The organism is Jannaschia pohangensis (assembly GCF_900113875.1).
GTDB lineage: Bacteria > Pseudomonadota > Alphaproteobacteria > Rhodobacterales > Rhodobacteraceae > Jannaschia > Jannaschia pohangensis.
Genome location: NZ_FORA01000002.1, coordinates 440,014 through 495,566 on the forward strand (window position 1 = coordinate 440,014; position 55,553 = coordinate 495,566).

Below are 55,553 nucleotides of genomic sequence, written 5' to 3' on the forward strand. Positions count from 1 at the left end.
GGACCCTAAAACAGACGGAACAGAATGAAGGCCGTCCCATGTTCCGAACTGTCCGCACCGCGTTTTCCGCCCTCTGCATTGTTCTTGGCGGCCTGTCCGCAGCGCAAGCGGATGCCGAACTGCAGACCCTGCGCACCGCCGATGACACCCGCGGGTGGGAGGCCGTCGGGCGTCTGAATTTCGGCAATGACGGGTTTTGTACCGCGGCCCTCATCACATCGGATGTGGTTCTGACAGCGGCCCACTGCCTGTTTGACCAGGCGACGGGCGACCGCATCAAACCCGAAGAGATCGAATTTCAGGCCGGGCTCCGGTTTGGCCGGGCCGAGGCCTATCGCGGCATCCGTCGCATTGTCGTCCACCCCGGATACAGCTTTCAGGACACAGACCGCCTGGGCCGTGTCGGCAGCGACCTGGCCCTTCTGGAACTGGACCAGCCGGTGCGCAGCGGTCATGTCCGCCCCTTCCGCACGCAATTCCGGATCGAGGCGGGGCAGACCGTCCAGGTCGTGAGTTACGCAAAGGACCGCGCCGACGCCCCCTCCCGCGAGGCGGCCTGCACGGTGCTGACGCGCGACGATGAAATCCTCGTGCTGAGCTGCGAAGTCGATTTCGGCTCCTCCGGGGCACCGGTCTTCGCGGTCTACGGCGACGAGGTGCGCATCGTCTCGGTGATCTCGGCCAAGGCCCGGTGGGAAGGCCAGAGCGTCTCGCTCGCCGCTGTCATGGAGGGGGAGTTGGACGCGCTGATTTCCGAATTCTCCCGCACGCCGGCGCTTGGCCCCGTGGCCAAACGGGTAATCGCCACGGATGCGATCGACACCTCGGCCAGCGAGGTCGTGGTCGAATAATCCTTCGCGGGCCGGCTTGACCCCTCGGACAGTTGTGCCACCTTCGTGGATATGAAGACGCTCGCCATCATCGCCCTGACCCTCGGCACACCTGTTCTGGCGGACTGCCCGGCAGCACCCGACATCACGGCGCAGATGGATGACCTGCTGGCGCAGATGCAGACGATCGAGACGGATCGCGAGGCCCGCGAGATTTCCAACCAGATGTGGGAAGTCTGGATAGAGGCACCCGACGACGCCGCGCAGACCCTGCTCGACGAAGGCATGGACCGGCGCGCGGTCTATGACCTGGAAGGCGCGGTCACGGCCTTCGATGCGTTGGTCGAATACTGCCCGGACTATGCCGAAGGCTACAACCAGCGCGCCTTCGCCAACTTCCTGCGCGAGGATTTCGCCACCGCCCTGCCCGATCTGGACCGCGCCCTGGAGCTCAGCCCGCGCCATGTGGCGGCGATGTCGGGCAAGGGCCTGACCCTGATCCAGATGGGCCGCATCCGCGAAGGACAGGACGTGATCCGCGAGGCGCTCAAGCTGAACCCCTGGCTGAGCGAGCGGCAGTTCCTGGCCCTGCCCCCCGAGACGACAGACCTCTGAGCCCTTGCCAAGAACCCGGCCCTCGCCCTAAGCCCGGAGCGTGTGCGGGCGTGGTGGAATGGTAGACACAGCAGACTTAAAATCTGCAGGGCCTGGCCCGTGCGGGTTCGAGTCCCGCCGCCCGCACCAAATCCCCCGCCGCCCCGGCATCGGCATTTCGGACGTCCCGGCGGCGTGATAGACGCGGCCCATGTTGCCCGATCTTCTGACCGCCTTCACCTTTCTCGACGGCCTGGCCCTTGGCCTGCTGGCGCTGACCTGGGTGTCGGTGGGCTGGATCATCGAGCATCCGCCGAAAGGACGTGCCTCGGTCAGCGTCCTGATGCAGCGGTATCGCCGCGACTGGATGGTCGAGATGACGACGCGCCAACCCCGCATCTTCGATGCCGCCATCCTGTCGAGCCTGCGGCAGGGCACGACCTTCCTGACCTCGGCGTTGATGATCGCCGTGGGCGGCGTGCTGGCGCTGGCGGGCAACGCGGACCGGCTGGACGGCATCGTCATGGGTCTGGGTGGCGGCTTCAACATCGGCGAGACCGCCGTCAGCCATCCCGTCATCTTCTGGCAGGCAAAACTGGGCGTGGTAGCCCTTTTGCTGACCCATGCGGTGTTCAAGTTCATCTGGTCGAACCGCCTGTTCGGCTATTGCTCGGTGGTCATGGCCTCGGTCCCGAACGACATCTCCGACGCCCGTGTCCTGAAGCGCGCGGCCCAGGACGCCGAAATCAACATCCGCGCGGCGCTCAATTTCAACCGGGGCCTGAGGTCGGTCTATTTCGCCTTTGCCGCGCTCACCTGGATCCTGGGGCCGATCGTCCTGATCCTTGCGGTCGCAATCACGGCGCGGTCCGTTCTGTCACGGGAATTTGCATCGACATCGCGCGGTGTCCTGTTGGAGGAATGAGCAATGATGAACCGTCTTGTCCCCCTGCTGCTGCTCGCAGCCTCGCCCGCCCTTGCCGATTCCCCGGTCGTCGAAGGCGCCGTCGCCAATGAAACGCGCGGCGGATGGAGTTTTTCCGTCACCGTCCGCCACCCCGACACCGGATGGGATCACTACGCCGACGCCTGGGCGGTTTTCGCGCTGGACGGCACGAAGCTGGGCGAGCGCGTGTTGCTGCACCCCCACGAGACCGAGCAGCCCTTTACCCGGTCGCAATCGGGCATCCAGATCCCCGAGGGCACCGAAAGCGTCATCATCCGCGCCCATGACAGCGTGCACGGATGGGGTGCGGATTACGTCTTGGAGCTGCCCTGATCCACCGGCTTGGGCAGGTCGAGCCAAAGGACCGCGTCGCGATAGCCGCCGCGCACCAGATGGCCGCGCTTGCGAACCTCGGGGAATTGTTCCGCCCAGTCGCGGAACCGGTCGTTGGTGATGACAACCGCACCCATGTCGCGGGCGGCGGTCAGGATCATGGGATCGGCGGGTTCGCCCTTGTTGACGACCATCACCCGTTCTTTCGGCAGGTCCAGCGTCCGGGCCAATGACCCGTCGTGACGATACTTGCCCATCAGTTTGTAGCCCGCGTTGGCGTCGAAGACGACACCGGCGGTATAGCCCCGGGCGTGCAGGTGGCTCAGGACATCCTGGACCGGTTGCAGGCTTGGCGTGCCTTCGCGCCAGTGCATGACGTTCGATCCATCCAGCACGGCCCATTTCACCGGGCCTTTGGGTGCGGATGTCGCATCCGACCGCGCGGCGCGTAGCAGCAGGAGGACGCCGATCAGCACACCGGCGGCGGCAAGCCCCAGAACCTGATTGGAAAGCGGAAGGACCAGGGCCGCGGCAACCCCGCCGACAGAGGCGGCCAGCACCAGGATCGGCAGGATGAATCGCACCGGCTTCAGCCCCGGTGCGCGCCGTCGGCGAGCGATTTCACGTAAGCCAGGATATCCGCGACCGAGTCGCCGCGCGCGATGCGGTCGACGATGGCCGAGCCGACGACGCAGCCGTCCGCCACACCGGCAATCGCCTCGGCGGCCTCGGGCGTCTTGATACCGAAGCCGACGATGACCGGCAGGTCGGTGGAGGCCTTGATCGTCTCGACCTCGGGCCCGACCTTGGCGGCATTCGCCTCGGCCGCGCCGGTGATCCCGGTGATCGAAACGTAATAGAGGAAACCCGACGTGTTCTGGAGCACCCGGGGCAGCCGCTTGGCATCGGTCGTGGGGGTCGCCAGGCGAATGAAGTTCAGCCCAGCCGCCTGGGCCGGGATGCAGAGTTCGCTGTCTTCCTCGGGCGGCAGGTCGACGACGATCAGGCCATCGACGCCGGCCTCTTTCGCGTCGACCAGAAACCTGGCCACACCGCGCGAATAGATCGGATTGTAATAGCCCATCAGGACGATCGGCGTGGCATCGTCCGTCGCCCGGAAATCCCGGATCAGGTCGAGCGTGCCCTGAAGTGTCATCCCGCCTTCGAGCGCGCGCTGACCGGCCAGCTGGATCGTCGGGCCATCGGCCATGGGGTCGGTGAATGGCAGGCCAAGCTCGATGATGTCGACGCCGGCGCCCGGCAGGCCTTTCATGACCTCTGCGGTCTTGGCCGCATCGGGATCGCCCGCCATGATGTAGGTCACGAAGGCCTTGCGGTTCTGGGCCCTCAGCCGGGCAAACGTGTCATCAATGCGGGTCATGCTTCCCCCCTCCGGTGCGTCCCCCCGATTGCGACAGCCATGCGCCAAGGTCAATCGGAACCCGACCCCGCCGAGCACCGCTGCGGGGAATGAGGTGAAAAATTTCCCCCTGTGTGTCCATGGACATGTGGCAGCGCGGCTCCCATCTTCCGGACATGAATTACTTGCTCGCCATCCTCCTGCCGCCCCTGTCCATCCTTTTGGCCGGGCGACCGATCCTCGGGATCATCACGTTCATCATCTGGATCCCCGCATTGTTCTTTTCGGGCGGGCTGACCCATCCGATGTTCATCCTGCTTGCCTGGTTCATCATCTTCGAAGGGCGCAACAGGGAACGCGGGTAGGTGTTCTGAAGGTCGGTTTGGCGGACGAAGGGTGCTTTCGCCGCGACTGCGCCAACGGCAGCTTTCATGACCTCAACAAAAAAGGTCGTAAGCGACCGGCAGCCGTCTTACACAGTCCAGTGGACCCCACGGTTCCGTTAGGCGCGTGAGGAGCTTGTATTTGAGGAAGAAGCTTTCAGCGGCTTTGTCCGCAGCAGAACAGATTCGCGACCAGTTTTTTCCGGAAGCAAGCGCCTGCTTGCTTGCGGGTTCGGTGGTTCGAGGCGACGCAACAGCTTATTCGGACCTCGACTTGGTCGTGGTTTATGAACGCGTTGAGAACGCCCAAAGGCAGTCTTTTGTTTTCGGGGACTGGCCCGTTGAAGCATTTATTCACGATCCTCAAACTCTGGAATTTTTCTTCCGGGAGGTGGACCGTCCGTCAGGAGTGCCGTCTCTGCCCAACATGGTCAGCGAAGGCATTGAGATACCTCGCGAAACCAAATGCGGTAGACTTGTGAAAGACCTGGCGTCCCGGATTTTGGAAGAAGGCCCGATCGAATGGGGTCAAAAAGAACGCGAGAACTCGCGCTATGCAATAAGCGATATGGTCGAAGATATCCGTGAGCCTCGCAATATAGCTGAGCTTCGTATCGTCATCTCAAATCTATACTCGGCTATTGCCAATCACTTCCTCCGGTCGCAGAATCAGTGGTCAGCCAAAGGAAAGAGCATTCCCAGAAGGCTCATGAGCGTTAATCCCGAGGTCCATAAGCGCTTCGCAGAGGCTTTTGAGGCCGCTTTCACTCGTGACGATACCACAGACGTCATTCAACTTTGCGAACACGTGTTGGAACCAGATGGGGGCTTTCTATTCCAAGGCTATACCCGCGATGCACCAAAAGAGTGGCGTATGCCTGACGCGTGATGGAGCGTCAGCCGCCATTCGTACTTGATGCAGCTATTAAGTAGTCTGGGCTTGAAGCCACCGTTCGCCGCTGCCCATGGCTTGCCCCCCTCCCCGGCCCGGCGTAGAGGAACCGCGGTCAACGCAAGGGGATGGGATCATGGGTTTCAAGATGGGCATCGTGGGTCTGCCGAACGTCGGCAAGTCGACCCTGTTCAATGCGTTGACCAAGACGGCCGCCGCGCAGGCCGCCAACTTCCCCTTCTGCACCATCGAGCCGAATGTGGGCGATGTGGCCGTGCCAGATGCGCGGCTCGACCGTCTGGCGTCGATTGCCCAGTCCAAGCAGATCATTCCGACCCGCATGACCTTCGTCGACATCGCGGGCCTGGTGAAGGGCGCGTCCAAGGGTGAGGGTCTGGGCAATCAGTTCCTGGCCAATATCCGTGAGACGGACGCCATTGCCCATGTCCTGCGCTGTTTCGAGGACGGCGACGTCACCCATGTGGAAGACCGCGTGAACCCGGTCGAAGACGCCGAGATCATCGAGACGGAACTGATGATCGCCGACATGGAGTCCATCGAGAAGCGGCTGCAGGGCCTGCTCCGCAAGGTGCGCGGCGGCGACAAGGAGGCCGTCCAGCAGGAGCGTCTGCTGCGCGCGGCCCTGGCCGTTCTGGAGCAGGGCAAACCCGCGCGGGCCGTCGCGGTCGATGCCGAGGATGCCAAGGCCTGGGCCATGCTGCAGCTTCTGACCTCCAAGCCGATCCTCTATGTCTGCAACGTCGACGAAGGCTCTGCCGCGACGGGCAACGCCATGTCCGCCGCCGTGGCCGAGATGGCCGCCGCCCAAGGGGCCGCCCATGTCGTCATCAGCGCGCAGATCGAGGAAGAGATCGCGCAGCTCTCCCACGAGGAAGCCGCCGAATTCCTGAGCGAGATGGGGCTGGAGGAGCCCGGCCTCGACCGGTTGATCCAGGCGGGCTATGCCCTGCTGGAGCTTGAGACCTACTTCACCGTCGGCCCCAAGGAGGCGCGCGCCTGGACCATCCGCAAGGGCACCAGCGCCCCCCGGGCCGCCGGCGTCATCCACGGCGACTTCGAAAAGGGGTTCATCCGGGCCGAGACCATCGCCTATGACGATTTCGTCACCCTGGGCGGCGAGCTGCCCGCCAAGGAAGCGGGCAAGATGCGGGCCGAAGGCAAGGCCTATATCGTCAAGGATGGCGACGTGCTGCACTTCCTGTTCAACACCTGACACCCTGTTGCGTCCGGCGCCCATTCGGGTGACAATCAGTCCATTGTAAGAATGGATTGAAGCAGGCCGGGCGAGCGGTTTCTGGAAGACGGTGAACGCGCCGCGCTTGACGGTGTGGCTCTGGATGCGTTCAAACGCGATGTCATCGCCCATGCCCGCCGCAAGCTAGTCCTGTCGCGCGACATGGACGACGCGGAATGGGAGCCCGTCGCGGGCGCGAGGTTCGACCGGACCCATGGTTGGCTGCGCAACTACGAGAATGTCCGCCATGAAAGCTATGTTTTCATGGTGATGCTATATTTCATTCTCGGCATTGATGGCATCGACTTGGATTTATGTGGCGCAAACGCTGCAAAACGACCGGATCGGGATAAATACGCGAGTCCGCTTTCTTTCCGACCTGACGATCAGAATGCTCAGAGGGGTCTACTGATGCCCATTCTTGCCGCCGTTCCGGTCGGTGCAGCTGCGGGTGGGGGCACCCCCCTCGGGGGCGGCGCGATCCTGGGCGGGCTTACCGCCAGCCAGATCGCGGCCGCCATGTTTTATTCGGCCGCACTTGTTGTCACTGGCGTTTTGGCCCTTGATGTCATCTCTGACGCGCTCGACACGCCCGTCACCCAATCCGAAGCCGAGACAATCGCAGGCCACGCGGGCGACGCATCCAAAGCAGAGCGCGAACGCCTGCGCGGCTGTGCGGAATGCATCTGGTGCCAGGTCAACATTCAGGCGCAGGGCACTCTGATCTATGGCGCGGACGTCCGCCCGACGCGACAAGGCATCGGCCCCTTACCTGCGCCTGAGAACCATATTTGCACGCGAAGGTGTGATTATCGCCGGAATGACCCATGAGTTCGTCCGCGGCGTCGCCGGAGGGCGCGTTCAAGCAGATCGAACGATGGGACATTCTGGCGGCGACGGTGGCCTACATACTGGAACGGTCCAGAAACGGCGGTCTGCCCCGGCGCTTGTCACGCCAAACACCGCATAAATCGCGGCAGGACCGCCACGGCCGCGCAGCAATGCATACGATCACGCGCATGTGACCTTGAGTGCAGGATGGGCCTGTGTCCCCATATGGTGAATTGGCGTGCCGGGGTGGGATTCGGGACGCCAAACAGTTTGCCAAAGGAGAATGCCATTATGGACAGACGCCAATTGATCGCCGGGGGCGCGGCCCTCGCACTTTTCGGAAGCAGCGACGCCATGGCGCAGGCCGTCGCCCCGTCGAACATCCGCCCCGATTTTCTGCCCGTCGAAGTGCCGATCCGCGCGGGGATCGCCCCGAACGAGATTCACGTCGTGCCCGACAGCTTCATGCTGTTCTGGACCATGCCCGGTGCGCGCGCGATGCGCTACATGGTCGGGGTCGGACGCCCCGGTCTTTATGAGAGCGGCGAATTCTATGTCGGCGCCAAGAAGGAATGGCCGAGCTGGACCCCGACGAACTCGATGATCGAGCGCAACCCGGCCTATGCCCAGTGGAAGGACGGCATGCCCGGCGGCCCGAACAACCCGCTTGGTGCGCGTGCGCTCTATCTCTTCGAGCCAGGCCGGGGTGATACCTTCCTGCGGATCCACGGGACCAATGCGCCCAACACCATCGGCAGCGCCGTGTCGAACGGTTGCGCGCGCCTGGTGAACGATCAGGCGGTGGACCTCTACAACCGCGTTCCGATGCGGTCGCGTGTCGTCCTCTATCCGAAGACCATCTGACCCGATGCGCGCTGCGATCATCGCGATCGCGGCAATCCTTGCCGCTTCTGAGGTCCTCGCCTGCAATCCGGGCGAGGACGTTTTCATGTCTTGCACCATCGCGACGAATGGCAAGTACCTGGAAGTCTGCCACGACGCAGAGACGGTGTTCTATCGCTTCGGTCCCGCGAACCGGCCCGCCGAACTGGCCCTGTCCGTGCCCATCACAGAGGTCGATTATGTCCCGTGGCCCGGCGTCGGTCGGTCGATTGCCGAGGGCATCGACTTTCGCAACGGCAACCATGTCTACAAGGTCTATGCAGGTTTCGACCGCATGTATGATGACGAGCCGGAGGACCTGGAACGCAGTTTCGGCGGCGTGCGCATCGCGCGCGATGACCTGCCCCTCGGCGAGATGATCTGCGACCCGCCCACCGTCGACTTCGGGTGGAGCCCGCCCCTCTGGGACGCGATGATCGCGGCCGGTCTGGAATGGAACGACCGCGAGCAAACTTGGCGCCCGGCACGGTAATTTGCACTTGCCCCTCCCTGCCCTCACCAATAGACGGGTCAGCGGAGACGTGGCCGAGTGGTCGAAGGCGCTCCCCTGCTAAGGGAGTAGGCGGGAAACTGTCTCGAGGGTTCGAATCCCTTCGTCTCCGCCACAACCACCTTGTAAGTAGCTGGTTACATTAGGCATATTTCCGGTTCCTCTCTTCAGGGTACATTTCAAGGTACAGTTTGGCTTTTCCGCCATGATCGGTACTGAGCGTTACCGGCCTGATTGCGCGGATATCAGAAGTTTCAACCTCACTTTGGCGACGGCTTCGAGGAGCCTGAGGCTCAACATTTCTTGATGGCGTCCTCGTCATTCCCGGATGCCTGTCCGGTCGAAAGCCGGCGCACCAAACACTCAACTGTAGCAACAGGTCAATCAGACCTGCGCAGAGTGTCTGCAAGCTATACCCAATGCAGCGAAAACTCTGTCTGCCCGGTTGCAAGAATGCTGCGCTGCATCCGGGATTTGATCTGAAGGCCGTGAAATCTGGCCGTGCATCCAAAGATCCCCTCAATGCACCAGTCTGACGTGGCACGTGTCCTCATGTCGGATCTGCCCGAGGAGACCTTGGAGCTGCTCCGCGTTTAAATCCCTCTCCCTCATCAGGGCGTCAGCGACGCGCGTGATGTCCGCCCTCCAGGTTTCGGCCATGCGACACGCATCGGTTTGCGCGTCCTCAAGGAGTTGACTCATCGCCCGCGCTTGCGAAGGCGTTAGGTGATCGTGTGGTTGCCAGACCGGTAGCGGGTCGTCCTGGATCAGATGCCATTCTCCCGCCGCGCGGGAAGCAAGACGTGTTGCCTGCGCCAAATCGCTAGTGGGACCGTCGCCGCCGCCGGACGAGACGCCTTCGCAGAAGATCATTTCTGCGGCCCGGCCTGCGAGCAGGCTTACGAGTTCATCCCTGACTGCCGCGAGAATGTATACGCGTACGCGCGGAGCCTGGATGCCAGCACCTCGAGGGCCGAGCCACGCACGAACCGGAGCCGGTCTGTTCAGAACGTGTCCGACAACCAGATGCCCGGCCTCATGGATCGCCATGCGATGGGGGTCGGCGGGCGTGACGGGATCGGTCCCTTCGATGGCATGAACGGCGGCAAGAAGATCTTGGGCTTCGACAGTGACAATTTTCGATCCGCTCGAGTTGCGGATCCGGGTCCGCGTGATCGCGATGGATTCGCGCGCGAGATGGGCCGCATCGGCTCCGGTGCCCCCTGCGAGACCGTCGAGGGCTGCGGTCCATTCGGCCTTCGTCTCGAGCCCAAGGGCGGCACGGCCGCCCAGGTTGTCCCGCAGAATGAGGCCCAACGCTGTCCGGTCCGGCCGATGAAGCGCGATGTGGTGATCGCAGCGACCCGCGCGAATGAGCGCCGGGTCCAGCTGGTCGGGATGGTTGGTCGCCAAGACCACCACGACCCCGGGGCTGTCGGCCAGCATGGTGAGCCGTGTGAGGTATCCGTTGACGACGCTGCGCCGGTAGCTGGCGGCGTGGGGATCGGAGGTATCGGCCCGGTCCGATAGACAGTCAGCCTCGTCCACGAGGACAACGGCAGGTGCCGTATCCCGGGCGCGTTCCACGCCCGCATCAAGTGCGGCCAGCATCTTTCCCAAGTGGCCCGCTGCTTGCACCGTCGTGTAGGACAGGTCGATGACCTCGCCGCCGATCTCGTTGGCAATCGCATGGGCGACGGAGGTCTTGCCGACGCCGGCAGGGCCGTGGAGGAGGAAAGACGCTCCGACCTCCGGCCACTCCAAAGCGCCGTCCTTCCAGTCTTCCACGTCGGCGACGACACGTTCGAGCTTGTCCCGCGCTCGACCGAGGCCGTGGATATCGCGAAGTCGCGGAGAAGGCTCTGACCCTGATGTCCGTGCAGACAACGCTTCACTCGCCATGCCTTGATGCAGGCAAGCCTCGACGGCATCGAGGCGGGCAAAGACCTCGGCGGCAGTTTCCCCGGCCCAGATGTGCGCGAGGTGCGTTGTCGTAAGATAAGTCATGTCCGCTGCCGCGGACGATCCGGCTGCGCCGGTTTCATCGCAGGCGTCAGGTACGGGAGTGCCACAGGCGCGCAGCATGGCAGCGATATCGTCACGGGAAAGTACGGGAAGAGTCAGTTCGTGGGGGAAAGCGATTGCACGCAGCTGTTCTGGCATGCTGGCACCGATTTCGAGCTGCACGACAACGGTTGCACCAAGCATGAGTGCGCTGTCGAGGCTCTTGATCTCGTGCCATGGTAGGGAAGAGGTGCGATCGGCGTCTTGCACGGGATCGCATTTGAGGAAGCGTCCCGGCCACGGAGCGCGGCCCATCGCTTCACAGATGGTTGGGAAAACGGGGCGCTCGAGACGCTGGTCGAGACCGCGTTCCTCGCCATCGCACCGCAAAATGACGACCGATCCAGGCCGGAGAGTCGAGAGATCGCCCATCGCAGCGAAGGCTTTCGCGAGGCGGACAACCTGGGACAGTACGAGTGGCGAGAACTGGCCATGCGGCCGTCGCAGGGCATCTACGGTGCCGTCGTCCGCCTCCCAGGCGGTCTGTTCTCGTGCATCGACGTAACGGCGAAGCGCTGCATCGCGAAGACCGTTTGCAGAGATTGGAAAGCAAGGAGGTGGCAGGGGAAGCATGGGCATAGGCGGGCCTTTCGGAGCGGAGCAGGCAGCGGGGCGCGCGCGCGGCAAAGCCGGGCGTGACCTGAGGGGAGCAATTAGGGTCATTACATGGGCGGCAGATCGTCGCCTTCATCCGTGTCCAGATACCCAAGGCCGATCTCGTGGAGGCACTGGTAAAAGCTGGCGAGCGGGTCACGCCGAAGCACACCGAGTTCTGCGACGCGCAGACTGACGCGGGACGAGCCGGGCAACCGAAAGACCACCGCGTGCTCTGGCAGAACGACGCATGCGAGAAGTCGGAACGCCCTGTGACCGTATCGCCGTCGGCCGCGCGGCGAATTGCGATAGCCACATGAGATATTCCAACCATAAAGACCGGATCCGGTCGGATGCGTGGTCGTTTTGATCTGTATTGTGATGGCGTCGTCGCCAATGAGAGCGAGCCGATCGTAGGGCCGCCCATCCGGCGCGGGCATGACAGGGATACCGCGTGGCAAGAGAATGCTGTCGACGACCGCTGCACCCGCTTGACCGATCATCGTTGCGTGGTGTGACAAGACCGACGGTGAGACATCCGGAAAATCGGCGAGCGCTTTCAGAGGGTCGGGATCTGCTTGACGGGCCGGATGTCTACGTCCGTCGTCAAGCTGGGCGTGATCAGGGAAGAGATTCAGTTGAGTTTCGAATAGGGGCATCCTTGATGGAGGTTCACGTCCCCTGCCCGACCGCGACAATTATGAGCCGAGGCGGAAAGAGGCGTGAAAGATTGCGGGCGTGACCGAATATCAGGATCGGTCAGCGGAATGACGGTGACCTAAATGCAGGGAGCCAGTCCAAGATCGAGATCGTCGTCCCAGTCCTCGATGGAGAGGGAGCCGTAGAACGGATCCTCGTTATCACGGCTGGCATCTTCAGCTTCCCAAGCGTTCAACTCCGTAGTCTCCCGCCCTTCCCAGGCGTCGGCCAAGTCTTCGAGAACTGAGGCAGCGCGCGAAAGAGACAGGTGGACGGTCCGGTCCCGGTCGTCGGCCCCCTCACGCAAAAGAAATCCGAACGCCATCACGGCCATCCTGACGTCATGGGCCCGCGTTGCGTTCAAAGCGCAAATCAGAATATTTGCCGCCCCCCGGTAGACCGGTTGCGAAGCTCGGCAGGACGCGTGCTCCGCGGCATCGATCGCGATGGAGAATGCTTCGTCGGCGTCGGTCGAGCCATTGTAGTACGCTGGATCGCCGTCAGGCAGACCTTGCGCCTCTGCATCCGCCCGTAGAAGCCGCTCGAGCCCCTGGATCGCCGCGCCAAAAATGGGGCACGCAGGCGTGTTGTTTCCGGGTGCGCCCGACGTGGGTGCGGTGATAGAGATAATATCAGTCATGGTCGATCCTTGTACGATCGGTTGCGATGAGAGGCGGGTGGGAGTTGGCGCTCTTGCCCGTCTCGTTAAATATATATATTTATGATTCGAGCTCGTCAACTGGAGATTCGACTCATGGCGAAACGTGGTCGCGCGAAAGCGAGCAGCATTACATTCATGATGTCTTTGCCTGAGGAAATGGCTGACCGGTTAGACGCGGTCGGTGACCGTTTGGAAGGCCGCCCCTCCCGGCAAGAAGTCATTCGCAGGATGCTCGACGAACATCTTTCAAGATGGGAAGGGCGGGTCGGGATCGACGCTGAGAATGCCGAAAATGGAGACCAGTTTGGTTAGGACCGGCCCAAACCGGACCTCGGCCAGGATAGGCATCGCTACGGCGCGGCTTCCACGAAGCAGTTGCTCTGCCCCCTGAAAACTGGATCGTCTGAAGTTGGAGTTTTCCGCTAGAGTTCTCTGGCTGGGAAAGAATCGGATTCGCATGAAGGCATCGAAGTTCATAGAAGCGCAAAAGGCGTTCATTCTGAAGCAAGGCGAGCAAGGCACGCCGGTCGCGGAGATCTGCCGCAAGGCCGGGATCAGCCAGGCGACGTATTTCAATTGGAAGAAGAAGTATGGTGGGCTGCTGCCGGACGGGATGCGTCGGTTGAAGGCGCTTGAGGACGAGAACACGCGGCTGAAGAAGATCGTCGCTGACCTGACGCTGGATCGCGAGATGTTGCAGCATGTCATTCGGCGAAAGCTCTGAAGCCTGGCCGTTTGCGCGAGATCGTGACCGGGATGTGCGTCGACTGGGGCGTGTCGATCCGTAAGGGCTGCCGGTGGTTGCGCCACTGGTCCGAGCGACCACCGGCGACGGAGCCATCTGTTTCGACACATCCACCTACCACTACAATTCCCGGCGGACGGACCAGGCCGCTGTTGAGATGCGGATCAAGGAGATCTGCGAGACGCGCGTGCGGTATGGATATCGCCGTGTTCATGTCTTGCTTCGGCGAGAAGGCTGGATCATCAACATGAAGAAGACCCGAATAATTTACAATGAGTTAGGCCTTCAGCTCAGGAACAAGCGCCCCAAGCGTCGGGTGAAGGCGAATCTCCGAGAGGACCGCCAGAAAGCCATCGGCCCGAATGATGTCTGGGCGATCAGTGCCCGGCAACACATGCGAAGCATGTGTGAGACGGGACTTCGTTCACGATCAACTCGCCATGGGCAAGAAGCTCCGCATCCTGACGGTCGTGGACACGCATTTCCGGCTGTGCCCGGCGGCCGATCCCCGCTTCACCTACCGGGGCGAGGACGTCGTGCAGACGCTGGAGAAGGTCTGCGCCAAGGTCGGCTATCCGAAGACCATTCGCGTCGATAATGTCAGCGAATTTATCTCTCGGGACCTCGATATCTGGGCCTATGCCAACGACGTCACACTGGACTTCTCACGACCGGGCAAACCGACGGACAACGGCTTCATCGAAGCGTTCAACAGCAAGCTCAGGGCGGAATGCTTGAACGCGCACTGGTTCATGAGCCTTGCGGATGCACGGGAAAAAGTGGAGGATTGGCGCAGACACGACAACGAGGACCGACCCCACAGCGCGATCGGATACAATGTCCCGATTGCCATGCATTATCCCGATGGCGTCACAAGCCCGTCATCGTGAGACAGTCGGAAAAATCCAGCTTCCGGCGGTCCAAGGTTGGGGAACAGTGCAATCAATCGACGGATTCTCCCAAAGGCTGGAGGGAACTCGTGTCTCAGGTCATAGCGTCAATCCGAGCGATTCTGCTGTACGGACGCTCATGGCTCCCCCATCCGCCCCCAATGGACGAGTTCACCCCTGCGTCACCGATACGCCGGATACGGTCCGCGCCGCCCGCGATCATGTCGGGATCGTGGAGGGCTGCAAGGTTGGGCCCGATGAAGCGGGTGCTGGCGTCAGCTCATACCGTCTATCATCTTGTTGGCATCCTCGACCGCACCCGCACCGAAGGCGCGCTTGACGAGGTCGTCGAAGGTCAGGACAGGCCGCTCGCTGATCCCGGCGAGCATCGTCAGGTGCTCGGGCGCGGACACGATCTGGAGGTTGTCCGCGTCGATCTTGCCACCCAGCGGGAGCGCCGGGACGAACCCATACATTTGATCGGGGCCAAGAGGGCCAAGGCGGGCTTTGGCAGCCAGAAAAAGGCGGACATAGAGGTCGTCGTGGTCCATATTCGGTGTGCCGTAGTTAAGAAGGCCGCAGCCCCAGAGGATACTCTCCCCCCACTTATCGGCTTGCCCCTTTGCAATGCCTGCAGCGTTGTTCTTCCGCTTCAATATGATGCCATCACTCATCACGGAGATCGAGAAGCCGTAGCCCGTCTTCCGCCCCCAGACGTTGACCTCCCCCAAAGCAGTCCGCGTCACGGCGATGTAGTCGTCCTTGCCTTCAAGGTCGGTGCCTTCGAGCCATGCGCCGAGCATGGGGGCGTAGGTCTCCGGGTTGACCAGCTGGAACCAGCCATCCTGGAATACCGAGAACCCGAACCGCCGCCAGTAGTCACACATCGCCTCAGGAGCGATCCCGGATAGGCGATTGATCACATCGTTCGGCGCTAGCATTACGGCAGTAGGCACACCGAAAACTTCTTCAAAGTCCTTTAATTCTTTCGCTTTCGTCATCGTCTTCCCCTGCATGGCTCCAACTTCGTGTTCATACGTCCATCCCGCCCGATACTAGGGTCGGCCGCGGCACGCTCTGCGGCAGCGTCGATCCGGGAGATACGGCTAGTCGGCTTTTTGTGGTCCCCCCAACTTCCGCCAATGGACGAGTTCACCCTACTGTCGCCGACGCGTCGGATGCGGTCCGCACCGCCCGCGATCATGTCGGGATCGTGGAGGGCGGCAAGGTTGGACATGATCTCGCGAGCACGACGTTCCGCCTCTATTCTTGCGCGATTGCTTCCCATGCCTTGGGCTTCCAAGCCTTCCCGAACACTTTCTTCAATCTCGCCCCGCAGTCCGCTTCGCGCATTCGCCTGCGCCACTCCATCGCTGATACCACTTCGTGTGAGGCGGTTGTATGCTTCTCTGGCATCGAGATATTCGCCGACGGTGAGGTCGTTGAGACCGGCCTGCTGGTCGCGGAGCTGGCGGGCGTATTCGGAGACGATCTCGCGCTGCGCGGCCGGATCCCCCGGGGCGCGGCGCTCGGCGTAACCGAGCGCGTCGAAGCATCCGGGATCGACCTGATCCATGATCCGGGCCCGCCGTACGATGGGTATCTCGGTATCCGTTGTGCCAGCCCTGCGCTCGCTGCGCCCCCGGAGCATGGCCTTCACGAGGTCGGTGAGCTTTTCGACAAGGCCGATGAGGGTGGTGAACAGGTCGCCCAAGACACGTCCGGCCCGGGGCGCACGGAGGGCGAGCTGCGTTCCGATCCGGCCTGCGAACTGCGTCAGGCGGACCGCCAGACCCGCACCTGCCGTGCCGCCGGTGAAGGCGGCGATGGCCAGGAACAAGAGCGCGATGATCGCCTCGGGGATCAGGAACCCCACGCCCTGGCCCACCACCTCGGCCCAGAAGTTCGGCGGCACCAGCATCAGCACCCCCAGCGACGTCGCCGCGAATACCCGCAGCACGTCCGTGCGCGTGGCCACCTCGATCATCGCCGCGCTCCACTCGACCGACCTGTCCGCCAGTTCCGACAGAAGCTGGCCGATCTCGCCCAGGCCCGGGATCTCGGCCAGGGCCCGCGCCACCGCGTCGAAGCCCTGCTGGAACGTCCTCACCGCCCCGGTGGCCAGTGCCTGCAACAGCTCCACGATACGGTGGCGGTTGTCCCAAAGCGCCCGCGCCCCTTCGGTCATGCTGTCCCACGCATCGCCGATCGCATCCGGCAAGCCCGCGATCCAGTCGCCGACGGCCGACCAGAACTCGCCCTCACCTTCCCACCAGGCCGTCAGACCTTGCCCCACGCCATCAAAGAACGTTCCGATGGCACCCCACCAGCCGTCATTCTCCCATTCCGCGATCCACGGATGGAGCGAGGTCTCCATTCGACCCGCCAGCGCGCGCAGGTCGGCCTTGATCTGCCGCGACAGTGCCTCAGCCTGCTGGAGCGCGGCCTCGTCGGCGGCCAGCTCAACCTCGACGCCGCCGCGCTGCGCATCTGCCGCCTCGACGGTGCCGAGATAAGCGCGCAACTCGGCCAGCGTTGCTTCGCTCACCTCTCCGTCGGCCGCGCCGAAATGCATTAGCCCCTGGGTCTGGACGTCGCCGTCGAAAACGAGGCCGTTCGCATCCCACACACGCAGGGGCGCGCGTGTAACCGGCGTTTGCCAATAGTCATCATAGGTCGCCCGCACGATCACCGGGCCCCGGCATGTCGCGCAGACCCCGCGCGGGGGGGTGGCCTCCGCATAGGCAGACCGTTCCGACCGGGCGCCGATCTCGGCGGGGCTCAACGGACCGGCCATCAGGCGGCGCCCCGCTGACTGTCCACGGCGAAGGTCTCAAACCGGCGGCGGAACGCGCCAAACCGCTCGGCCTCGGGTGCGTCGCCGCGCAGGATCGCCTCCAGCTCGCCTGTCGGGTCGCCCCGCTCGAAGGTCGCGCCGTAGAATAGCGACCACGCCGCGAAGAGGTGCAGATGCGCGTGGTCGCGGAACCCGAACGCCTCGAACCGGGCGACGGCCGCGTCCACCACCGCCTGAACCGCTTTGGGCGGCCGGTCCGCCAGTTCAGCGGGGAAGTCGGCGCGCAGCCGGTCCGCCATATGCGCCCGCCGGGCCTCCGCTTGGGCACGGGCCGTGGCGTCAAAGTCTGCGTAGCGCAAGCGCATGGGGCGCAGCGGCTCCTCCTGGAGCGCGGGGACGGGGGCGAAGTGGATTGCTTCGGAGCGGTCGGCGTCCTCGCCGCCCGCGGGCAGCAGCAGGTAGGCGATGGGGTGCCCGTCATCGGTGACGGTCATGCGGCGCAGGCGGCTCGGGTCAGTCGCGATGGCATCGAGAAAGGGCCCTAGCACGCGGGGATCCCAGAAACGGAACGTCAGCATCCGTTCGTCATCGACGACCGGCAACTTGGTGAAGCGCCGCAGGTGGCCGCGCAGGACGTCGAACGGTGCATTGGTGGAAATCAGCACGCTAAGCCCAGCGGGCCAGTGCCGTGCGAAAAAGTCGCGCAGAACGCTGATGTCTCCAGGCGCGTTCGGGTCGGCGATGGATAGGTCCACCAGCCAGGGCCCCGACTCGCCCGTCGTTTCCGCAGCCTCATCCTCGAACAATGACCGGGCGTGGACCATGATCACGTCGAGATCGAACAGTCCGGCAATCAGGGCACGGAGCGTTCCGTCCACCAGCAGATAGGCACGGCGCGGCGCATCCGGGCCGTAGAGCGCGGCAAGAAGGGTCGGGGGAGCCTCCGGGAGAGCGGCGAACAGAGCTGTGGGGCACCCGCCCCAAGCGTCTGCCTCCGCTCCAGCGATTTTATGGAACACAAGAAGGCCACTGGACGCATCCTGCCCGTCGCCTTCCACGTCGGGCAGGCTCGTCCAGTAGTCGCCGTCTTTGCCATCGATCATCTGCGCCGTCCTATAGGTTCGACCGCGATGATAAGTGGACCATTTCGGGAGAGGAAGGGCCATGTCGTGATTGTCAATAAAATGGTCCCACCTTGTCGGACAGGTTTGCAGTGTTTCCAAGGTGTATCGGGTTTAGGTTTTGACCTGCTCCCCTGTGAGTCCGCGTCTATAGGTTAGCTTTGTTCAGGTTTGCTGTGCTACCGGAAGTGTCCCCGCTGGGGGTTAGATTTTCCGCCCTTTGATCACACAGACGGGCTGGATGCGTCTGGCGATTTCATCAGCGCTGCCGGGACGTTGTTCCCAATGGCACTGTGCGGTCTTTCTTCGTTGTAGTCTCTACGCCAAGCCTCCAACTTTTCGGCGGTATCTTCAAGGCCCATGAACCAATGAGCGTTCAAGCATTCGGATCGGAGTTTGCTATTGAACGCCTCGATGTAGGCATTGTCGGTCGGCTTTCCCGGCCTTGAGAAGTCCAGGGTTACACCCCGTTGGTAAGCCCAAAGGTCCATGTCACGAGAGACAAATTCGCTGCCATTATCGACCCTGATGGTCTTGGGATAACCGGTCTTGCGGCAGATACGATCCAAAGTCGCAACGACGTCTTCGCCTTTGTAGTTGAACCGGGCGTCGAGCACAGGAACGTAGCGGGAGAAGGTGTCGACGACTGTCAGGATGCGTATCTTGCGACCTGTGGCCAGTTGATCATGCACGAAGTCCATTGCCCAAATATCATTCGGTTTCACGGCCTCTTTGCGGTCTTCGCGCAGCTTTGCCTTCACACGGCGTTTTGGGGTTTTATTGCGCAACTGCATGCCCAACTCCTTGTAAACACGATACGTCTTCTTCGCGTTGATCTCCCAACCTTTCCGGCGCAGCAGTACATGTACGCGCCGATAACCAAACCGCACGCGCGTCTCGCAAATCTCCTTGATGCGCTGTTCTAATGCGGCCTGGTCGCGTCGACGAAACTTGTACCGATATGTCCGCGGGTCGAACCGGATAAGCCCACAGGCCCTCCGGATCGATACCCGCCAATCAGCCCTGATCTCGTCGACCAGCGTTCTCTTGCGAGCAGGCCTCAAAGCTTTCGCTTGATAACGTCCTGAAGCATCTCTTTGTCCAGCGACAAGTCCGCGACGATCTTCTTCAATCGCCTGTTCTCGTCTTCCAGCTCACGCAGCTTCTTCATGTCCGTCGGTAACATCCCGGCATACTTCTTCTTCCAATTGAAGTACGTCGCCTGGCTGATCCCAGCCTTCCGACAGATCTCAGAAACAGGTGTTCCTTCTTCGCCCTGCTTGATGATGAACGCCTTCTGCGCGTCCGTGAATTTGGATGCTTTCATCGCCATCCGCTCCTCTCCCAGCCAAGGAAAATCTAGCGGAAAACTCTAGCCATAAACGAGGACGTTTTCAGGAGGCACAGCACTGAATGTGCATCAACATGGCATTGAACGGCGCGTATTCTTTGAAGCGTGAGACAGATTTGAGCAGTTCAAACTGCGCATCTCTTGTGCTGTAGAGATTGGTATCGGCAATAAGTTGATCGATCAGAGAACGGGCGGCATTCTCAGCTTCCTCACTGTCTGCAACTTGAAAAAAAGGACCAGGTGGATCAATAAAACCCACCATGTCAAACCACCACCCGCCGCTTGCCCGTGAGAAGTTGCTGCATCAGGGCCTTTTTCTCGGTGCGGAGTTTCTCCAGTTGGTTTGTCCAGTTTTCGACTTCACGGTCCATGCTAACCATGAAGTCCGCAATCCTTCTTTGCTCAGCGATGCCTGGCATTCGAAGGTTTAATTCGTTGAGCTTTGCCTTATTGAGCGTCTTGCCCTTTACCGCTTGATCCACATCTTGAAGCAGGTCGGCGACGTGGAGAAGCTGATACAAGAACTCAGGATGAAAGCTGGTGGGTGTGCGGGGAACAAACCCGCAAATTGCTTCATTCGTGTAGAGTGGCACCGCAGTGATGCCGAGCTTGCCGATGGTAAGTTTGAAGCTCATGACGACGGAACCCACAGGTAGCAGCTTCACGTTGCTTTTTGCCACACCTTGATCCGTAATTTGTTCCTTGGAAGAATTGAGGTGCTTTGGACCAAGATCGGCAATAGAAAGCCAGATGTTGTTCCCATCCTGCCAATAGGTCGGCTCTTTCCGAGCAGGTGTACCGCCAATACGGATGTCGGCCACATCCCCCCAACCGCACCTCTTTCCAGTCCTGTCCTTCGAACTCAGGGAAGCGGCGTTTGCCTGTGAGGAGGGATTGCATGAGGGCGCGTTTTTGGGCTTTGGCGGTGGCCAGCAGGGCCTCCGTTTTCTCGATGGCCGCATCCCAGGTCGAGAGGATATCCGCGATCTTCCGTTGTTCGGGGAGTGGGGGGAGTGTGATCTCAACCTTTGATAGTTCACCCTGCCCGACATTGGACCGGACCGCGCCCTGGCTTCGTCGAATGATCTCGCTACGGACCTGAGGTTGACGCATCGCATAGCGGGCAAACTCTGGAAAAAGGCTCCCATTCTTTGGCCGACCACGGATGACGAACCCTCCAAAGATCACGGGTTCTTCGTCGAGATACACGGACGTAAACCCTACTTCCTCGGTCGTTTCGCTTGTTCGATTGAACAGGATATCTCCACGTTTGACGCGGTAGGCTTTGGCCGCAGCTTCGCTCAGCTTGACGCTCCCAGGGATCAGATCAGCAGTCAGGCTTTCATGCTTGAGGACTTCAGATACATTGATGAATGGAACGCCACCGCCGTAGTTTGCTTTCTCGGTGTTGGATCCGTTCTTGAACTCAAGCAGATCACCCAAGCTGGTATGCATCCACCCTTCAGGAACCATACCCAAGCTCCCGCAGATATCCCGCCATGCGGGTTTCCAACTCGGTCAGATCGGCCTTCAGCGCCTGCCGTTCGGCCCGCACAGCCATCAGCTCGATCTCTTCCTCCTCTTCGAATGTGTCGACATAGCGGGGGATGTTGAGGTTGTAATCGTTCTCCGCGATCTCGGCCCGTGTGGCGCGATAGGCGTATTTATCCACGGCCTCCCGCGCGGCATAGGTCGCCACGATCTTGTCGATATGGCTCTGATCCAGAGCGTTCTGGTTGGTGCCGGACACGAACTCTCGGCTGGCATCGACGAACATCACAGAGTCGTCGGTTTTGTGTTTACGAAACACCAGCAGGGCGGCGGGGATGCCTGTGCCAAAGAACAGCTTTTCAGGCAGGCCGATAACGGCATCGAGCAGGTTCTCCTCGATTAACTTCTGGCGGATTTTCCCCTCGGTCGAGCCACGGAACAGCACCCCATGGGGGACGACCACGACAGCACGGCCCGACTTGGGTTTCAGCGTCTCAATCATGTGGAGGATGAAGGCGTAGTCGCCCTTGGTCTTGGGCGGGATACCGCGGCGGAAGCGGGCGAACTTGTCGGTCTCGGCGGCGTCCGTCCCCCATTTGTCGAGGGAGAACGGCGGGTTGGCGACGACGATATCGAAGTGCCGTAGGGCGTCGTCCTTGGTGCGCAGCTTGGGGTTGCGGATCGTGTCACCCCATTCGACCTGGTGGTTCTCCTCGCCGTGCAGGAACAGGTTCATCTTGGCCAGCGCCCAGGTGGAGCCGATGGCCTCTTGCCCAAACAGCGCATAGCCCTTGCCGCCCTGATTGCGGATAAGCCTGCCGCATTTCATCAGGAGGGACGCAGAGCCGCAGGTCGGATCGCAGATGTGGTCTCCCGGTTGCGGGTCGGCAAGACGGGCCATGAGGTCGGAGACCTCGGCAGGGGTATAGAACTCCCCCGCCTTCTTGCCCGCCGTGGCCGCGAAGCGGGAGATCAGGTATTCGTAAGCCCCACCGATGATGTCGAGTTGACCGACACGGGAGGGGCGCAGGTCGAGCGCGGGTTTGGAGAAGTCCTCAAGCAGGTGACGGAGTATGTCGTTCTTCTGTTCCTCATCGCCGAGCTTGTTGGAGTTGAAGCTGATGTCTTGGAACACGTCGCGAAGCTTGTCCCCGTTGGCCTCTTCGATGGCATGGAGGGCCTTGTCGATACGTTCCCCGTTGCCCGCCTCATGCCGACGCTTGTGCAGGGCGTCGAAGCTGGCCCCGTCGGGTAGCTTGAACGCCTCCTGCTGCATCATGGCCTCGACCAGTTCTGGACTGTCTGGATGTTCGGCCTGGTAGCGGGTCTGGTGGTCCTTCCACACGTCGCTCACGTATTTCAGGAACAGCAGCGTGAGCACGTAGTCCTTGTAGACGGACGGATCGACGACGCCCCGGAATGTATCACAGGCCCCCCATGCGGCTTTGTTGATCTCAGCTTGGGTGACTTGAACCATGTTTTTCTTTCCTGTTCGACGATCCGCGCGGGCGAGATCCTAGTTCGGCAGGCGGGTTTACAGGCCGTTGGCCGGCACCCAACCAGAAGCGATCCAATCGCTACTTCATGAGTATCCACATCATATTGATCGATACCAGATTTCTGAGGCGAGGATATCCACATCTATCAGTTCTGCCGGACTAATTATCGGTTCCCCTGAAGCATAGGCTTTGTCGGACATCACAACATCAAGATCCCTGCGATGGGCCTACTTCCAGCGAGACCGACATGTCCACCAAAACGAAACCGAAGAAGACACAGTACAAGTATTCAGCATCCACGGGCGAGTATGCCGCAATCCTGCGGGGTGCCAATGCGGAGGGTATGTCCGTGTCGGCATACGTTGCAGCCGCCGCCCTGAACCGGCAACCGGGTGTTTCCCCGGAACGATTCCAGGAGGGCCTTGCCGTCGCGGAACGTGCCCTCGTCCAGCTGCAAGCCATCGCTGAAAGAAGCGACGACGGAGCCGAAGGATTGCGCATTCTGGCAAGCCTCCATCGGGTCGAAAGGATGATCCTGATGCTGGCCGCCGACCGCCTGATTGATCAGTCATGAGGATCAGTTGGTCCCGACACTGGGCGAGCAGCGATCCGAAGCAACCGACCCTCTACCTCCTTGCCTCAACCATCGAACGCAAGATCGACGGCGGCAAGATCAGGGATGTGCGCGACCCTGCGCCCGAGGTTCTCATCGGCAATCCGGATATCGTACAAGCAAGCATCAACGCGCTGCCGTTCAAAGCGACGTACCGGTGCGCCGTGCTGTCTTTCGCGGCCTCAGACATCGACGTGAACCGCTTCAACGAAGGTGCCGGCGAAGACCGAACCCATGCCTTGGCCGCCATGCAGTACGCAATCGACACCGCGTTTCCAGGAATTCCTGATCATCTACGCCCCCCGATCCTCACATGCACCCACACGCATCTCGGACGCCTGGAGATCAACCTCCTGATCCCGCGGTTTTTGCGGAAAGCGGACGGATCTATCCGCAGCTACAATCCGGCTCCGCCCAGATCTTCCGGAGGCCGGATCTGGCCCGAGGCCGAGGCCGTTCTCAATAAGCGCTTCGGCTGGACGGACCCAAGGACTGTGAGTAACCGAACCATGGTCAGTGGACCCGATTGGCTCGAACGGCAACATCGTGCTGCGCTCCGTGCAGACCAAGAGATCACAAGCGACCAGGCACGGCTCTACCTGCTCGACCGCGCCAAGGATCTGGCCAGTCGTATCAGTTCGAAATCGCCCCTGAACTTCGCGATGAACTTGATCCCCTCTTTGATAGAAATCGGCTACCGCTTGGCGCGGATTTCCCCGGGCCGCCTGCATCTCATTGGACCATTGGATGAGGGCGGTTTCACCCTGTCGGGCAATCTGCGCGGACACCGCAGACTGGCACCACATCCCACCACGAGCGCCATGCTTCCTCGGGATAAATACGAAGAACTCTGGCATCGAATTGCTTCCGCAAATGCCGATACGTTCGATTTCGATCGGCGGTCCGAACAGACCTTGGAGATCGACGACGTCATCGCCCGCCTACCGCTTTCCCTACCCACGCATCACCCGGGGTGGCCATCGCCAGCCGGCCCGCTCCCGTCGGCTCGGCCAGTCCTCAGGGATCGACTGACCGACATGATCAGCAGGGTCGCCCTTGCTCTCACCCGAGCACAAGCGGCCGGTCTTGCCGCTCGCGCCCTTTTCCCCTTCCGCAATTCTTTTGCCGATCTGCGGACCAGACTGGAGACCATTCTCTATGAACAAGATTGCCCCGTCCTTCCCCGGACATCCCGAGCACTTGATGGCCGAGCTGATCGAACTGCTCATCAAGGTCCTCGACAGTCACAAAGACAAGGATGTCGCGACGAACTTGCAGGTCCTGGTCGCGGAGATCTCAGGTATCCGGCTGATCATGGACAGGCACGCTACCGCGATGGAGGAGCTTCTCCCGCGAACGCGAACCGTCGAACGACTATCAGATCAGCAGCACGAGTTGATGGCCTTGATGGAACAAATGGCAGTCAATCTCTCTTGGATCCGCGGCCAGCTCGACGGAGACGTCGATGGGTCGACTTGATCCGGCAGGCTCGACTGATTTCGACAACGATGTCTCTCGCGGAGCAAATCGGCATTTCATTGGCACGACATGAAGGGGTTTTTGGCATGTGTATCGAGGGTTTGGGTTGGCGAATATGGTTGCTTAACGGAGCGATTTCATGGGACGGGGCAGCGCCTAGTGAGCTCGTCGATGCCCTTCAGGAGGGCCTGACCTTGACGTCCAATGATCCGGAAGGATCTGAGGACCCCAACCCTGAGGACGTGGTGTCGGGCCCACACTGATCCGGGGCTCACCGCCGCGGATACGGCGGTGAGCTTTCTTCCTTCAGACCGAACCGGGCAGAGCGTTCGACCGCTGGCATTTCGGCTTACTAGGCTTCTCCAAGCTCACTCCGCTCGAGGGCATCTTCCGATCAGCCGTATCTCGAGCATCGATGATCATGCGAAGTGTCGCCGCCTCGGTGCTTGCGTGTTCTGCGATGACCTGCGCGTCCGCGACCCGACGGAAGTTTCCCTCACGTTCCGCCTCGAGTCGATCCAGACGTTCCAACGCAGTCTTCAGATTAGAACGCGTAGCCTCCAAATCGCCTTCGAGTTCAGCAATTATCGCAGTTGATTCATCGCGTTCAACCGCCGCAGCAACCTCGGCCGCCAACAGGGCCTTACGCATGGCTTCATGTCCGGCAGTTGCATGCTCCAGAGCCGCCTCCCAAAGCTTACCCGTCATGACGGCGGATGCGTCCCCAATGACATCGGGGACCGGAATATCTCGGACCCGATCGTCATTCTGGCGTTGTTCTTTCCACTTCTTCAGGATCGGCCCGATCGTCGAGTAGGACCCACCAGTAAGTTCACGCACGGTCTGCTGCGTCGTATCAAGTCCGGACCTTGCGATCTGTTCACATGCTGCGATGATCTCTTCGTTTGTCACGGCCATCTGTATTCCTTTGTATTCTGTATCACTACACAAAGCACGTAGGCCTGGATTCATGGGCTGGGGAGATTATTTTTTAGAAAATTCCAAAAAATCTTGCACATCGAAAATCGAGGGATAAGTGCCAGGGATAAGTGCACCTCGAAAGGTAAACCACGATGAATGCGAAAAAAAATATCGCCAAGATGACTCCGGACGGCCTCATCCCTCGCTTCAACTCAAATAAATCAAAAGACAGGACCCGGCCTCGGCTGATTGATCGCTGGGAAGTTATCGACATGTTGGGGATCAGCGAGTCCACCTTGGAGCGGCGTATGGTGGACGACGAAACCTTCCCGCAACCGAGGCGTCTGGGGAGCAGGACGATCCGCTGGATCGAGGCTGATGTTGAAGCCTACATCTTTGGGCTTGAAGCTGTTGATTATTTCTCAAATTGACGCGCGTCTTAAGCGAAACGGCTCGGTTGGTAGCATACCAAACGAGCCTTTTTCGTTTCCAGGACACTTGATGCATGCCACCCTGAAACGTGGTGTATCAACTTGATTATCGAAGGTCGTCCCGAAGATCATGGGGCATTCTGCTTCCAGTCACGAAATCAGCCCATGCCTGCATCATAGGTCGCCGTTCCTCGAGGAGGTCGTCCCGCAAGTAAGCATCGACCACCTTGTCCTTCTCGTGGGCCAAGGCGTATTCCATGAGGTCCCGCGAATAGGTTCCCTGCTTCCTTGCCCAAGTCCGAAAAGTTGACCGCATTCCGTGACCTGTAATGGCCGGGTCAAATTTCTGAATCTCAAGCCTCGCTCTGTTCTCATCGATCATGCCGGATTTGTTCTTTGGACGCGGCAAGACAAGCCCATGGTCATTCCCGTCAGGGCCGTTCAGGAGCAGCAGATTATGGAACACCACCGATAGCTGTGCCGACATTGGCACACGGTGAGGCCGCCTCTTCTTCATCCGTTCCTGCGTGGTGGTCCAAATGCCACCAGGCAAATCAATATCAGACCAGACTGCTGTTCTCGCCTCCATGGTCCGCTTACCGGTCAAGATAATTGCCATGATCATCTGACGGACGCCTTCATCGCAATCGTGATTGGCAAGCCAAGACCAAAAATCGGGGGCCCGCTCCCAATGTAATGCGGCCATGTGTTTCGTATGCCTCTGCACTGGTCCAAATGCCATTTTCGGATCGAAGATGGCCGGGTTCACCTCGAGAAGCTCCTGGAGGATTGCCAGTTCGAAGATCTCGCGCAGACGTCCCAGCGTTCGTCGTGCCGTCTCATGTTTCGTTCGCCAGATGGGATCGAGAACGCGAATGATATCGCGTCGCTTGATATCTGCCGGACGCAAATCTCCGAGGTGTTGGAGAATATACTGGTTCACGGTCGTCCAGTTCTGCAAGGCGTGCTTGCCATTGGACAAACCGGCCTTTTTCCTATCGTACCAGATCTTCGCCACCTCACGCAGAGAAGATCCATCTCCCAGATCGTCGGGGAGACTTTCCCTCCTCCCGGGAGGATCGTCCTGAACTCCGACAGGTTCGGCATCACGGCCTGACATGTTCGATTTGATCAGGACAGCCTCGAGACGCGCGTCCTTCAACGTCGTCTGAGGATACTTTCCGATGGTCTTCCATCGCGTTCGACCTTCTGCGGTCACTCGCACTTGAAATGTCTTCGATCCGCCTTTGTTGAGGCGAAGATACAAGCCATTTACATCCGCAAGCCGGTCTGGCCCCTTGCCGTAAATTGCGGCCTCGATTTGCTTCACTGTCAGCATGATTGACTTCCTTCCGTTGTCTGGAACGAAGGTACAAAACTGGTCTGGCCTGCACTAAGGTGAGCTGGACCCTGCGTGAGGCACATGGCGGAAAAAGTATTTGAAAAACAATGGGTAGCCGGACAGTTGTGATGGCAGATGATGGGATGAGAACCGGTTCGCCCGGCTCCTTCGTCTCCGCCACCAGTCCAACTTACCTATTGGTTTTGCTTACTCTCACAGGTGGCGGCATCCCCGGTGACGATACCCCGAGTCTAGGATTTCACGAAACAGGGCACTATCTGTGCGACGAGAGACATCCGCCGCCGCGTTTGGCAGAGGGTTTTCTTGGTGAGGCGATCTTCGACAAGCTTCGAGGCCGCCCTAGCGTTTCCAGATGGTTCGGGGCAACGCCGACAGGACCTCAGCGCCGTCGTGCGTGACCGTGACGATGTCTTCGAGACGGAGGCCGAATTGTCCGGGCAGGTAGATCCCCGGCTCGATCGAGAAGACATTCCCTTCTTCAAGGATCGCGTCGGAGGTGGCGGTAATATAGGGCGGTTCGTGAACGTCGATGCCGAGCCCATGCCCCGTGCGGTGGACGAAGAATTCGCCGTAGCCGGCGGCATCGATGACACCACGGGCCGCCGCGTCGACGTCGCGGGCGGCGACCCCGGGCCTGACGGCGGCGATGGCGGTCTGGACGGCCTGTTCAACGACATCGGCGACCTTCCGGAACTCCGGCAAGGGGTCGGTGCCGAACCAGCCGCAGCGCGTCATGTCGCTTGGATAGCCGCCGATCCGGCAGCCGGTGTCGATCAGGACGGCCATTCCGTCTTGCAGAACGGTGTCGCCCGTATGGTGATGCGGGAAAGCGCCGTTGCCCCCGAAACCCACGATGGTGAATTCGGCCCGCGCGCCGTTGGCCTTGTAGTGATCATGGATGACCGAGGCCACGTCGCGTTCCGTCATCCCGGCCCTCAAGGCGGCGAATGCGGCGGCGGTGGCGGCATCGTTCAGGCGCGCGCTGGCCCGCAATGCATCGAGTTCGGCCGCGTCCTTCATGGCCCGCAAATGGCCCAGTGTATCGCCCGAAAATCTCCGGTCGGGTGTGTGCATTTCATCGAGCACCAGAAGGGCGAAATCGGCGCGCATCGCTTCGTCGAGGGCGACGCTGTGGCCGGGCCCCGTCACCTCGCACCGTGCCAGCAGGCGGCGCAACGCTTCGGCGGGACCCAACTCATCCGTCCATGTCTCGAACGGAAGATCGGTCGCCTGCCGCACGGAATTGGAATTCAAAGCTGGCATCAGGAAGCCCGCGAAGGCCTGACTGATCAGCAGCATGACCGGCCTCTCATCGCCATGTGGATCGGCACCGGAGAGCCATGCCATTTGGCTGGTCGGTCCCAGAACCACCAGATCGGTATGGGTCTGCATCATGCGCGTCCGCAGGCGGGCCAGGCGGTCCTTGAAGATGTCCATCACGAAGACCTCGGAGAAAGGAAAGCGTCGGCCCCTTGGCAGGGCCGACGACGTTGGCAAGCGGTCTCAGTTCTTGTCGACGAGCCGGTAGAATACGAAGTCGGACGTCGCACCATTCACATAACCGGACACATTCGGGGCCATCGCCACCTGATAGGATGCCTGGAACATGATGACGATGGGCGACGAGGCCTGCACCTGGCGCTGAAGCTCAAGATACATCTCTTCGCGGGCTGCTGGGTCGGCTTCGGTCAAGGCCGCGGTCGTCATCGCGTTCATCTCGTCCGGGACGGCCCAGGAATTGCGCCATGTAGTGGTGGCGGCATAGGCGTCCTGCGCGTTGTTGGAGTTATAGGCAAAGGCCTTGGCGTTGGAATGGGGATCCATGAAGTCGGGCCCCCAATAGAGCAGCATCGCCTCGTGACTGCGTTCGCGGTAGCGGGTGATGACCTGGCTACCGGTGCCGGGCAGAATGTCGAAGTTGATGTCGGCTTCGGCAAAGGACGCCTGCAACGATTGCGCCATGTCCGTGAAAGGTGCCGCGTTGATCACGTCGAGGGATACGGTGATCGGCAATTCCACACCCGCCTCGGCAAGGATCTGCGCCGCACGCTCCGGGTCATAGCTGAACGGGTTATCCGTCAGCGCACCGGGGAAGCCTTCGGGCCAGAAGGCCTGATGGATCTCCATCTGCCCGGCGAGGAACGAATTCGTCATCCCCTCGTAGTCCACCAGATAGCGGGCCGCTTCCCAAACGGCAGGGGGCGTCAGGCTGTCCACCGCCTGATTGAACGACAGGAAGTGAACCGCCGCCTGCGGAAACGTCTCGACGACAAGGCCCTCGCCCCCAAGCGACGCGATCTGATCGGGGGTCAGGTTGCGCGCGATGTCGACGTCACCGGATTCCAGCAGCAGTTGCTGGGTCGCCGATTCCGCCACGTGGCGGATGATGACGCCGTCGATGGCGGGACCGCCATTGAAGTAGTCGGGATTGGCCTCCAGCCGGATCAGTTCCGCCGCTCGGAACACGCTCAGACTGAAGGGGCCGGTGCCTGCGGTGTTGGCATTCAGCCAGGCATTGCCCATGTCGCCGTCGACTTCGTTGGCCATGACGGTTTCCATGTCGACGACCGACGCGGGCCGCGCGGCCAGGACGTTCATCACGAAGGCGGGGGAGTAGTCGCCTTCATAGCGCACCGTCACCGTGTTGCCGTCGGCCGTCACCATCTCGGCCACGTTCTCGGGGGTCCAGCCAAGCTGGGTCAGGATGAAGGCAGGCGTCAGGTTCAACTGCACGACGCGGCTGAACGAAAAGACGACGTCCTCGGCGCGCATCGGGTTGCCGGAGTGGAACGTCACGCCATCGCGCAGCGTGAAGACAATCGTCTTGGCCTCGGCGTCGATCTCCCACGACGTGGCAAGGCCCGGGGCCAGCACGGTGGTATCCTCGGCGTCGTATTGCACGAGGCGGTCATAGGTGTTCGTCACCAGTTCGCCGGACGTGAATTCATAGGCCTGCGCCGGATCGATCGCGACGATATCGTCGATATTCTGGGCGACGACAAGAACGTCGGGCGGCGTTTCGGCAAAAGCCGCAGGCACGGCCAGCGGCAGCGCCAGCATCGTTGCCAGCAGGGCGGGTTTGAGCAGTCTCATAGGGGTCGACCTCCGTTGTTGCAGTTTAGCCGTTGGTGTTGGCAGGTGCCATTTCCGGCAGTTTGACGGCACCCTTGCGTTGCAGAACCGACAAGGTGCCGGTCCACAGAATACGCGTGGTCTCGGTGGTCCCGTTGGACCAGGAATGGGGGGTTGAGCCGGAATAGTGCAGGCTGTCCCCCCGTTGCAGAATGAAGCTTTGCCCGCCGAGCGTCTGGGTGATCTCTCCCTCCAGCAGGAAGATGATCTCCTCGCCCTCGTGGCAGACGACTTCGGATGCATAGCCGGGCGGAACATGCAGGATATAGCAGGATAATTCGGCCCCCGGAAAATCGGCGCTGACCGCCTCATAGAGGATCGACGAGCCGTCGATGGAGAACTGCGGACGCGCGCCGTTGCGCGACAGGCTGTCGGCAGGTCTGGGGGTGGCGATGAAGTATTCCAGGCCGACGGAAAGGCCCTGTGCAATCTGGGCGAGCGTTCCAAGCGAGGGCGTCGCCTGGCTGCGCTCCACCTGGCTGAGGTAGCCGACGGACAGACCCGCATCGTCACACAAGGCCTGAAGGGTCAGGCCAAGCTGCTTGCGCCGCTTGCGGATCAGGTGACCGAGATTGGGATCGCTCTTCACCTTCGGCCGCGCCATCGTCCCCCCCGGGAAAAGCCAACATAATTTTTTTGATTTAAGCAAAACTGTTTGCCAAAACCAAGAGAAATATTGCACCGTCCCGGCAAGGGCACAGTCGAGTGACCGCCATCGGGGGCGCGGTGCAGGATGACAGCACAAGAGATCAGGCACGGCATGATCGGCGGCACGGGGATTGCCGTGCTACGGTTCTGCGTCGTGGTCGCCCTGACCTTCCTCGGCCTTCTCGCGTTGACGTTCTTCATCGGCCGAGTGATCCCGATAGACCCCGTCCTGGCCGTCGTAGGCGATCGCGCGACCAATGAACAATACGAGGTTGCCCGGGTGGCGATGGGCCTCGACCGGCCGTTGATCGTGCAATTCGCAAGCTACGTGGGCGATGTGTTGCGGTTCGATCTCGGGATGTCGGTCTCGACCAATCGTCCCGTGGCCGAAGACCTGGCCCGTGTCTTTCCCGCAACGCTGGAGATGGCCACCATCGGCATCCTGATCGGCGTCGGCCTCGGCATACCTGCAGGCGTTCTGGCCGCCGCCCATCAGGGCCGCCTGACCGACCATGTCATTCGGGTCTTTGCGCTTCTGGGCTATTCCGTGCCCGCCTTCTGGCTGGGACTGGTGGGGCTTGTCGTCTTCTACGCGGGCTTGGGCTGGGTGTCCGGGCCGGGACGGGTCAGTATCTTCTACGATGGCATCACACCGACGGTCACGGGGCTTCTGACGATCGACAGCCTGCTGGACGGGGACCTTGCCGTCTTTCGAAGCGCCCTGTCCCATATCATCCTGCCGGCGACGATCCTCGGCGTCTTCAGCCTGGCGTATATCGCGCGCATGACGCGCTCGTTCATGCTCGATCAGTTGGGACAGGAATACATCACCACGGCGCGGGTGAAGGGCGTGCCGGAATGGCGGGTCATCTGGTTTCATGCCTTCGGAGCGATCCGGGTGCCTCTGATCACGGTGATCGGACTGTCCTATGCGGGCCTGCTCGAGGGTTCGGTGATGATCGAGACCGTGTTCTCCTGGCCCGGCATCGGCAACTACCTGACCACGGCGCTCTTCAATGCCGACATGAACGCGGTGCTCGGGGCGACGCTGGTGATCGGCGCCGTGTTCATTCTGATCAACAAGGTCTCGGACGTGCTCTACCGCATCCTTGATCCGCGCAGTCGCTAGGGGGGTCGGGGATGGAGATGCGCAGCTGGCTTCTGGACGACAGCCCCGCCTCGCGCGGGCAGGCAGCGGCGGGGCGCGCCTACCGCATCGGCCTCGATCTGATGCGCAATCCGTTGACCGTGCTCGGGGCCGCGATCATCGCCCTTCTCGTGCTGACTGCGATCTTCGCACCGTGGATCGCGCCCGAGGCATGGGATGGCCAGAACCTGGAGCGCCGGTTGCTCCCACCTTCGGCCGAACACTGGATGGGAACCGACCAACTCGGACGCGACATCTTCTCCCGCGTGATCCACGGCACCCGGATCACGCTGATGATCGTGGCACTGGTCGCGGTGATCTCGGCGCCATTGGGCCTGCTGATCGGCGCGGTCTCGGGCTATTTCAGCGGCTGGACCGACCGCATCCTGATGGGCGTCACCGATGTGTTCCTGTCAATGCCCAAGCTGGTTCTGGCGCTGGCCTTTGCTGCCGCCCTGGGGCCGGGCATCGAAAACGCGATCATCGCCATCGCGATCACCACCTGGCCCGCCTATGCGCGGATCGCGCGGGCCGAGACCTTGACCATCCGGAATGCGGAATTCACGGACGCGGCGCGTCTTCTGGGCGCGTCCCATACCCGCGTCATCCTCCGCCACGTCCTGCCGCTTTGCACGTCTTCGATGATCATCCGCGTGACGCTGGACATGGCCGGGATCATCCTGACGGCGGCCGGCCTTGGGTTCCTGGGCCTCGGCGCGCAGCCCCCGGCGCCGGAATGGGGGGCGATGATCTCGGGCGGGCGCAGCTTCATTTTCGATCAATGGTGGGTCTCTACCATGCCGGGCTTCGCGATCATCACCGTATCCCTCGGCTTCTGCTTCCTCGGAGACGGGTTGCGCGACGTTCTCGATCCGAAATCAGAGACCAAGCGATGAGCCTTCTGTCGGTCGAAAACCTGAACGTCAGCTTTCCGACACCGCAAGGCCGGGTGAATGTCGTCGAGAACCTGTCGTTCGAGCTCGGGCAGGAACGGCTGGGCATCGTGGGCGAATCCGGCTCGGGCAAATCCATGACGGGCCGTGCCATCCTGCGCCTGATCCGTCCGCCAGGTCGGGTGGACGGACGGATCCTCCTCGAAGGTGCCGACCTGACGGGCCTCGGCGAACGGCAGATGCGCGCCATCCGCGGGGCGCGCATCTCCATGATCATGCAGGACCCACGCTATTCGCTGAACCCCGTCATGACGGTTGGCCGCCAGATCGAAGAGGCGCTTTGGGTCCATGAACGCCTGCCCCGCCGCGAGATGAAGGCCCGGACCCGGCAGATGCTGGAAGCCGTGCGGATCAACGATCCCGACAGGGTGGCGCGGATGTATGCGCATGAGTTGTCGGGCGGCATGGGCCAGCGCGTGATGATCGCCATGATGCTGATCCCGCGCCCGCGCCTGCTGATCGCCGATGAACCGACCAGCGCGCTCGACGTCAGCGTGCAGGGCGATGTCCTGACCCTGATCGACGATCTGGTGCGCGACACCGGAATGGGGCTGATCTTGATCAGCCATGACCTGCCGCTGGTCGCCCGCTATTGCGACCGCATCCTGGTGATGAACTCCGGCCGCGTGGTCGAGACGTGCCGGGCAAGCGACCTGTACAACGCGACGCATCCCTATACCCGGGGTTTGCTGGCTGCCGTGCCGAAAATGCACGAAACGCGCGACTGGCTGCCCGTGATGGACCGCACGACATGACCGATCCATCCCCATCGATCTCTCTGCGCAACCTCGATATCGCCTATGGCGGCGTCCGCGTTGTGCAGGGGGTCACATTCGATGTCGCGCGCGGCGAAAGTTTCGCGCTGGTCGGCGAAAGCGGGTCGGGCAAATCCACCGTGTTGAAGGCCTTGTGCGGGCTTGCGCCGGAATGGACCGGGACGATGCAAGTCCTGGGACAGCCGGGACTCCATCGCCCGAACCGCGCGATGGCCCGACGCTGCCAGATGGTGTTTCAAGACCCCTACGGATCCCTGCACCCCCGAAAGACAGTCGACGCCGTTCTGTCCGAGCCGTTGGCGATCCACGGGATCGGTGATCGTGATGAACGGGTCGAGCAGGCCCTCGTCGATGTCGGCCTCGACCGGCGCTTCCGCTTTCGATACCCGCACCAGATGTCGGGCGGACAGCGCCAGCGCGTCGCCATTGCCCGCGCCTTGATGCTGGAGCCTGAGGTGATGCTGCTCGATGAACCGACCAGCGCGCTCGACGTCTCGGTCCAGGCCGAGATCCTGAACCTGCTCAAACGTTTGCGAGCGGAGCGCGGGCTGACCTATCTCCTGGTGACACACAACCTTCCTGTGGTCAGCTTCCTGTGTGAACGGATGGCCGTGATGAACAAGGGGCGGATCGTGGAAATCGCACAGGCCACTGCACTGCACGACGGCAGCTTCACCGATCCGTATTCCCTGGCGCTCTACGCGGCAAGCGGCGGCAACAGATAGACAAAGGATGGTCCCGATGCCCGAGATTGACCCCGATGCAGGTCACGCCGCAAAGGCACAGTTCGCCGAAGACCTGGCCGCCGCCAAAACGCCGGAAGGCAGCTTCGCCGCCTTGTTCCGTCTGAGCGATACCTTGTGCCCGGTTCGTCTCTGGACGGTCATGACGGTCGATCTGGACAAGGGCGTCGCGCAACGGGCCTTTTCCAACAGGGCCGATGTGTACCACGTGTCCGGCACCAAACCGATCGTGCGCAATGCCTGGTTCGACACGATATGCGGTCAAAGGCAGACCTTCGTGGCAAATACGCTGGACGAAATCGCGGCGGTTTTTCCCGATTTCGAGCTGATCGCTTCGCTTGGGTGTGGCTCGGTGATGAACCTACCCGTTTTCGAGGACGAGACGCTGCTGGCCACGGTAAATCTGCTGGATGTCGAGGGCCATTTCACGCCCTCGCGCATCCGCATGGTCCATGATGTCCTTGCAACCCCGGCCCTGTCCGCGATGCAGGCGGCGCGCAAGATGAGCTGACCTGCGCAGACGTTCGGAGACGTCCCGGTGGCAATTGCCAGGACGAGTCCGGGCGGACCCGGCGAAATCGGGCACCGGTCTTTCAGCGGCGCCAATGCCTTGGGGTCAATTGGCGTGGGACGCGGCGGCGCGTCTTCGGAAAATCCATCGTTTGCATTGGCAATTCCACTATGCGACCTCTTCCAGCGATCGGGCGCGGGCGGGATGCGGGTCATTGGAAGGTTTTGATTTCATCATTGTCGGGGCCGGCTCGGCGGGCTGTGTGCTGGCGGACAAGCTGTCGGCCTGCGGTCGCTTCACGGTCCTTTTGATCGAGGCCGGGGGCAGCGATCAGCGCTTCTGGATCAAGGTGCCCTTGGGCTACGGCATGACGTTCGACGATCCACGGGTGAACTGGTGCTACACCGCGCGCGCCGACCCGGGTCTGGATCACCGCAGCGCCTTCTGGCCACGGGGCCGTGTCATCGGCGGGTCCAGCTCCATCAATGCGATGGTCTACCTGCAAGGCCTGCCCGACGACTTCGACGATTGGGACCGCGCCGGGGCGACCGGCTGGAACTGGGCCGCCGTCCGCGAGACCTATGCGCAGTTGGAAACCCACGATGAACCCGACGGCACCGGGGGGCGTCGGCTTCGCGGAACCGGGGCCGTGCATGTCAGCGACCTGCACCACCGGATGCATCCCTTCTCGCGCCATTTCCTGGCAGCGGCCCGGGAAAGCGGATGGCAGACGCCCGACCATTTGAACGGCGACGCGCGCGAGGGGATCATCCCGCTGCGCGCGACGGTCCGGAACGCCCGACGCTGGTCTGCCGCCGATGCGTTCCTGCGGCCCGCGCGCGGACGTCCCAACCTGCGCGTCATCTCGGAGGCCTTGGTCGAGCGGATCATCCTGCGTGACGGCGTGGCGACGGGCGTCGACTACCGCAGGGGCGAAAGCCGAGTCTCGGTCACGGCCCGGCGCGAGGTGATCCTCAGCGCCGGGGCCATCAATTCGCCGCAGCTTCTGCAATTGTCGGGGGTCGGCCCCGCCGCCCTGCTCCAGAGCCTCGGGATCGAAGTGCGCCGCAACTTGGCGCAGGTCGGTCAGGGGCTTCAGGATCACCTCGGCATCTCCTGCCAGTTCGACGCGACCGAGGCGACGCTGAACAATCGCCTGGGGCGGTGGCCCGGCAAGATCGTGGCTGCCCTCGAATACCTGGCGGCGCGGCGCGGGCCGCTCTCCATCCCTGTCAATCAGATCGGCGGGTTCGTCCGGTCTGGGCGATCGGAACGGCCCGACCTGCAGATCTATTGCAACCCGATGTCCTATTGCGTGGGTCGCGAGGGTAAGACGGACGCCGCGCCGACGCCGGGTTTTCTGATCTGCGCACAACCCTGCCGCCCGACCAGCCGTGGCGAAGTGGTCATCACATCGGCCGACCCGCGCGCCGCCCCGGACATCCGGCCCAATTCGCTGGCCACCGAGGAAGACCGCGCCATGGCGATTGCGGCAGGCCGGACCGTCCGGACTCTGGCCGCGACCCCGGCGATCCGGGCGGTGACGCAAGCGGTGCCCGACCCGGACGCGATGACCGACGACGCGCTGCTGGCGGATTTCCGGGCGCGGGCCGGATCGGTCTATCACGCCAGCTGCACCTGCCGCATGGGCCATGACGCGCGGGATTCAGTGCTGGATGCGCGGTTGCGGGTGCACGGTGTCGCGGGGCTGCGGGTGATCGACGCCTCGTCCTTCCCGAACGTGACCTCTGGCAACACGAATGCGCCCGTGATGATGCTGGCGGCCCGAGGGGCGGAGATGATCCTGCAGGACGCAAGACAACCCATCGAACAAGGCGGTGCACGATGAAACTTCAAAGCATTGAAACCTTCGTCGTGGAAAACCCGCCGCCGCGCCATGGTGGGCGCTATTTCATCTTCCTGCGCCTGACGACCGCCTGCGGCATCACCGGCGTCGGCGAAATCTACAACGCGACCTTCGGCCCGCACCTCTGTGCCGCGATGGCCGAGGAGGTGTTCGCGCGGCAATTCGAAGGCCGCAACCCGCACCGCATCGAACGCATGTGGCGGGAAACCTACGGCGCGGGCTTCACCCTGCGCCCCGATGTGACCGTCATGGGTGTGCTCAGCGGGCTGGAAATGGCCTGTTGGGACATCATCGGCAAGGCCGCGAACCAGCCGGTCTATGAGTTGCTCGGCGGCAAGGTGCATGACCGTCTGCGCAGCTATACCTACCTCTACCCTGCCGAGGGCGACGTCTATCCCGACCCCGATCAGCCCAATGTCTACAACGACCCCGACATCGCCGCCGAGGCCGCCGCCGAAGCCGTCGAACGGGGCTTCACCGCGGTCAAATTCGACCCCGCCGGGCCCTACACCGTTCTGGGCGGGCACCAGCCGCGGATGGCCGACCTCGACCGGTCCGAGGCGTTCTGCCGCCAGATCCGCGCGGCGGTCGGCGACAAGGCCGATCTTCTGTTCGGCACTCACGGCCAGTTCACCGTGTCCGGAGCCAAGCGTATGGCACGGCGGCTCGAAGCCTATGATCCACTCTGGTTCGAGGAACCGATCCCACCCGAGAACCCCGCCGACATGGCCGAGGTCGCGCGCTATACCTCCATCCCCGTGGCCGCCGGGGAACGGCTTTGCACCAAGACCGAATTCGCCCGGCTGCTGGAGGCAGGGGGTGCGTCGATCCTGCAAATGAACCTGGGCCGTGTCGGCGGTCTGCTCGAGGCCAAGAAGATCGCCGCCATGGCCGAAACCCGGCAGGCGCAGATCGCCCCGCACCTCTATTGCGGCCCCGTCGTGGCGGCGGCGAACATCCAAATCGCCACCTGCAGCCCCAATTTCCTGATCCTTGAATCCATCGGCCGCTTCGACGGCCCGCTCATGCAGTTCCTGACGACGCCGATCACCTGGAACGAGGGCTATATCCTGCCCCCGACCGCCCCGGGCCTGGGCGTGGAGCTGAACGACGCCGCCATCGCCGCGCACCCCTATTCGGGCACGGACCTGCACCTTTCCATGACGACCGAGGCCGTGACGCCCTAGGACGCCCCTGCGTCAGAACACGACGACGGCGCGGATGGATTTGCCTTCGTGCATCAGGTCGAAGCCGTGGTTGATTTCGTCCAGCGACAGCTTGTGGGTGATCATCGGGTCGATCTCGATCTTGCCGTCCATGTACCAGTCGACAATCCGGGGCACGTCCGTGCGCCCGCGCGCGCCGCCAAAGGCCGTGCCGCGCCAGCTGCGCCCGGTGACGAGCTGGAAGGGCCTGGTCGAGATTTCGGCACCGGCAGGGGCCACCCCGATGATGATGCTTTCGCCCCATCCCTTGTGTGCGGACTCAAGCGCCGTGCGCATCACCTGCACGTTCCCCGTGGCGTCGAAAGTGTAATCCGCGCCGCCGCCCGTCAGGCCGACCAGATGGGCGACCAGATCGCCGTCGACCTTGGACGGGTTCACGAAGTCGGTCATGCCGAAGCGCGTCGCCATCTCGACCTTGCCCTCATTCAGGTCGACGCCGACGATCTGATCCGCGCCCGCCAGCCGCAGGCCCTGGATCACGTTGAGGCCGATGCCGCCCAGACCGAAGACGATGGCCCTGGATCCGATCTCGACCTTGGCGGTGTTGATGACCGCGCCGATGCCCGTGGTCACGCCGCAGCCGATGTAGCAGATAGTGTCGAAGGGCGCGTCCTTGCGGACCTTGGCCAACGCGATTTCGGGCACGACGGTGTGGTTCGCGAAGGTCGAGCAGCCCATGTAGTGGTGGATCGGCGTCCCGTCGAGCATCGAGAACCGGGTCGACCCGTCGGGCAGCAGGCCCGCGCCCTGGGTGCTGCGGATCTTCTGGCAGAGGTTCGTCTTGGGGTTCAGGCAGTATTCGCATTCCCGGCATTCGGGCGTGTAGAGCGGGATCACGTGGTCGCCGACGGCCAGCGACGTGACGCCCTCGCCCACCTCGATCACGACGCCAGCGCCCTCGTGCCCCAGAATCGCGGGGAAGATGCCTTCGGGGTCATCGCCCGAGCGCGTGAACTCATCCGTGTGGCACAGGCCCGTGGCCTTGATCTCCACCAGAACCTCGCCGGCGCGGGGGCCTTCGAGGTTAACTTCCATGATTTCCAGTGGCTTGCCTGCGGCAACGGCAACGGCGGCTTTGGTACGCATCGGACCTCCCCTTCAGAATTGTCTTGCCTCGCGGCGGTTTTGTTCATCTTCTGAGACATAGTCTCGACTTACGAGGGCTACGCGTCAATATGCACCTTGATCGCATGATCGGTCTTCTGGAAATCGTCGCCGTTGCCGGGCGGCCTGTCTCGGTGGCCGAAATTCAGAAGGCATCGGGCTTGCCGCGCCCGACGTGCTATCGCCTGATTCAGCAATTGGCCGATCAGCAGATGCTGGACCGGCCCCATGACGATGGCCGCTATGTGATCGGTGACCGGGTGATCCGCATCGCCCTTCTGGGAAAGTCGGATGTGGATGTCCGGCGCTGCGCGGCCCCGTTGCTTCGGTCGGCGGCAAACAAGTTCAACGAGACGATGTTTCTGGCGCGCCTGCGCGATGGCAAGGTCGAGATCATCCACGTGGAAACCCCCGATGACCCGGCCCGCGCCTTCATCCATCCGGGCCTGGGCGAGCGGCCCATGCATGCCTGTTCGTGCTCCAAGGCCATCGCGGCCTTCGCCGAGCCCGCGTTCCAGGATGCCCTGCTGGCCGGACGGCTGACGCAATATACCGGGCACACCAAGACCTCGCCCGAAGCGTTGCGGGCGGAATTCGCCCAGATCGTCCGGCGCGGTTTCGCCGATTGCGACCAGGAGATCGACCTGGGCATCGCCAGCGTCGCCGCTCCGGTCATGGTCGGCAACATCGGCGCGACATTCAGCGTCGGAGCCGTGGGGCCGATCCGGCGCTTCGGGCACGAGGACCGGGCCGAGATCGGCGAGAAGCTGATCGGACTCGCCCGCAAGATCAGCGGTGCGATCCAGCTGTGCAACGTGGCGGAGATCTGACCGCGGCAAGGGCAGGACGGCCCGGAGGAGGGGCCCAAAGGCAACGGACCCGAAACGGGCCACCATCATCAACCGGGAGGACGACATGAACCTGAGACCAGATCCGACATTTCACGCTTCACCCAAACTTGCCATGCAGGCGCCGGTGGAAAACTATGCCTTCACCGTGATGCTGAGCCCCGACGGCTCGCAATCGGACGGCATCGCGGTGATCGACCTGAAATCCGACTCCAAGACCTATGGGCAGATCGTCCATCAGGTGATCGTGCCGAATACGGGCGACGAATTCCATCACTTCGGCTGGAACGCCTGTTCGTCGTCGCTGTCACCGCTGTCGGGTCATGCGTTCCTGGAACGGCGCTACCTGATCGTGCCGGGCATCCGGTCGTCGCGCATCTATGTCATCGACGTCAAGGAACCGCTGAAGGCGCATATCCACAAGACCATCGAGCCCGAAGAGCTGTTCGCCAAGACCGGCTATTCGCGCCCCCACACCATCCATTGCGGACCCGAGGGCATCTATGTGTCCTGTCTCGGTGGCGGCGGCAAGGACGGCACCGACGGCCCGCCGGGCATCTTCATCATGGATTGCGAGACCTTCGAGATCATCGGTCGCTACGAGATGGACCGCGGCAAGCAGGACAAGCATTACGACTTCTGGTGGAATCTGCCGCAGGACTACATGGTCAGCTCCGAATGGGGCCTGCCGCCGCAGTTCGAGAACGGGATCGTGCCCGAGGACCTTCTGTCCAACAAATACGGCCATTCCATCCACTTCTGGGACCTGCGCGCACGCAAGAACGTCCAGACGATCGACTTCGGCGAGAATTACCAGATGGCGCTGGAAATCCGCCCGGCCCACGATCCGACCAAATCCTACGGCTTTTGCGGGGTGGTGGTGGACACCACGAACCTGCAAGGTGCAATCTTCACCTGGTGGCGCGGCGAAGACGGCACGTGGCAGGCCAAGAAGACCATCACCATCGACCCGCGTCCCGAAGACCCCGCCAACCTGCCCCCGCTGCTGCAGGGGTTCGGCGCGGTGCCACCCCTGGTCACGGACATCGACCTGAGCCTCGATGACAAATACCTCTATGTGGCCTGTTGGGGTCTGGGCGAGATGCACCAATACGACGTCAGCGACCCGATGAACCCGGTTCTGGCGGGCAAGGTCGAATTGGGCGGCATCGCGCGCGGCACCAAGCACCCGAACGGCAAGGGTTTTGCCTATGGTCCCCAGATGGTCGAGATCAGCCGCGACGGAAAGCGCGTCTATTGGACCAACTCGCTCTATTCGACCTGGGACGATCAGTTCTACCCCGATGACGAGGGCGGACAGATGGTCATGGCCGATGTGGGCGAGAACGGCGGCCTGACCCTCAACAAGGACTTCTACATCGACTTCCCCAAGGGCCTTCGGTCACACCAGATCCGGCTCGAGGGCGGGGACTGCTCGACCGACAGCTTCTGCTATCCGTCGGTCTAGATGCTCGAGGACATGACGTCGGTGACGGCCCTTTGGGGGGCCGTCATCCTTTCGGGCATCTATCACGGCATCAATCCCGGGATGGGATGGCCCCTGGCCGTGTCGGCCGCGCTGATGGAGCGGCGGCACAAGGCCCTGCCCCGGGCGCTCGCGATGCTGGCGGCGGGACATTTCGTGGCCATGATCGCGATCCTGCTGCCGTTCTCGCTGATGATCTTCCTCGTCCGCTGGTCGGTCGAGATCCGGATCGGCGCGGGCCTTCTGGTTATCGCCATGGGCATCTATCTGCTGATCAACCGGCGGCACCCAAAGATCCTGGCGCGGGTACATCCCGCCCGGCTCGCGCTGTGGTCGTTCCTGGCGGCGATGGCGCATGGCGCGGGGCTGATGCTGGTCCCGATCTTTCTGGGGATCTGTGCCGTGCCCCCCGAGGATGCCGGCCATGTGGCGGCAGGCACGCTGATGTCCGGGAACGTGGGCACCGCCTTTGCCGTCGCCGCGGCCCATACCCTTGCGATGACGCTGTCGGGCGGGCTGATCGCGGCGGCGGTCCATGCCTGGTTGGGCCTGAAATTCATCTCGAAGACCTGGCTCAACCTCGATCTGGTCTGGGCGATCAGCCTGATCGCCGTCGGGGCCTTCGGCGTGTTTTCAGCCTATTCCGGACACTGACGAACCGCCCCAGTCGATCACATGACCTTCACGAGCATCCAGACGGCCATGCCGATCATCATGATGTTTTCCGTCAGGGACACGAAGCCGAGCGGCACCTTGCTGTCCCCGCCGACACAGGCGCACTTCAACTCCCGCTTGTCGATATAGACGGCCTTGAAGATGCTGACCGCGCCGATGCTGGCGACGAACAGGGCGGCGGGGGCGGAAATCCACGTCAGGACACCGGCCATCATCAAAAGGCCGGCCCCGGTCTCGACGAAGGGATAGACATAGCCGTAGCGCACCCACTTCTGCGCCAGCAGATCGTAGTTGAGGAACATCGTCGCGAACCGCTCCACATCCTGAAGCTTCTGCAAGCCAAGCAGAACCATGGAAATCGAGATGCACAGCTCGATCGTCCGCCCGGCCAGAACGGTCCCGAGCGTCAACCAGGTGACACAGACCGCCATCAGGGCCGCCACGGAAAACAGCGCGATGACCGGACGATAGGTCGTGCCGTCCTTGGCGACCGGCTCCTTGCCGAAAAACGCGCTCAGGTCGTCGAACCCGCCCACGCGGTCACCGTCGATGAAGGTCTGCGGTGTCGTCTTGACCCCTTGTTCGACCTTGAAGGCGTCGACCTCCGCCCGGCTCGTCAGGTGGCGGTCGTCGACGACATAGCCCTTGCGTTCAAGCAGGTCCTTCGACTTCAGGCCATAGGGACACATGTGATCCGTCATCACCATGCGATAAAGCGTGGCCGTCTTCGTCGTCGTGTCCTTGGGCATGGTATCGCTCCGCGTCTGATCGGCCCCGGGCCGCTTGATCCGTGTTCGACCCGGATATAGACCCTCCAGCAACTGGAAGGTCAAGGGGACCACATGAACATCTCCGAAGCAGCCAAAGCGGCGGGTCTGCCGGTCAAGACGGTCCGCTATTATGCCGACATCGGGCTGGTGTCGCCGACGTCGCGATCCGACGCGGGCTATCGCACCTATGACGCCACGGCCTTGCGCAAACTGGTGTTCGTGCGCCGGGCCAGGGCCTTCGGCTTCGGCATCGACGCCTGCCGCGAATTGCTCGATCTCTATCAGGATCACGGACGCAGCAGCGCGGAGGTCAAGCAGATCGCCTCCCGGCGCCTCGATGAAATCACGCTCAAACAGCGAGAGCTTCAGGCGCTGCACGACACGCTGTCGCATCTGGTGCAGAGTTGTCGGGGCGATGACCGGCCCGACTGTCCGATCATCGACTATCTGGGCTAGCGCCCAGGTCGTCGCGCAGCAAAAAGCCCGGCGAGGCGAGGCTCGCCGGGCGTCTTCATTTGCTTTGGTTCACTGCGCGACGGCGGACAGCGGCCCGGCGTTCACGGTGTCCTCATAGCTGTCGAGGGCCGACTCGATCGACCCGGCCGTCACGAAGACATCGGCCACGCCCTTCATGAAGGTCGCCGCGTTTCCGCCCAGCCATTTCTCGGACAGCTGCTCTTCGACGCTCGGGAACTTCATTGTCGAGATGGCGTCCCGCGCCGCCTCGAGCTCCATACCGGATTCCTTGGCGATGGTGGCCATCATCTCTTCGGTGGGGTTGGTCTTCCAGGCTTCGTTGGCTTCCGCCGTCACCGCGAGGAAGGCCGAAACCATCTCGCCGTTGTTCGCGATGAAATCGGCCGGGGCCGAGGTTACGTCGAACACCAGGATGCCAAGCTCTTCCTTTTCCGCGCCGGTCAGCAGGACGTTGCCGTGCTCCTTCATCCGGGCCAGACCGCCCCCGAAACCGCAGGCGAAATCCACGGCACCCTGGCTGAGCGCGGCCGCACCCTCGGCGGGGGCCATGTCGACGATTTCGAGCGTGTCGAGCGGCACACCGAAATGGTCCATCTGGCGCAGGAACCCGTAATGCGCAGCGGTGCCGAGTGGCACGGCGACCTTCTTGCCGGCCAGTTCGCTTGCGGTCGAAGCGTCGATCTCGAGGTTGGTGCCGACCACGCAGTTGTCGTTGTCGGAATAGCTGACTGCCACATCCACAGCCTGGATATCCTGTCCGCCCGAGGTCGCGACCACGAAGGGCGGCACACCCTGGCTGACGGCGATCTGGACGTCGCCCGACGCCATCGCGGCGCTCATCGCGGTGCCGGTGTCGAAGGCGACCCAGTTCACCTTGACACCGAGCGCTTCGTCATAGGCGCCCGACTCTTTGGCGACCATGAACGGCATCGGCCATTCGAGGAAATAGGCGACGGTGATTTCGCCGTGGCCATCGGCCATGGCCGTGGTTCCGGCCAGTGCGGCAGCAACGCCGAGCAGGGCGGCGGATGCGGTTTTCTTGAACATTTCGATCTCCCGTTGGTGACGATCAACAAGCGTGACAGTCTGGTTCCCTGTTTCGGAACCTTCTTTTGGCACCTTCGATGGTAGGAGCCGATCTGGAATGGCGTCAAACACTTTTCCTGAGTCCAGATGGCCGCCTGCGCGCCTGCTGGAACCGGCCGGATCGCCCCCCGGACCAGCCGGACTTCGCGGTGTGGCAGAGGGTGCGCCGCACCGACCGCGAAGACCGATGACCGGTCGAACGCTCTTGTTCCTGCGGCGATTTCCGGCAACCTTCCCGCCATGAGCACCGAAAGCAACCTGCGCGACCAGATCTGCCTTCTGGCGAAGTCCCTCTTCGACCGGGGCCTGACCCATGGCAGCACCGGCAACATCTCCGCCCGGACGGATGACGGCGGCCTCCTCGTCTCGCCCACGGGGACGAGTTTCGGACGCCTCGACCCGGCCCGGCTCAGCCGCTTCGACGCAAACGGCACCCACGTCGCGGGTGACAGTCCGACCAAAGAGATGCCGCTCCACAGCGCCTTCTACGACACCCGCAGAAGCGCCGGGGCCGTGGTCCATCTGCACAGCTGTCATTCGGTGGCCTGGTCGATGATGCCCGACGCGGATGCCGACGACTTCCTGCCGCCGCTGACGCCTTATGGCCTGATGAAACTGGGTCGGGTCAAACTGTTGCCCTTCTTCCTGCCGGGTGACCCAGCCATGGGAGAGGCAGTGCGCGGACTTGCGGGCAAGCGCAGCGCCGTGATGCTGGCCAACCACGGTCCTGTCGTGGCGGGCAAGGACGTGGAGGCCGCCTGCAACGCCATCGAAGAGTTGGAGGATACCGCGCGCCTGGCCATGATGATGCGCGGCATCAACGCGCGCGCCCTGACCGACGATCAGGTGCAGGCCGTCGTCACCCGTTTTGACGTGGAATGGGACGACTGACCTCAGCCTGACTGCGCAGGCGCACAGGCCCGCACCATCTCCGACAGACCCGCCAAGCGGTCGCCCATCGGATTGCTGCGCCGCCAGATCATCCCGATGGTCCGGGTCGGTTTGGGGTCGCGAAACCGCGACACCGAAACGGCCGCCGACGGGGCTTCGACGGCAATCGCCATTTCCGGGATCAGCGTCACGCCGATGCCCGCACCCACCATCTGCACGAGGGTGGTCAGGGAACTGCCATCGAGCCCGTCGTGGGACATCGCACTCGGCGCCTTGCAGAACGACAGCGCCTGATCGCGGAAGCAATGCCCCTCCTCCAGCAGCAGCAGTCGCATCCGGCGCAGGGTCTCGCCGTCGGGCACGGGTTGATCGGCGTCCGCTTCGGGGCGGACCAGAACGAACTCCTCTTCGAACAAGGCAACCTCGGCAAAGGCGGGCTCCGACACCGGAAGGGCCACGATGGCCGCGTCGATCCGCCCCTCGCCCAATTCGCGCAGCAGGCGCGGCGTCAGCGTTTCGCGCAGATGCAGGTCAAGCTCCGGCGCCTCCTGCGTCAGCCGCTTGATGAGCGCGGGCAGCAGATAGGGCGCGACCGTCGGAATGATCCCGAGGCGCAGCCGCCCGAGACCCGGTCCGGTCGCCGCCCGGGCCATGTCCCCCAATTCCTCCACCCCAGTCAGGACTTCGCGAACCCGCTGGATCAACGTCTCGCCCAAGGGCGTCAGACGCACCTGGCGCGCACCGCGTTCCACGAGCTTGCCGCCCAGGGTCTCTTCCAGCTCCCGAATCTGGACCGACAGGGCCGGTTGCGAGATGGCACAGACTTCGGCGGCACGTCCGAAATGACCATGGCGGGCCAACGCGTCGAAATAGCGCAATTGTCTCAGGGTGATGGCGTTCATAATCTCAGATTATCGATATGATGAAAAAATGCAACTCAAACTAATGGGATGGCTCTGTTAAACGCAGGCCAGAAAGCGGAGCGCCCTGCCCCGATTCCAATAAGCGGAGAGATGAGATGGACGGAAACGATCTGGGAAATATCGCCAAGTGCCCGGTGATGCATGCCACCAACAAGGTCCGGTCCAACCGGGACTGGTGGCCCAATCAGCTCAACATCAAGATCCTTCACCAGAACGGTGAGCGGTCCGATCCGCTCGGGCGGGGCTTCGACTATGGCAAGGCGTTCAAGTCGCTCGACATGGATGCGGTCGTGGCCGACCTCACCGCGCTTATGACCGACAGCCAGGATTGGTGGCCCGCCGACTATGGCCACTATGGCCCGTTCTTCATCCGCATGGCCTGGCACTCGGCCGGAACCTATCGCACCGCCGACGGGCGCGGCGGCTCGCGGTCGGGGACGCAGCGCTTCGCGCCGCTCAACTCCTGGCCCGACAACGGCAACCTCGACAAGGCCCGCCGCCTGCTGTGGCCGGTCAAGCAGAAGTACGGCAACAAGCTGTCCTGGGCCGACCTGATGATCCTGGCGGGCAACGTCGCGTTGGAGACGATGGGCTTCAAGACCTTCGGCTTCGCCGGGGGCCGCGCCGACATCTGGGAGCCGGAGGAGGACATCTACTGGGGCGAAGAGACCGAGTGGCTGGCCGTGTCCGGTGGCCCCGGCACCCGCTATACCGGCGACCGCGTTCTGGAGAACCCGCTGGCCGCCGTGCAGATGGGCCTGATCTACGTGAACCCCGAAGGCCCCGACGGAAACCCCGATCCCAAGGCTTCGGGCCGCGACATCCGCGAGACCTTCGCCCGCATGGCGATGAACGACGAGGAGACGGTGGCTCTGGTCGCCGGCGGTCACACCTTCGGCAAGGCCCATGGCGCGGGCGATGCGGCCCATGTCGGCGTGGAACCGGAAGGTGCGGGCATGGCCGCCCAGGGCTTCGGCTGGACCTCGACCCACAAGTCGGGCAAGGGCGTCGACGCGATTACCAGCGGCATCGAGGGTCCCTGGACCCCCACGCCGACCACCTGGGACATGTCGTACTTCGACGCGCTCTTCGGCTATGAGTGGGAGCTGACGAAAAGCCCCGCCGGTGCGAACCAGTGGAAACCCAAGGTCATTGACGACGGCTCGCAGGCACCGCAGGTCGATGGCAACGGGTATGTGCCGATCATGATGACCACCGCCGACATGGCGATGCGCATGGACCCGGCCTACGAGAAGATCTCCCGCGATTTCCACGCGAACCCAGACAAGTTCGCCGATGCCTTCGCCCGCGCCTGGTTCAAGCTGACGCATCGCGACATGGGACCGTCGAGCACCTACCTCGGCCCGCTCGTCCCGACCGAAGAGATGATCTGGCAGGACCCGGTTCCCGCCGTGGATCACCCGCTGGTCGATGCCTCCGACGTCGCGGCGCTCAAGGACAAGGTGCTGGCCTCGGGTCTGTCGATTGCCGATCTGGTGACGACGGCCTGGGCCTCGGCCTCCACGTTCCGCGGCTCGGACAATCGCGGCGGCGCCAACGGCGCGCGCATCCGCCTGGCCCCGATGAAGGATTGGGAGGCGAACCAGCCCACGGAGCTGGCCCGCGTCCTGTCCGTTCTGGAGGGCATCAAGGCCGACTTCGACGCCGGTGCCGCTGGCAAGAAGATCTCGCTCGCCGACCTGATCGTTCTGGCCGGGTCCGCCGGGGTCGAGGCCGCGGCCAAGGCTGCCGGTCACAGTGTTACGGTGCCCTTCACGCCCGGTCGCACCGACGCCACGCAGGACCAGACGGACGTCGAGTCGGTCAACGTGCTGGAGCCACAGGCCGACGGCTTCCGCAACTTCCAAAAGAAGGAGTTCCGGGTCTCCGCCGAGGAACTGCTGGTCGACCGCGCGCAGCTTCTCGGCCTCTCGGCACCCGAGATGACCGCATTGGTCGGCGGCCTGCGGGTTCTGGGGGCCAACCACGACGGCTCCAGTGAGGGTGTCTTCACCGACCGTCCCGGTCAGCTGACGAACGACTTCTTCGTCAACCTGCTCGACATGGGCACCGTCTGGCGCGCCACCAACGACAGCGAGACCCGCTTCGAGGGCACCGACCGCGCAACCGGCGACGTCAAGTGGACGGGCACGCGCGTCGATCTGGTCTTCGGCTCCAACTCGCAATTGCGGGCCCTGGCCGAGGTCTTCGCCGCCGACGATGCGGATGAGACCTTCATCCCCAGCTTCGTCGCCGCCTGGACCAAGGTGATGGAGGCCGACCGGTTCGACCTGCACTGAACCGTCGGATTTCGAACACAGCGCGGCGTCCCGGATCGGGGCGCCGCCTTGCGTTGCGGGGTGTCGCATTGACCTTGGCGTGGCATCCGGTCCATCTCGGCCAATGCGCCTGACCCTGACCGACTTCGCCCAGATTTCCGCCCTGCCCTGCGACGACATCATCGATGTGCGCGCGCCTGCGGAATTTGCCGAAGACCACATTCCCGGCGCGATTAACCTGCCCGTCCTGTCGGACGACGAACGGGCCAGGGTCGGCACCATCTATGTCCAGCAGGACCGCTTCCTTGCGCGCAAGATCGGCGCGGCATTGGTGGCGCGCAACGCGGCCAACCACATCGACGGCCCGCTGGCCGACCGATCCGGGGGCTGGCGTCCGCTGGTCTATTGCTGGCGCGGGGGGCAGCGGTCCGGCTCTTTCGCGTCGATCCTGGAACAGATCGGCTGGCGCGTGGCCCTGCTCGACGGCGGCTACAAAAGCTATCGGCGGCTGGTCGTGCAGATGCTTTACGATCACCCCCTGTCCATCCGCCCGGTCCTGATCGACGGCGGCACCGGCACCGGCAAGACGCAGCTTTTGCGCCACCTCGTTGCCGCCGGGGCGCAGGTCATCGACCTCGAGGGGCTGGCCAATCATCGCGGCTCGAACTTTGGCGGCAGGCCACAGGGGCAACCCTCCCAGAAGATGTTCGAAGGCCGGTTGGCGGGTGAACTGACCCGGCTCGACCCGACCCGTCCCGTCTTCCTTGAGGCGGAGAGCAATGCGATTGGCGAGGTCCTTCTACCGCCAAGCCTCTGGAAGGCCATGGCCGGGGCCGAGGTGATCGACATCTCTGCCCCCCTTGCCGCCCGGGCGCGTCATCTGCTGACGGCCTATCCCGACCTCGTGGACGACGCGGACCTGCTGGCCGAACGGATCGACAGCCTGCGCCACTACCATGCGCGCGACCAGATCACGGGCTGGCACGATCAGGCGGCTTCAGGCGACTATCAGTCGCTGGCCGAAGGGTTGATCGCGGCGCATTACGACCCGCGCTATCGCCGCGCCGACCGGGGAAACTGCCGGATCGGGACCGTCACGCTCGACGATCTGGGCGAGGATGATCTGGCCCGGGCGGCAGAGCAGATCCTGAGCCTGGTCTAGCGACAGAGGATCCGGACAGGTCCGTCGGTGATCGTCCCGATCCGGACCGCGGGCACCCCGGCGTCGGCCAACCGCTCCATCGTATCGCGCAAGGCGATTTCGGGCACGGTGGCCAGCAGGCCGCCCGCCGTCTGCGGATCGTGCAGAAGGGCAAGGCGCGGTCCCGTCCCGCCCTCGACCGGGGCCGCCGCCGCATTGGCGGCATGGAGCGTGGAGCGGATTCCCGACGCCGCCAGATCCTCGGCCCCCGAATAAAGCGGCACATCGGCCAGCACGATCTCGGCCCCGACACCGGACGCGCGACAGATGTTCGACAGATGCCCGGCCAGACCGAAGCCCGTCACATCGGTCATGGCCCCCACCCCGGCCCGCGCCAGAATGGCCGACGCACTGTCCTGCGGCACCGCCATCGCGGCAAGAAGGGCCAGCACATCCGCCCCCCGCGCCCGCAAGGCCATGTCGGCGGCCAGAATGGTGCCAGTGCCGATCGGTTTGGTCAGGATCATCGCGTCGCCGGGCCGCGCGCCGGTCAATCCGATGGGCTCGCCCTCGCACAGGCCCGTCAGGGAAAACCCGAGCGAGATTTCCGCCCCCATCAGGGAATGCCCGCCCACAAGGTCGGCCCCCGCCGCCGACAGAACCTCCGACGCGGCGGTCATCACCTCGTCCAGCAGGCGGGCCTGCATCGGCTCGGACGCGCGCGGCAGGATCACCGTGGCCAGCGCCGCCTGTGGCCGGGCGCCCATGGCCCAGATGTCGCCCAGGGCGTGGATCGCCGCGATCCGGGCAAAGGTCGCGGGGTCCGCCGTGAAAGCGCGCAGATGGTCGGTGGTAAAGACCTGCCGCCCGGCCCCGCGGGCCAGCACGGCCGCATCGTCCCCGGGCCGTGACAGCACGTCGTCGCGCATCGGCGGCGGCAGGTTGGCCAGAACAGAGGCCAGCGCGGGCCCCGACACCTTTGAGCCGCAGCCCGCGCACATCATCTTGCCCCCCGTCTCGCCCACGCCCGTCGCCGCATCGGCGGGCGGCGCGCCGGTGGTCATCGCAGGCAGGTCATTGAGCCGGTCCATGAAGGTCCGGTCGATGTGGTCCTTCCAGCGCCAGACCCAGGGGCCCGATACGACGGCCCCGAACTTCTCGCCCAGGGCCCGCTTGCCACCCAATGAGATGAGCTTGAGGTAGCTGCCCTGCGGATCGAACCGCCGCAGGCTCCGGCTCGACAGGGCGGCCCGCAGGTTGTCGTGCAGCACCGGGGCCGCGCGCACCGCGAAGACGCCGGCCTTGGGACGCGGCGCATGGACCATATGCGCGCAGTCGCCGGTGGCAAAGAGGGTCGGGTGACCTTCGACCTGAAGGGTCGGGCCGACGCGGACAAAGCCGCCGTCAAGCGGCAGGCTGGTGTCGGCTAGCCAGTCATGGGGCCGCGCCCCCGCCGCCCCGATGGTGAAATCCGAGGCGACGGCCTCGCCACCCTCCAGCAGGATCTGCTCCGCCGCGACCCGGGCCACCGACACGCCGTCGCGCAGGGTGACGCCCTCGGCCTTCATCGCCGCCAGAAGACGCTGGCGCGCGCGCAGGCCCGTCCCCGCCAGGGCCTTGGCCGCTTCGATCACCGTGACCTCGGGCGTCCGTCCCCGCGCGCGAAGGGCATGGGCCGCCGCCATCGCCAATTCCACCCCCGCGACACCGCCGCCGATGACGGCGACCTGGCCGGACATGCCCGCATCGAGGAATGCCTGCCAGCGGGAGGCGAAGGCGCCCAGGGGTTTGGCGGGAATGCCATGTTCCGCAAAGCCGGGCAGGCGCGGCATCTCGGCGTTGATCCCCACGTCGAGCGAGGCTACGTCGTAAGGCACCTTGCCCCGCCCCGATACCGTCAGCACCTGCGCGCCCGCATCCACGTCGGTCACGAACCCGTCGATCAGCCGCGCGCCCGCGAACCGCGCCAGCCGGACCAGGTCGATATCCAGATCGTCGCGGCTGTAGTGCCCGGCGACATGCCCCGGCAGCATCCCCGAATAGGGCGCCGTCGGCCCGGGATTGATGACCGTCAAACGCACGCCGGCCTGTGGGGCCATCCCCCATTGCCGCAGGACCAGCGCATGGGTATGCCCGCCGCCCACCAGAACCAGATCGCGGGTCAGGGGATGATCGGGTGTCATGGGCGCTCCGGGTCTCGGGATTGGGTGCATCCCTCTTAGGGCGATGGCACCGAAAGGTGGAGTGACGATCCCGCGAGGCTCAGCGGGCCAGCAACGCCTCGACCTCGGCCCGCGTCGGCATGGAGGCGGCGGCCCCGGGGCGCGTCACCGACAGGGAGGCGACGGCACAGGCAAAGCGCGCCGCCGTGACCGGATCGGCCCCTTCGGCCAACGCCGCGGCAAACCCGCCGTTGAAGGCATCGCCCGCGCCTGTCGTCTCGACCACGGGTCCGGCAGACATGGCGGGGATGTGGATCGACTGTTCGGCGGAGTGAAAGAGCGACCCCTGCGCCCCGAGTGTCAGCAGCGCGGCCCGGCCCACGCCCTTTTCCAGAAGCGCATCCCCCGCCGCCCGCGCGCTGTCGATGTCGGTGACGGCCACGCCGCTCAGGGCCTCGGCCTCGGTCTCGTTTGGGGTGACATAGTCGCACAGCTCCAGCATCCCCTCGGGCAGGGTCGCCGCCGGCGCGGGGTTGAGCAGGGTGATCGCCCCGCCCGCCCGCGCGATCCGCAGGCCGGAAAGGGCGACGTCCATCGGTTGTTCCAGCTGCGTGACGAAGACGGCGGCCCCGGCGATCAGGTCAGCCTCGGCCTCTATATCCGCCGGGGTCAGCTTGCCCGCCGCACCGGGCGCCACGATGATGGCATTGTCGCCACTGGCGCTGTCCACATAGATGAAGGCGGCCCCCGTCGCATCCTCGCCCCGGATCACCGCGTCGGTCCCGACACCCGCATCGCGCCAGACCTGCATCGCCATGTCGCCGAAGGTGTCCCGCCCGATCCGCGAGATGAAGCGCACATCTGCCCCGGCCCGCCCCGCCGCCACCGCCTGGTTCGACCCCTTGCCGCCCGGCCCCAAGGCAAAGCCGTCTCCCAGAATGGTCTCGCCCATCCGGGGCATGCGCGTGGCGCGGAAGGTCGTATCCGCAACAAAGATCCCGAGGACGACGATATGGGGCATGGCGTGCATCCGCTCTGGAACGATCATCGGCAGCGTTGCGCCAATCGGCGGCGGGTGCAAGCCGGCGGGACGCATCGCTTGATGCAGATCAACGGGTGTGGCAACGCATGTGCTAACGTCAGATGACCGAACCCCGGAGAAACCCGATGCTGCGCGCCCTCCCCTTCCTGTGCCTTGCCCTTGCCGCGTGCCAGCCGGTCGACCCGGAGCCCCGCGTCGATGTCGAACGGGGGGCCGCGCTGTTCGAGCAGAATTGCGCCGCCTGTCACGGGGCCGACGCAAAGGGCCGCATCGGGCCTGATCTGACGACATTGGCCGCGCGCAATGGCGGCACCTTTCCGCAGACCCGGGTGATGGCGCAGATCGACGGGCTGGCCCGGCACGGCAAGGACGGTGCTGTGATGCCGGAATTCGGCGCGGGCGACCTGGGCCCGACGGTCGTGGTCGAGCACGAGGGGCTTGGCACCCCGGTTCCCGCCGACCTGCTGGCCCTGTCGGAATACCTGGCGTCGATCCAGGGCTAGGACGGCAGCAGCGGCCCCACGGCTTCGGCAATGGCAAGGCCCAGGGCCTGCTGCGCGCGCGCATCCATGTGAACCCCGTCGAGCCCGTCGACGGCGGCCACGCGCCCCGCATCGAAGAACGGCAGGCCAAGGCGCTCCGCCTCGTCCTTCAGGGCCGGGGCAATCGCACGGGATCGCGCGCGCCCGCCCTGGAACATCTCGGCCAGAACGCCCGCTTCCTCCACCGGGACGGGGGCGACCAGCATGACCTGCGGCGCGGCCCCGCCCGGCCCCGCATTCGAAGCCTGAACAACCTGCGCCAACTTGCCCACGGCGGCCGCGATATCCCACCCGCGCAGGCCGAACCGCGCCTTGCAGTCATTGGTTCCCAGCATGATCACCACCAGATCGAGCGGTCGGTGACTTTCAAGGATCGCGGGCAGGGCGCGCATCCCGTTCTTGTGCGCCCCGTCGATGGGATCGTCGTGCACCGTGGTGCGCCCGGGATGCCCCTCGATCAGGACCTCGACCCCAAGGGCCTGCCCCATCACATCGGGCCAGCGCGCCGACTTGGGATGGCGGTCGACGCCGCCAAGCCGGGCCAGCGGCATGGTGCCATGGCTGTTGCTGTCCCCGAAGACCAGTATCGTCGTCATGTCGTTCCCCCGTCGCCCTCGCGGACGCTAGCGACCTGCCGCGCGGCTGTCACCCTGCGCCGTGAGGCGGGCCGCGATCCAGCGGGCCACGCGCCGTGTCGCGACGCCGCCGTTGCAGGCGGCGACCACCGGCCCTTCGGCAATGGCGACCTGCGGGCCCCGGGTGACCAGCGTGCCCCGCGCAAGAAACCCCTCGATCAGCGACAGGCGCCCCATCAAGACACCGCGCCCGGCCAGCGCCTCCTCGACCGCGAGGGCATAGAGCGAATGGACCGGCCCGGCGCCTCGCCCCGGAAGGTCTGCGCCCGGTGCCCCGGCCCGCCAGCGCGCCCAATCGTCGGCCCAGGCACTGTCCGTCAGGCGGGGCAGGTCGCCCGCCTCGGGGGCCGCCACCGGCACCAGCATGTCGCGCCCGCCGCCGCCCATGAACAGTGTCAGGTCATGGGCGCTGCGTTTGGCGGTCGGGGCGACTTCGGCGGCAGTGATCGACAGGGTCAGACCCGGAATATCCCGCGCCAGATCTGCCAGACGGGGCCGTAGCCAGAGCTGCGCAAGGGCCGGAAGGCTGGCAATCGACAGCGACAGCGGCGAGGCTTCGTGGCGCAAGGCGGCCTGGGCCGCGTCCAGACTGTCGAAGGCCTGGGTCAACGTCGGCAGGACGCGCGCCCCGGCCTCGGTCAGGCGCACACCCCGCACCTCCCGGCGGAACAGGGTCAGGCCCAGCCGCTGCTCCAGACCCTTGACATGCGCGGTGATCGCTCCGGCGCTGACGCCCAGTTCGGTCGCCGCCGGGGCGAAGCCACCCAAACGCGCCGCCGCCTCGAAGGCGCGCAGGGCGGAGAGGGGCAGGTCGGGGGCACGCGGCGGTTTGACCGGCATTCAAAAGCCTCAGATTCTCTGACCCTCAGTTTCACCAACCCTGCGTTGACCGCAAGGCCACCTCCGCGCCAGATGCGTCGATCCCACTTTGCCCCGGAGCCTTCCTATGACCG

General features: G+C 63.5%; 57 protein-coding genes, 2 tRNA genes and 2 pseudogenes (1 of these 61 running past the window's edge). 34 read left to right on the top strand and 27 right to left on the bottom strand.

Annotation, left to right across the window (positions count from 1 at the left end; translation table 11 throughout):
- The first annotated feature begins 38 nt into the window (after positions 1-38).
- From BM002_RS09170 to BM002_RS09190, 5 genes are all read left to right on the top strand, one after another.
- Positions 39-851 carry a trypsin-like serine peptidase gene (locus tag BM002_RS09170; RefSeq protein WP_092779714.1) on the top strand — a complete coding sequence of 271 codons (813 nt, stop codon included), beginning with the start codon at positions 39-41 and terminating at the stop codon, positions 849-851.
- 51 nt (positions 852-902) lie between these two features.
- Positions 903-1,445: a tetratricopeptide repeat protein gene (locus BM002_RS09175; RefSeq protein WP_092779716.1), complete on the top strand. Its 543-nt coding sequence runs from the start codon at positions 903-905 to the stop codon at positions 1,443-1,445.
- A 44-nt stretch (positions 1,446-1,489) separates the two neighbouring features.
- Positions 1,490-1,574, top strand: a tRNA-Leu gene (locus tag BM002_RS09180).
- A gap of 61 nt (positions 1,575-1,635) precedes the next feature.
- On the top strand, positions 1,636-2,349 hold the full coding sequence (locus BM002_RS09185; protein WP_092779718.1) for a DUF599 domain-containing protein: 714 nt from the start codon (positions 1,636-1,638) through the stop codon (positions 2,347-2,349).
- 6 nt (positions 2,350-2,355) lie between these two features.
- The gene (locus tag BM002_RS09190; RefSeq protein ID WP_092780548.1) at positions 2,356-2,703 is read left to right on the top strand and encodes a hypothetical protein; all 348 of its coding nucleotides are present in this window, start codon (positions 2,356-2,358) and stop codon (positions 2,701-2,703) included.
- Here BM002_RS09190 and BM002_RS09195 read toward each other — a convergent pair.
- Both BM002_RS09195 and trpA read right to left on the bottom strand, forming a co-directional pair.
- Positions 2,682-3,287, bottom strand: coding sequence for an NYN domain-containing protein (locus BM002_RS09195; RefSeq protein WP_245749187.1), 606 nt, complete (start codon positions 3,285-3,287; stop codon positions 2,682-2,684). The two genes, BM002_RS09190 and BM002_RS09195, sit on opposite strands and share 22 nt — an antisense overlap.
- Before the next feature lie 5 nt (positions 3,288-3,292).
- The gene (trpA, locus tag BM002_RS09200; RefSeq protein ID WP_092779721.1) at positions 3,293-4,084 is read right to left on the bottom strand and encodes a tryptophan synthase subunit alpha; all 792 of its coding nucleotides are present in this window, start codon (positions 4,082-4,084) and stop codon (positions 3,293-3,295) included.
- A 155-nt stretch (positions 4,085-4,239) separates the two neighbouring features.
- Between trpA and BM002_RS09205 the strand changes: the two genes are divergently transcribed.
- From BM002_RS09205 to BM002_RS09240, 8 genes are all read left to right on the top strand, one after another.
- Entirely contained in the window at positions 4,240-4,428 is a 189-nt protein-coding gene (locus BM002_RS09205; RefSeq protein WP_092780553.1) for a hypothetical protein, read from the top strand.
- 160 nt (positions 4,429-4,588) lie between these two features.
- The gene (locus BM002_RS09210; protein ID WP_175484848.1) at positions 4,589-5,335 is read left to right on the top strand and encodes a nucleotidyltransferase domain-containing protein; all 747 of its coding nucleotides are present in this window, start codon (positions 4,589-4,591) and stop codon (positions 5,333-5,335) included.
- 139 nt (positions 5,336-5,474) lie between these two features.
- Positions 5,475-6,572 (top strand): redox-regulated ATPase YchF, encoded by a 1,098-nt coding sequence (gene ychF, locus BM002_RS09215; RefSeq protein ID WP_092779725.1) that lies wholly within the window; start codon positions 5,475-5,477, stop codon positions 6,570-6,572.
- A gap of 114 nt (positions 6,573-6,686) precedes the next feature.
- Entirely contained in the window at positions 6,687-7,424 is a 738-nt protein-coding gene (locus tag BM002_RS09220; protein ID WP_092779727.1) for a hypothetical protein, read from the top strand.
- Positions 7,421-7,618, top strand: a complete 198-nt coding sequence (locus BM002_RS09225; protein WP_092779729.1) for a hypothetical protein — start codon at positions 7,421-7,423, stop codon at positions 7,616-7,618. The genes BM002_RS09220 and BM002_RS09225 overlap by 4 nt, the downstream gene beginning before the upstream one ends.
- A gap of 97 nt (positions 7,619-7,715) precedes the next feature.
- Positions 7,716-8,288: a L,D-transpeptidase gene (locus BM002_RS09230; protein WP_092779731.1), complete on the top strand. Its 573-nt coding sequence runs from the start codon at positions 7,716-7,718 to the stop codon at positions 8,286-8,288.
- Between the two features lie 85 nt (positions 8,289-8,373).
- Positions 8,374-8,799 carry a hypothetical protein gene (locus BM002_RS09235; protein WP_175484849.1) on the top strand — a complete coding sequence of 142 codons (426 nt, stop codon included), beginning with the start codon at positions 8,374-8,376 and terminating at the stop codon, positions 8,797-8,799.
- 43 nt (positions 8,800-8,842) lie between these two features.
- Positions 8,843-8,932: transfer RNA gene (locus tag BM002_RS09240), tRNA-Ser, on the top strand.
- Positions 8,933-9,336: 404 nt separating this feature from the next.
- On the opposite strand, the gene BM002_RS09245 is transcribed toward BM002_RS09240, so the two are convergent.
- The 3 genes from BM002_RS09245 to BM002_RS09255 all read right to left on the bottom strand — a co-directional run bounded on the left by BM002_RS09245 (position 9,337) and on the right by BM002_RS09255 (position 12,814).
- Positions 9,337-11,253 (bottom strand): AAA family ATPase, encoded by a 1,917-nt coding sequence (locus BM002_RS09245; RefSeq protein WP_175484850.1) that lies wholly within the window; start codon positions 11,251-11,253, stop codon positions 9,337-9,339.
- A 290-nt stretch (positions 11,254-11,543) separates the two neighbouring features.
- A complete protein-coding gene (locus tag BM002_RS09250; protein WP_092779738.1) occupies positions 11,544-11,978 on the bottom strand; it encodes a hypothetical protein in 435 nt (144 codons plus the stop codon).
- A gap of 275 nt (positions 11,979-12,253) precedes the next feature.
- Entirely contained in the window at positions 12,254-12,814 is a 561-nt protein-coding gene (locus tag BM002_RS09255) for a hypothetical protein (protein ID WP_092779741.1), read from the bottom strand.
- A 114-nt stretch (positions 12,815-12,928) separates the two neighbouring features.
- On the opposite strand from BM002_RS09255, the gene BM002_RS19290 reads away from it, so the two are divergent.
- Together BM002_RS19290 and BM002_RS09265 are read left to right on the top strand one after the other, a co-directional pair.
- The gene (locus BM002_RS19290; protein WP_092779743.1) at positions 12,929-13,147 is read left to right on the top strand and encodes a ribbon-helix-helix protein, CopG family; all 219 of its coding nucleotides are present in this window, start codon (positions 12,929-12,931) and stop codon (positions 13,145-13,147) included.
- Between the two features lie 145 nt (positions 13,148-13,292).
- A pseudogene (locus BM002_RS09265) lies at positions 13,293-14,470 on the top strand (IS3 family transposase).
- A 94-nt stretch (positions 14,471-14,564) separates the two neighbouring features.
- Here the strand turns inward: BM002_RS09265 and BM002_RS19740 are convergent.
- The 9 genes and pseudogenes from BM002_RS19740 to BM002_RS09305 all read right to left on the bottom strand — a co-directional run bounded on the left by BM002_RS19740 (position 14,565) and on the right by BM002_RS09305 (position 22,707).
- Positions 14,565-14,729 (bottom strand): polymorphic toxin type 15 domain-containing protein, encoded by a 165-nt coding sequence (locus BM002_RS19740; protein ID WP_425431854.1) that lies wholly within the window; start codon positions 14,727-14,729, stop codon positions 14,565-14,567.
- Positions 14,730-14,745: 16 nt separating this feature from the next.
- Entirely contained in the window at positions 14,746-15,471 is a 726-nt protein-coding gene (locus BM002_RS09275; protein WP_175484851.1) for a GAD-like domain-containing protein, read from the bottom strand.
- Entirely contained in the window at positions 15,468-17,267 is a 1,800-nt protein-coding gene (locus BM002_RS09280; RefSeq protein WP_092779749.1) for a polymorphic toxin type 15 domain-containing protein, read from the bottom strand. The genes BM002_RS09275 and BM002_RS09280 overlap by 4 nt, the downstream gene beginning before the upstream one ends.
- Positions 17,267-18,370 carry a DUF4123 domain-containing protein gene (locus BM002_RS09285; RefSeq protein WP_175484852.1) on the bottom strand — a complete coding sequence of 368 codons (1,104 nt, stop codon included), beginning with the start codon at positions 18,368-18,370 and terminating at the stop codon, positions 17,267-17,269. Before BM002_RS09285 ends, BM002_RS09280 begins: the two co-directional genes overlap by 1 nt.
- Positions 18,371-18,612: 242 nt before the next feature.
- Positions 18,613-19,715 (bottom strand): IS3 family transposase gene (locus BM002_RS09290; protein WP_092780556.1). Its coding sequence is split into 2 segments (ribosomal slippage): positions 18,613-19,454 and positions 19,454-19,715, totalling 1,104 coding nucleotides; the frame shifts between segments, so codons are not numbered across the junction.
- A gap of 67 nt (positions 19,716-19,782) precedes the next feature.
- A complete protein-coding gene (locus BM002_RS19045) occupies positions 19,783-19,998 on the bottom strand; it encodes a hypothetical protein (protein WP_139212323.1) in 216 nt (71 codons plus the stop codon).
- A gap of 4 nt (positions 19,999-20,002) precedes the next feature.
- Entirely contained in the window at positions 20,003-20,857 is an 855-nt protein-coding gene (locus BM002_RS19520; protein WP_342707318.1) for a restriction endonuclease subunit S, read from the bottom strand.
- Positions 20,742-21,212, bottom strand: a pseudogene (locus tag BM002_RS19525) (restriction endonuclease subunit S); the annotation flags it as partial. The pseudogene BM002_RS19525 and the gene BM002_RS19520, both read right to left, overlap by 116 nt.
- Entirely contained in the window at positions 21,202-22,707 is a 1,506-nt protein-coding gene (locus BM002_RS09305; protein ID WP_092779755.1) for a type I restriction-modification system subunit M, read from the bottom strand. The pseudogene BM002_RS19525 and the gene BM002_RS09305, both read right to left, overlap by 11 nt.
- Positions 22,708-22,976: 269 nt before the next feature.
- On the opposite strand from BM002_RS09305, the gene BM002_RS09310 reads away from it, so the two are divergent.
- Both BM002_RS09310 and BM002_RS19055 read left to right on the top strand, forming a co-directional pair.
- A complete protein-coding gene (locus tag BM002_RS09310; protein WP_092779757.1) occupies positions 22,977-23,303 on the top strand; it encodes a hypothetical protein in 327 nt (108 codons plus the stop codon).
- The gene (locus tag BM002_RS19055) at positions 23,300-25,084 is read left to right on the top strand and encodes a hypothetical protein (RefSeq protein ID WP_139212325.1); all 1,785 of its coding nucleotides are present in this window, start codon (positions 23,300-23,302) and stop codon (positions 25,082-25,084) included. The genes BM002_RS09310 and BM002_RS19055 overlap by 4 nt, the downstream gene beginning before the upstream one ends.
- Positions 25,085-25,127: 43 nt before the next feature.
- On the opposite strand, the gene BM002_RS09325 is transcribed toward BM002_RS19055, so the two are convergent.
- Entirely contained in the window at positions 25,128-25,739 is a 612-nt protein-coding gene (locus BM002_RS09325; RefSeq protein ID WP_175484854.1) for a DNA-binding protein, read from the bottom strand.
- A 155-nt stretch (positions 25,740-25,894) separates the two neighbouring features.
- Between BM002_RS09325 and BM002_RS09330 the strand changes: the two genes are divergently transcribed.
- Positions 25,895-26,173, top strand: coding sequence for a helix-turn-helix transcriptional regulator (locus BM002_RS09330; RefSeq protein ID WP_092779765.1), 279 nt, complete (start codon positions 25,895-25,897; stop codon positions 26,171-26,173).
- Between the two features lie 106 nt (positions 26,174-26,279).
- Here BM002_RS09330 and BM002_RS09335 read toward each other — a convergent pair whose 3' ends face one another.
- From BM002_RS09335 to BM002_RS09350, 4 genes are all read right to left on the bottom strand, one after another.
- Entirely contained in the window at positions 26,280-27,512 is a 1,233-nt protein-coding gene (locus tag BM002_RS09335; protein ID WP_092779767.1) for a tyrosine-type recombinase/integrase, read from the bottom strand.
- 363 nt (positions 27,513-27,875) lie between these two features.
- Complete coding sequence (locus BM002_RS09340; protein ID WP_092779769.1) at positions 27,876-28,973, bottom strand: M24 family metallopeptidase; 1,098 nt, start codon at positions 28,971-28,973, stop codon at positions 27,876-27,878.
- Between the two features lie 66 nt (positions 28,974-29,039).
- Entirely contained in the window at positions 29,040-30,629 is a 1,590-nt protein-coding gene (locus BM002_RS09345; protein WP_092779771.1) for an ABC transporter substrate-binding protein, read from the bottom strand.
- A gap of 25 nt (positions 30,630-30,654) precedes the next feature.
- A complete protein-coding gene (locus BM002_RS09350; protein WP_092779773.1) occupies positions 30,655-31,272 on the bottom strand; it encodes a helix-turn-helix domain-containing protein in 618 nt (205 codons plus the stop codon).
- A gap of 156 nt (positions 31,273-31,428) precedes the next feature.
- On the opposite strand from BM002_RS09350, the gene BM002_RS09355 reads away from it, so the two are divergent.
- From BM002_RS09355 to BM002_RS09385, 7 genes are all read left to right on the top strand, one after another.
- Positions 31,429-32,445, top strand: a complete 1,017-nt coding sequence (locus BM002_RS09355) for an ABC transporter permease (protein ID WP_245749225.1) — start codon at positions 31,429-31,431, stop codon at positions 32,443-32,445.
- 11 nt (positions 32,446-32,456) lie between these two features.
- Positions 32,457-33,359, top strand: a complete 903-nt coding sequence (locus BM002_RS09360) for an ABC transporter permease (protein ID WP_092779777.1) — start codon at positions 32,457-32,459, stop codon at positions 33,357-33,359.
- Positions 33,356-34,171: an ABC transporter ATP-binding protein gene (locus BM002_RS09365; protein ID WP_092779779.1), complete on the top strand. Its 816-nt coding sequence runs from the start codon at positions 33,356-33,358 to the stop codon at positions 34,169-34,171. Before BM002_RS09360 ends, BM002_RS09365 begins: the two co-directional genes overlap by 4 nt.
- Positions 34,168-34,917, top strand: a complete 750-nt coding sequence (locus BM002_RS09370) for an ABC transporter ATP-binding protein (RefSeq protein WP_092779781.1) — start codon at positions 34,168-34,170, stop codon at positions 34,915-34,917. Before BM002_RS09365 ends, BM002_RS09370 begins: the two co-directional genes overlap by 4 nt.
- Before the next feature lie 16 nt (positions 34,918-34,933).
- On the top strand, positions 34,934-35,446 hold the full coding sequence (locus tag BM002_RS09375; RefSeq protein ID WP_092779783.1) for a GAF domain-containing protein: 513 nt from the start codon (positions 34,934-34,936) through the stop codon (positions 35,444-35,446).
- 214 nt (positions 35,447-35,660) lie between these two features.
- A complete protein-coding gene (locus BM002_RS09380; RefSeq protein ID WP_245749188.1) occupies positions 35,661-37,295 on the top strand; it encodes a GMC family oxidoreductase in 1,635 nt (544 codons plus the stop codon).
- Positions 37,292-38,500 (top strand): mandelate racemase/muconate lactonizing enzyme family protein, encoded by a 1,209-nt coding sequence (locus BM002_RS09385; protein WP_092779787.1) that lies wholly within the window; start codon positions 37,292-37,294, stop codon positions 38,498-38,500. Before BM002_RS09380 ends, BM002_RS09385 begins: the two co-directional genes overlap by 4 nt.
- Before the next feature lie 12 nt (positions 38,501-38,512).
- On the opposite strand, the gene BM002_RS09390 is transcribed toward BM002_RS09385, so the two are convergent.
- Complete coding sequence (locus tag BM002_RS09390) at positions 38,513-39,625, bottom strand: S-(hydroxymethyl)glutathione dehydrogenase/class III alcohol dehydrogenase (protein ID WP_092779789.1); 1,113 nt, start codon at positions 39,623-39,625, stop codon at positions 38,513-38,515.
- A gap of 89 nt (positions 39,626-39,714) precedes the next feature.
- Here BM002_RS09390 and BM002_RS09395 point away from each other — a divergent pair, with 89 nt between their 5' ends.
- The 3 genes from BM002_RS09395 (at position 39,715) to BM002_RS09405 (ending at position 42,631) form a co-directional block, all read left to right on the top strand.
- On the top strand, positions 39,715-40,473 hold the full coding sequence (locus BM002_RS09395; protein ID WP_092779791.1) for an IclR family transcriptional regulator: 759 nt from the start codon (positions 39,715-39,717) through the stop codon (positions 40,471-40,473).
- Between the two features lie 85 nt (positions 40,474-40,558).
- Positions 40,559-41,959 (top strand): selenium-binding protein SBP56-related protein, encoded by a 1,401-nt coding sequence (locus BM002_RS09400; RefSeq protein WP_092779793.1) that lies wholly within the window; start codon positions 40,559-40,561, stop codon positions 41,957-41,959.
- Entirely contained in the window at positions 41,960-42,631 is a 672-nt protein-coding gene (locus tag BM002_RS09405; protein WP_092779795.1) for a hypothetical protein, read from the top strand. It begins immediately after the preceding gene.
- Positions 42,632-42,648: 17 nt separating this feature from the next.
- Here the strand turns inward: BM002_RS09405 and BM002_RS09410 are convergent, their stop codons facing one another.
- A complete protein-coding gene (locus tag BM002_RS09410) occupies positions 42,649-43,401 on the bottom strand; it encodes a glutaredoxin family protein (protein WP_092780559.1) in 753 nt (250 codons plus the stop codon).
- 93 nt (positions 43,402-43,494) lie between these two features.
- On the opposite strand from BM002_RS09410, the gene cueR reads away from it, so the two are divergent.
- Positions 43,495-43,878 carry a Cu(I)-responsive transcriptional regulator gene (cueR, locus tag BM002_RS09415; protein ID WP_092779797.1) on the top strand — a complete coding sequence of 128 codons (384 nt, stop codon included), beginning with the start codon at positions 43,495-43,497 and terminating at the stop codon, positions 43,876-43,878.
- Positions 43,879-43,947: 69 nt separating this feature from the next.
- On the opposite strand, the gene BM002_RS09420 is transcribed toward cueR, so the two are convergent.
- Positions 43,948-44,946, bottom strand: coding sequence for a taurine ABC transporter substrate-binding protein (locus BM002_RS09420; protein ID WP_092779799.1), 999 nt, complete (start codon positions 44,944-44,946; stop codon positions 43,948-43,950).
- A 279-nt stretch (positions 44,947-45,225) separates the two neighbouring features.
- On the opposite strand from BM002_RS09420, the gene otnC reads away from it, so the two are divergent.
- A complete protein-coding gene (gene otnC / locus BM002_RS09425) occupies positions 45,226-45,876 on the top strand; it encodes a 3-oxo-tetronate 4-phosphate decarboxylase (protein ID WP_092779801.1) in 651 nt (216 codons plus the stop codon).
- A 2-nt stretch (positions 45,877-45,878) separates the two neighbouring features.
- Here otnC and BM002_RS09430 read toward each other — a convergent pair whose 3' ends face one another.
- A complete protein-coding gene (locus BM002_RS09430; protein WP_092779803.1) occupies positions 45,879-46,778 on the bottom strand; it encodes a LysR substrate-binding domain-containing protein in 900 nt (299 codons plus the stop codon).
- Positions 46,779-46,894: 116 nt separating this feature from the next.
- Here BM002_RS09430 and katG point away from each other — a divergent pair, with 116 nt between their 5' ends.
- Together katG and mnmH are read left to right on the top strand one after the other, a co-directional pair.
- A complete protein-coding gene (katG, locus tag BM002_RS09435; RefSeq protein ID WP_092779805.1) occupies positions 46,895-49,099 on the top strand; it encodes a catalase/peroxidase HPI in 2,205 nt (734 codons plus the stop codon).
- Between the two features lie 103 nt (positions 49,100-49,202).
- Positions 49,203-50,240 carry a tRNA 2-selenouridine(34) synthase MnmH gene (gene mnmH / locus BM002_RS09440; protein WP_092779807.1) on the top strand — a complete coding sequence of 346 codons (1,038 nt, stop codon included), beginning with the start codon at positions 49,203-49,205 and terminating at the stop codon, positions 50,238-50,240.
- Here the strand turns inward: mnmH and selD are convergent.
- A complete protein-coding gene (gene selD / locus BM002_RS09445; RefSeq protein ID WP_092779809.1) occupies positions 50,237-52,402 on the bottom strand; it encodes a selenide, water dikinase SelD in 2,166 nt (721 codons plus the stop codon). The genes mnmH and selD overlap by 4 nt on opposite strands.
- A 79-nt stretch (positions 52,403-52,481) precedes the next feature.
- Entirely contained in the window at positions 52,482-53,429 is a 948-nt protein-coding gene (gene rbsK / locus BM002_RS09450; RefSeq protein WP_245749189.1) for a ribokinase, read from the bottom strand.
- A 119-nt stretch (positions 53,430-53,548) separates the two neighbouring features.
- Here rbsK and BM002_RS09455 point away from each other — a divergent pair, with 119 nt between their 5' ends.
- Positions 53,549-53,926, top strand: a complete 378-nt coding sequence (locus BM002_RS09455; RefSeq protein WP_092779811.1) for a c-type cytochrome — start codon at positions 53,549-53,551, stop codon at positions 53,924-53,926.
- Here the strand turns inward: BM002_RS09455 and BM002_RS09460 are convergent.
- Together BM002_RS09460 and BM002_RS09465 are read right to left on the bottom strand one after the other, a co-directional pair.
- Positions 53,923-54,561 carry an SGNH/GDSL hydrolase family protein gene (locus BM002_RS09460; RefSeq protein ID WP_092779813.1) on the bottom strand — a complete coding sequence of 213 codons (639 nt, stop codon included), beginning with the start codon at positions 54,559-54,561 and terminating at the stop codon, positions 53,923-53,925. The two genes, BM002_RS09455 and BM002_RS09460, sit on opposite strands and share 4 nt — an antisense overlap.
- A gap of 27 nt (positions 54,562-54,588) precedes the next feature.
- Positions 54,589-55,440: a LysR family transcriptional regulator gene (locus BM002_RS09465; protein WP_092779815.1), complete on the bottom strand. Its 852-nt coding sequence runs from the start codon at positions 55,438-55,440 to the stop codon at positions 54,589-54,591.
- A gap of 106 nt (positions 55,441-55,546) precedes the next feature.
- Here BM002_RS09465 and BM002_RS09470 point away from each other — a divergent pair, with 106 nt between their 5' ends.
- Positions 55,547-55,553: the 5' end (the start) of a serine hydroxymethyltransferase gene (locus BM002_RS09470; RefSeq protein WP_092779817.1), read on the top strand. 1,295 nt of this gene lie beyond the right edge of the window; the window shows 7 of its 1,302 coding nt (coding positions 1-7); it begins with the start codon at positions 55,547-55,549; its stop codon lies beyond the right edge, outside the window.

Bases quoted from the DNA above. Each gene is read 5' to 3' on its own strand.
- BM002_RS09345 (WP_092779771.1), bottom strand. From the start codon at position 30,629: ATGAGACTGCTCAAACCCGCCCTGCTGGCAACGATGCTGGCGCTGCCG.
- BM002_RS09245 (WP_175484850.1), bottom strand. From the start codon at position 11,253: ATGGGCGATCTCTCGACTCTCCGGCCTGGATCGGTCGTCATTTTGCGG.
- ychF (WP_092779725.1), top strand. From the start codon at position 5,475: ATGGGTTTCAAGATGGGCATCGTGGGTCTGCCGAACGTCGGCAAGTCG.
- BM002_RS09465 (WP_092779815.1), bottom strand. From the start codon at position 55,440: ATGCCGGTCAAACCGCCGCGTGCCCCCGACCTGCCCCTCTCCGCCCTG.
- BM002_RS09190 (WP_092780548.1), top strand. From the start codon at position 2,356: ATGAACCGTCTTGTCCCCCTGCTGCTGCTCGCAGCCTCGCCCGCCCTT.
- BM002_RS19055 (WP_139212325.1), top strand. From the start codon at position 23,300: ATGAGGATCAGTTGGTCCCGACACTGGGCGAGCAGCGATCCGAAGCAA.
- BM002_RS09405 (WP_092779795.1), top strand. From the start codon at position 41,960: ATGCTCGAGGACATGACGTCGGTGACGGCCCTTTGGGGGGCCGTCATC.
- cueR (WP_092779797.1), top strand. From the start codon at position 43,495: ATGAACATCTCCGAAGCAGCCAAAGCGGCGGGTCTGCCGGTCAAGACG.
- selD (WP_092779809.1), bottom strand. From the start codon at position 52,402: ATGACACCCGATCATCCCCTGACCCGCGATCTGGTTCTGGTGGGCGGC.
- BM002_RS09335 (WP_092779767.1), bottom strand. From the start codon at position 27,512: ATGCTGACAGTGAAGCAAATCGAGGCCGCAATTTACGGCAAGGGGCCA.
- BM002_RS09390 (WP_092779789.1), bottom strand. From the start codon at position 39,625: ATGCGTACCAAAGCCGCCGTTGCCGTTGCCGCAGGCAAGCCACTGGAA.
- BM002_RS09225 (WP_092779729.1), top strand. From the start codon at position 7,421: ATGAGTTCGTCCGCGGCGTCGCCGGAGGGCGCGTTCAAGCAGATCGAA.
- BM002_RS09310 (WP_092779757.1), top strand. From the start codon at position 22,977: ATGTCCACCAAAACGAAACCGAAGAAGACACAGTACAAGTATTCAGCA.
- BM002_RS09340 (WP_092779769.1), bottom strand. From the start codon at position 28,973: ATGGACATCTTCAAGGACCGCCTGGCCCGCCTGCGGACGCGCATGATG.
- BM002_RS09285 (WP_175484852.1), bottom strand. From the start codon at position 18,370: ATGATCGATGGCAAAGACGGCGACTACTGGACGAGCCTGCCCGACGTG.
- BM002_RS09360 (WP_092779777.1), top strand. From the start codon at position 32,457: ATGGAGATGCGCAGCTGGCTTCTGGACGACAGCCCCGCCTCGCGCGGG.
- BM002_RS09370 (WP_092779781.1), top strand. From the start codon at position 34,168: ATGACCGATCCATCCCCATCGATCTCTCTGCGCAACCTCGATATCGCC.
- BM002_RS09280 (WP_092779749.1), bottom strand. From the start codon at position 17,267: ATGGCCGGTCCGTTGAGCCCCGCCGAGATCGGCGCCCGGTCGGAACGG.
- BM002_RS09330 (WP_092779765.1), top strand. From the start codon at position 25,895: ATGAATGCGAAAAAAAATATCGCCAAGATGACTCCGGACGGCCTCATC.
- katG (WP_092779805.1), top strand. From the start codon at position 46,895: ATGGACGGAAACGATCTGGGAAATATCGCCAAGTGCCCGGTGATGCAT.
- BM002_RS09250 (WP_092779738.1), bottom strand. From the start codon at position 11,978: ATGATCGGTCAAGCGGGTGCAGCGGTCGTCGACAGCATTCTCTTGCCA.
- trpA (WP_092779721.1), bottom strand. From the start codon at position 4,084: ATGACCCGCATTGATGACACGTTTGCCCGGCTGAGGGCCCAGAACCGC.
- BM002_RS09460 (WP_092779813.1), bottom strand. From the start codon at position 54,561: ATGACGACGATACTGGTCTTCGGGGACAGCAACAGCCATGGCACCATG.
- BM002_RS09355 (WP_245749225.1), top strand. From the start codon at position 31,429: ATGATCGGCGGCACGGGGATTGCCGTGCTACGGTTCTGCGTCGTGGTC.
- BM002_RS09385 (WP_092779787.1), top strand. From the start codon at position 37,292: ATGAAACTTCAAAGCATTGAAACCTTCGTCGTGGAAAACCCGCCGCCG.
- BM002_RS09170 (WP_092779714.1), top strand. From the start codon at position 39: ATGTTCCGAACTGTCCGCACCGCGTTTTCCGCCCTCTGCATTGTTCTT.
- mnmH (WP_092779807.1), top strand. From the start codon at position 49,203: ATGCGCCTGACCCTGACCGACTTCGCCCAGATTTCCGCCCTGCCCTGC.
- BM002_RS09325 (WP_175484854.1), bottom strand. From the start codon at position 25,739: ATGGCCGTGACAAACGAAGAGATCATCGCAGCATGTGAACAGATCGCA.
- BM002_RS09205 (WP_092780553.1), top strand. From the start codon at position 4,240: ATGAATTACTTGCTCGCCATCCTCCTGCCGCCCCTGTCCATCCTTTTG.
- BM002_RS09350 (WP_092779773.1), bottom strand. From the start codon at position 31,272: ATGGCGCGGCCGAAGGTGAAGAGCGATCCCAATCTCGGTCACCTGATC.
- BM002_RS09375 (WP_092779783.1), top strand. From the start codon at position 34,934: ATGCCCGAGATTGACCCCGATGCAGGTCACGCCGCAAAGGCACAGTTC.
- BM002_RS09175 (WP_092779716.1), top strand. From the start codon at position 903: ATGAAGACGCTCGCCATCATCGCCCTGACCCTCGGCACACCTGTTCTG.
- BM002_RS09430 (WP_092779803.1), bottom strand. From the start codon at position 46,778: ATGAACGCCATCACCCTGAGACAATTGCGCTATTTCGACGCGTTGGCC.
- BM002_RS09275 (WP_175484851.1), bottom strand. From the start codon at position 15,471: ATGACGAAAGCGAAAGAATTAAAGGACTTTGAAGAAGTTTTCGGTGTG.
- BM002_RS09365 (WP_092779779.1), top strand. From the start codon at position 33,356: ATGAGCCTTCTGTCGGTCGAAAACCTGAACGTCAGCTTTCCGACACCG.
- BM002_RS19520 (WP_342707318.1), bottom strand. From the start codon at position 20,857: ATGCGATGCGTCAACCTCAGGTCCGTAGCGAGATCATTCGACGAAGCC.
- BM002_RS19290 (WP_092779743.1), top strand. From the start codon at position 12,929: ATGGCGAAACGTGGTCGCGCGAAAGCGAGCAGCATTACATTCATGATG.
- BM002_RS09235 (WP_175484849.1), top strand. From the start codon at position 8,374: ATGTCTTGCACCATCGCGACGAATGGCAAGTACCTGGAAGTCTGCCAC.
- BM002_RS09420 (WP_092779799.1), bottom strand. From the start codon at position 44,946: ATGTTCAAGAAAACCGCATCCGCCGCCCTGCTCGGCGTTGCTGCCGCA.
- BM002_RS09455 (WP_092779811.1), top strand. From the start codon at position 53,549: ATGCTGCGCGCCCTCCCCTTCCTGTGCCTTGCCCTTGCCGCGTGCCAG.
- BM002_RS09395 (WP_092779791.1), top strand. From the start codon at position 39,715: ATGCACCTTGATCGCATGATCGGTCTTCTGGAAATCGTCGCCGTTGCC.
- BM002_RS09410 (WP_092780559.1), bottom strand. From the start codon at position 43,401: ATGCCCAAGGACACGACGACGAAGACGGCCACGCTTTATCGCATGGTG.
- BM002_RS09305 (WP_092779755.1), bottom strand. From the start codon at position 22,707: ATGGTTCAAGTCACCCAAGCTGAGATCAACAAAGCCGCATGGGGGGCC.
- BM002_RS09255 (WP_092779741.1), bottom strand. From the start codon at position 12,814: ATGACTGATATTATCTCTATCACCGCACCCACGTCGGGCGCACCCGGA.
- BM002_RS09400 (WP_092779793.1), top strand. From the start codon at position 40,559: ATGAACCTGAGACCAGATCCGACATTTCACGCTTCACCCAAACTTGCC.
- rbsK (WP_245749189.1), bottom strand. From the start codon at position 53,429: ATGATCGTTCCAGAGCGGATGCACGCCATGCCCCATATCGTCGTCCTC.
- BM002_RS09185 (WP_092779718.1), top strand. From the start codon at position 1,636: ATGTTGCCCGATCTTCTGACCGCCTTCACCTTTCTCGACGGCCTGGCC.
- otnC (WP_092779801.1), top strand. From the start codon at position 45,226: ATGAGCACCGAAAGCAACCTGCGCGACCAGATCTGCCTTCTGGCGAAG.
- BM002_RS09230 (WP_092779731.1), top strand. From the start codon at position 7,716: ATGGACAGACGCCAATTGATCGCCGGGGGCGCGGCCCTCGCACTTTTC.